The sequence below is a fragment of the Nocardia sp. NPDC059177 genome (assembly GCF_042755165.1).
Classification (GTDB): Bacteria; Actinomycetota; Actinomycetes; order Mycobacteriales; family Mycobacteriaceae; genus Nocardia.
Map to the genome: position 1 here is coordinate 74,614 of NZ_JBHZBX010000014.1, position 57,671 is coordinate 132,284.

At 69.7% G+C, this 57,671-nt stretch carries 46 protein-coding genes and 1 tRNA gene (1 of these 47 running past the window's edge); 26 read left to right on the forward strand and 21 right to left on the reverse strand.

Annotation, left to right across the window (positions count from 1 at the left end):
- Window positions 1-131 precede the first annotated feature (131 nt).
- A complete protein-coding gene (locus tag ACFXK0_RS18780) occupies window positions 132-1,778 on the reverse strand; it encodes a (2,3-dihydroxybenzoyl)adenylate synthase (protein WP_379411705.1) in 1,647 nt (548 codons plus the stop codon).
- 97 nt (window positions 1,779-1,875) lie between these two features.
- Between ACFXK0_RS18780 and ACFXK0_RS18785 the strand changes: the two genes are divergently transcribed.
- From ACFXK0_RS18785 to ACFXK0_RS18810, 6 genes are all read left to right on the forward strand, one after another.
- The gene (locus ACFXK0_RS18785) at window positions 1,876-2,733 is read left to right on the forward strand and encodes an SDR family oxidoreductase (RefSeq protein WP_379411707.1); all 858 of its coding nucleotides are present in this window, start codon (window positions 1,876-1,878) and stop codon (window positions 2,731-2,733) included.
- A gap of 71 nt (window positions 2,734-2,804) precedes the next feature.
- Window positions 2,805-3,875 (forward strand): isochorismate synthase MenF, encoded by a 1,071-nt coding sequence (locus tag ACFXK0_RS18790; protein WP_379411708.1) that lies wholly within the window; start codon window positions 2,805-2,807, stop codon window positions 3,873-3,875.
- Between the two features lie 29 nt (window positions 3,876-3,904).
- The gene (locus ACFXK0_RS18795; protein ID WP_379411710.1) at window positions 3,905-4,561 is read left to right on the forward strand and encodes an isochorismatase family protein; all 657 of its coding nucleotides are present in this window, start codon (window positions 3,905-3,907) and stop codon (window positions 4,559-4,561) included.
- 171 nt (window positions 4,562-4,732) lie between these two features.
- Window positions 4,733-13,636, forward strand: a complete 8,904-nt coding sequence (locus ACFXK0_RS18800) for an amino acid adenylation domain-containing protein (protein WP_379411712.1) — start codon at window positions 4,733-4,735, stop codon at window positions 13,634-13,636.
- A gap of 36 nt (window positions 13,637-13,672) precedes the next feature.
- Entirely contained in the window at window positions 13,673-14,674 is a 1,002-nt protein-coding gene (locus tag ACFXK0_RS18805; RefSeq protein WP_379411714.1) for an ABC transporter substrate-binding protein, read from the forward strand.
- 160 nt (window positions 14,675-14,834) lie between these two features.
- Window positions 14,835-15,365, forward strand: a complete 531-nt coding sequence (locus ACFXK0_RS18810) for a hypothetical protein (RefSeq protein ID WP_379411715.1) — start codon at window positions 14,835-14,837, stop codon at window positions 15,363-15,365.
- A 60-nt stretch (window positions 15,366-15,425) separates the two neighbouring features.
- Here ACFXK0_RS18810 and ACFXK0_RS18815 read toward each other — a convergent pair whose 3' ends face one another.
- The 3 genes from ACFXK0_RS18815 to ACFXK0_RS18825 are packed head-to-tail and all read right to left on the reverse strand — an operon-like array spanning window position 15,426 to window position 18,282.
- On the reverse strand, window positions 15,426-16,844 hold the full coding sequence (locus ACFXK0_RS18815; protein ID WP_379411837.1) for an NAD(P)(+) transhydrogenase (Re/Si-specific) subunit beta: 1,419 nt from the start codon (window positions 16,842-16,844) through the stop codon (window positions 15,426-15,428).
- 17 nt (window positions 16,845-16,861) lie between these two features.
- Window positions 16,862-17,164 carry an NAD(P) transhydrogenase subunit alpha gene (locus tag ACFXK0_RS18820; protein ID WP_056818017.1) on the reverse strand — a complete coding sequence of 101 codons (303 nt, stop codon included), beginning with the start codon at window positions 17,162-17,164 and terminating at the stop codon, window positions 16,862-16,864.
- On the reverse strand, window positions 17,164-18,282 hold the full coding sequence (locus tag ACFXK0_RS18825) for a Re/Si-specific NAD(P)(+) transhydrogenase subunit alpha (protein ID WP_379411717.1): 1,119 nt from the start codon (window positions 18,280-18,282) through the stop codon (window positions 17,164-17,166). Before ACFXK0_RS18825 ends, ACFXK0_RS18820 begins: the two co-directional genes overlap by 1 nt.
- A 283-nt stretch (window positions 18,283-18,565) precedes the next feature.
- On the opposite strand from ACFXK0_RS18825, the gene ACFXK0_RS18830 reads away from it, so the two are divergent.
- The 3 genes from ACFXK0_RS18830 to ACFXK0_RS18840 are packed head-to-tail and all read left to right on the forward strand — an operon-like array spanning window position 18,566 to window position 20,513.
- Entirely contained in the window at window positions 18,566-19,033 is a 468-nt protein-coding gene (locus ACFXK0_RS18830) for an HIT family protein (RefSeq protein WP_379411718.1), read from the forward strand.
- On the forward strand, window positions 19,030-19,872 hold the full coding sequence (locus ACFXK0_RS18835) for a maleylpyruvate isomerase family mycothiol-dependent enzyme (RefSeq protein ID WP_379411720.1): 843 nt from the start codon (window positions 19,030-19,032) through the stop codon (window positions 19,870-19,872). The genes ACFXK0_RS18830 and ACFXK0_RS18835 overlap by 4 nt, the downstream gene beginning before the upstream one ends.
- Window positions 19,872-20,513, forward strand: a complete 642-nt coding sequence (locus tag ACFXK0_RS18840) for a Type 1 glutamine amidotransferase-like domain-containing protein (RefSeq protein ID WP_379411722.1) — start codon at window positions 19,872-19,874, stop codon at window positions 20,511-20,513. Before ACFXK0_RS18835 ends, ACFXK0_RS18840 begins: the two co-directional genes overlap by 1 nt.
- Window positions 20,514-20,518: 5 nt before the next feature.
- Here ACFXK0_RS18840 and ACFXK0_RS18845 read toward each other — a convergent pair whose 3' ends face one another.
- Complete coding sequence (locus tag ACFXK0_RS18845) at window positions 20,519-20,986, reverse strand: GtrA family protein (RefSeq protein WP_379411723.1); 468 nt, start codon at window positions 20,984-20,986, stop codon at window positions 20,519-20,521.
- Window positions 20,987-21,063: 77 nt separating this feature from the next.
- Window positions 21,064-21,378, reverse strand: a complete 315-nt coding sequence (locus ACFXK0_RS18850; RefSeq protein ID WP_379411725.1) for a hypothetical protein — start codon at window positions 21,376-21,378, stop codon at window positions 21,064-21,066.
- A gap of 298 nt (window positions 21,379-21,676) precedes the next feature.
- Here ACFXK0_RS18850 and ACFXK0_RS18855 point away from each other — a divergent pair, with 298 nt between their 5' ends.
- Entirely contained in the window at window positions 21,677-23,041 is a 1,365-nt protein-coding gene (locus ACFXK0_RS18855) for an FAD-binding oxidoreductase (protein WP_379411726.1), read from the forward strand.
- A gap of 35 nt (window positions 23,042-23,076) precedes the next feature.
- The gene (locus ACFXK0_RS18860) at window positions 23,077-23,361 is read left to right on the forward strand and encodes a GNAT family N-acetyltransferase (protein ID WP_379411728.1); all 285 of its coding nucleotides are present in this window, start codon (window positions 23,077-23,079) and stop codon (window positions 23,359-23,361) included.
- Window positions 23,362-23,472: 111 nt separating this feature from the next.
- On the opposite strand, the gene ACFXK0_RS18865 is transcribed toward ACFXK0_RS18860, so the two are convergent.
- The 5 genes from ACFXK0_RS18865 to ACFXK0_RS18885 form a co-directional block, all read right to left on the reverse strand.
- Entirely contained in the window at window positions 23,473-23,910 is a 438-nt protein-coding gene (locus ACFXK0_RS18865; protein ID WP_379411729.1) for a YybH family protein, read from the reverse strand.
- A gap of 92 nt (window positions 23,911-24,002) precedes the next feature.
- Window positions 24,003-25,160: an acyl-CoA dehydrogenase gene (locus tag ACFXK0_RS18870; RefSeq protein ID WP_379411731.1), complete on the reverse strand. Its 1,158-nt coding sequence runs from the start codon at window positions 25,158-25,160 to the stop codon at window positions 24,003-24,005.
- A 165-nt stretch (window positions 25,161-25,325) separates the two neighbouring features.
- A complete protein-coding gene (locus ACFXK0_RS18875; RefSeq protein WP_379411732.1) occupies window positions 25,326-25,985 on the reverse strand; it encodes a TetR family transcriptional regulator in 660 nt (219 codons plus the stop codon).
- A 67-nt stretch (window positions 25,986-26,052) separates the two neighbouring features.
- The gene (gene purE / locus ACFXK0_RS18880; protein WP_379411733.1) at window positions 26,053-26,559 is read right to left on the reverse strand and encodes a 5-(carboxyamino)imidazole ribonucleotide mutase; all 507 of its coding nucleotides are present in this window, start codon (window positions 26,557-26,559) and stop codon (window positions 26,053-26,055) included.
- A gap of 35 nt (window positions 26,560-26,594) precedes the next feature.
- Window positions 26,595-27,818, reverse strand: a complete 1,224-nt coding sequence (locus ACFXK0_RS18885; protein ID WP_379411734.1) for a 5-(carboxyamino)imidazole ribonucleotide synthase — start codon at window positions 27,816-27,818, stop codon at window positions 26,595-26,597.
- Between the two features lie 39 nt (window positions 27,819-27,857).
- On the opposite strand from ACFXK0_RS18885, the gene ACFXK0_RS18890 reads away from it, so the two are divergent.
- Entirely contained in the window at window positions 27,858-28,403 is a 546-nt protein-coding gene (locus ACFXK0_RS18890) for a GtrA family protein (protein WP_379411735.1), read from the forward strand.
- Between the two features lie 9 nt (window positions 28,404-28,412).
- Here the strand turns inward: ACFXK0_RS18890 and ACFXK0_RS18895 are convergent, their stop codons facing one another.
- Genes ACFXK0_RS18895 through ACFXK0_RS18905 form a run of 3 tightly spaced genes read right to left on the reverse strand, consistent with a single transcriptional unit; the run spans window position 28,413 to window position 31,004 of the window.
- Window positions 28,413-29,720 (reverse strand): sensor histidine kinase, encoded by a 1,308-nt coding sequence (locus ACFXK0_RS18895; protein ID WP_379411737.1) that lies wholly within the window; start codon window positions 29,718-29,720, stop codon window positions 28,413-28,415.
- A gap of 7 nt (window positions 29,721-29,727) precedes the next feature.
- A complete protein-coding gene (locus ACFXK0_RS18900) occupies window positions 29,728-30,429 on the reverse strand; it encodes a response regulator transcription factor (protein WP_379411738.1) in 702 nt (233 codons plus the stop codon).
- A 41-nt stretch (window positions 30,430-30,470) separates the two neighbouring features.
- Window positions 30,471-31,004 (reverse strand): PH domain-containing protein, encoded by a 534-nt coding sequence (locus ACFXK0_RS18905; protein WP_379411740.1) that lies wholly within the window; start codon window positions 31,002-31,004, stop codon window positions 30,471-30,473.
- 150 nt (window positions 31,005-31,154) lie between these two features.
- On the opposite strand from ACFXK0_RS18905, the gene ACFXK0_RS18910 reads away from it, so the two are divergent.
- The gene (locus ACFXK0_RS18910) at window positions 31,155-32,123 is read left to right on the forward strand and encodes an acyl-ACP desaturase (protein WP_379411742.1); all 969 of its coding nucleotides are present in this window, start codon (window positions 31,155-31,157) and stop codon (window positions 32,121-32,123) included.
- A gap of 49 nt (window positions 32,124-32,172) precedes the next feature.
- On the opposite strand, the gene ACFXK0_RS18915 is transcribed toward ACFXK0_RS18910, so the two are convergent.
- Window positions 32,173-32,970: a biotin--[acetyl-CoA-carboxylase] ligase gene (locus ACFXK0_RS18915; RefSeq protein ID WP_379411744.1), complete on the reverse strand. Its 798-nt coding sequence runs from the start codon at window positions 32,968-32,970 to the stop codon at window positions 32,173-32,175.
- A 123-nt stretch (window positions 32,971-33,093) separates the two neighbouring features.
- Here ACFXK0_RS18915 and ACFXK0_RS18920 point away from each other — a divergent pair, with 123 nt between their 5' ends.
- The 3 genes from ACFXK0_RS18920 to ACFXK0_RS18930 all read left to right on the forward strand — a co-directional run bounded on the left by ACFXK0_RS18920 (window position 33,094) and on the right by ACFXK0_RS18930 (window position 35,836).
- On the forward strand, window positions 33,094-34,734 hold the full coding sequence (locus tag ACFXK0_RS18920; protein ID WP_379411745.1) for an acyl-CoA carboxylase subunit beta: 1,641 nt from the start codon (window positions 33,094-33,096) through the stop codon (window positions 34,732-34,734).
- 131 nt (window positions 34,735-34,865) lie between these two features.
- Entirely contained in the window at window positions 34,866-35,195 is a 330-nt protein-coding gene (locus tag ACFXK0_RS18925; protein WP_379411747.1) for an acyl-CoA carboxylase epsilon subunit, read from the forward strand.
- 5 nt (window positions 35,196-35,200) lie between these two features.
- Window positions 35,201-35,836: a Maf family protein gene (locus ACFXK0_RS18930; RefSeq protein ID WP_379411749.1), complete on the forward strand. Its 636-nt coding sequence runs from the start codon at window positions 35,201-35,203 to the stop codon at window positions 35,834-35,836.
- Here ACFXK0_RS18930 and ACFXK0_RS18935 read toward each other — a convergent pair.
- Complete coding sequence (locus ACFXK0_RS18935; RefSeq protein WP_379411750.1) at window positions 35,762-36,532, reverse strand: helix-turn-helix transcriptional regulator; 771 nt, start codon at window positions 36,530-36,532, stop codon at window positions 35,762-35,764. The genes ACFXK0_RS18930 and ACFXK0_RS18935 overlap by 75 nt on opposite strands.
- A gap of 149 nt (window positions 36,533-36,681) precedes the next feature.
- On the opposite strand from ACFXK0_RS18935, the gene ACFXK0_RS18940 reads away from it, so the two are divergent.
- The 4 genes from ACFXK0_RS18940 (at window position 36,682) to ACFXK0_RS18955 (ending at window position 41,183) form a co-directional block, all read left to right on the forward strand.
- On the forward strand, window positions 36,682-37,572 hold the full coding sequence (locus ACFXK0_RS18940; RefSeq protein WP_379411752.1) for a sulfurtransferase: 891 nt from the start codon (window positions 36,682-36,684) through the stop codon (window positions 37,570-37,572).
- A gap of 189 nt (window positions 37,573-37,761) precedes the next feature.
- Window positions 37,762-39,561, forward strand: coding sequence for an acetyl/propionyl/methylcrotonyl-CoA carboxylase subunit alpha (locus tag ACFXK0_RS18945; protein WP_379411753.1), 1,800 nt, complete (start codon window positions 37,762-37,764; stop codon window positions 39,559-39,561).
- 207 nt (window positions 39,562-39,768) lie between these two features.
- Window positions 39,769-40,713: a patatin family protein gene (locus tag ACFXK0_RS18950; RefSeq protein WP_379411755.1), complete on the forward strand. Its 945-nt coding sequence runs from the start codon at window positions 39,769-39,771 to the stop codon at window positions 40,711-40,713.
- Between the two features lie 125 nt (window positions 40,714-40,838).
- Window positions 40,839-41,183 carry a hypothetical protein gene (locus ACFXK0_RS18955; protein WP_379411756.1) on the forward strand — a complete coding sequence of 115 codons (345 nt, stop codon included), beginning with the start codon at window positions 40,839-40,841 and terminating at the stop codon, window positions 41,181-41,183.
- A 191-nt stretch (window positions 41,184-41,374) separates the two neighbouring features.
- On the opposite strand, the gene lat is transcribed toward ACFXK0_RS18955, so the two are convergent.
- Window positions 41,375-42,715, reverse strand: a complete 1,341-nt coding sequence (gene lat, locus ACFXK0_RS18960) for an L-lysine 6-transaminase (RefSeq protein WP_379411758.1) — start codon at window positions 42,713-42,715, stop codon at window positions 41,375-41,377.
- Between the two features lie 65 nt (window positions 42,716-42,780).
- Window positions 42,781-43,233, reverse strand: coding sequence for an Lrp/AsnC family transcriptional regulator (locus ACFXK0_RS18965; RefSeq protein WP_379411759.1), 453 nt, complete (start codon window positions 43,231-43,233; stop codon window positions 42,781-42,783).
- Window positions 43,234-43,345: 112 nt separating this feature from the next.
- On the opposite strand from ACFXK0_RS18965, the gene ACFXK0_RS18970 reads away from it, so the two are divergent.
- The gene (locus ACFXK0_RS18970) at window positions 43,346-44,869 is read left to right on the forward strand and encodes an aldehyde dehydrogenase family protein (protein WP_379411761.1); all 1,524 of its coding nucleotides are present in this window, start codon (window positions 43,346-43,348) and stop codon (window positions 44,867-44,869) included.
- Between the two features lie 53 nt (window positions 44,870-44,922).
- A tRNA-Met gene (locus tag ACFXK0_RS18975) sits at window positions 44,923-44,996 on the forward strand.
- Between the two features lie 44 nt (window positions 44,997-45,040).
- On the opposite strand, the gene ACFXK0_RS18980 is transcribed toward ACFXK0_RS18975, so the two are convergent.
- Window positions 45,041-45,604, reverse strand: coding sequence for a histidine phosphatase family protein (locus ACFXK0_RS18980; RefSeq protein WP_379411763.1), 564 nt, complete (start codon window positions 45,602-45,604; stop codon window positions 45,041-45,043).
- Window positions 45,605-45,708: 104 nt separating this feature from the next.
- On the opposite strand from ACFXK0_RS18980, the gene ACFXK0_RS18985 reads away from it, so the two are divergent.
- Window positions 45,709-51,615, forward strand: a complete 5,907-nt coding sequence (locus ACFXK0_RS18985) for a DEAD/DEAH box helicase (protein ID WP_379411764.1) — start codon at window positions 45,709-45,711, stop codon at window positions 51,613-51,615.
- Window positions 51,616-51,619: 4 nt separating this feature from the next.
- A complete protein-coding gene (locus ACFXK0_RS18990) occupies window positions 51,620-52,402 on the forward strand; it encodes a DNA-formamidopyrimidine glycosylase family protein (protein WP_379411766.1) in 783 nt (260 codons plus the stop codon).
- A gap of 131 nt (window positions 52,403-52,533) precedes the next feature.
- On the opposite strand, the gene glpD is transcribed toward ACFXK0_RS18990, so the two are convergent.
- Complete coding sequence (gene glpD / locus ACFXK0_RS18995; RefSeq protein WP_379411767.1) at window positions 52,534-54,324, reverse strand: glycerol-3-phosphate dehydrogenase; 1,791 nt, start codon at window positions 54,322-54,324, stop codon at window positions 52,534-52,536.
- 213 nt (window positions 54,325-54,537) lie between these two features.
- Here glpD and glpK point away from each other — a divergent pair, with 213 nt between their 5' ends.
- Window positions 54,538-56,034, forward strand: a complete 1,497-nt coding sequence (glpK, locus tag ACFXK0_RS19000) for a glycerol kinase GlpK (RefSeq protein WP_379411769.1) — start codon at window positions 54,538-54,540, stop codon at window positions 56,032-56,034.
- 103 nt (window positions 56,035-56,137) lie between these two features.
- The gene (locus ACFXK0_RS19005) at window positions 56,138-56,878 is read left to right on the forward strand and encodes an SDR family oxidoreductase (protein WP_379411770.1); all 741 of its coding nucleotides are present in this window, start codon (window positions 56,138-56,140) and stop codon (window positions 56,876-56,878) included.
- 244 nt (window positions 56,879-57,122) lie between these two features.
- Here the strand turns inward: ACFXK0_RS19005 and ACFXK0_RS19010 are convergent, their stop codons facing one another.
- Window positions 57,123-57,671, reverse strand: the final stretch of a protein-coding gene (locus ACFXK0_RS19010) for an NADH:flavin oxidoreductase (protein WP_379411838.1). It continues 624 nt past the right edge of the window; only the last 549 of its 1,173 coding nucleotides appear in the window; the start codon falls outside the window, past its right edge; the stop codon is at window positions 57,123-57,125.

Sequence of the window (57,671 nt, forward strand, 5' to 3'; positions counted from 1 at the left end):
TCCCGGGGCGCGCGGCGGCTCAGCCGAAATTTGATTCCCCCCCGCCCGGGGTCCACCCCTGCGGGGGTCTCTGCATCGTCCTGGGGCCCCGGGGGGGGGGGGGGGGGGCCCGCCCCCCCCCCCCGGCCGGTTCAGTTCCCGTGCGCGCCGTCGGCGAGCAGCTGCCGCAGTTCCTTGCGGCTGGTCTTGCCGACGCCGGTCTCGGGGAACTGTTCGACCACGACCACCGCGTCCGGCATCTTCCAGGCCGCGACGCCGCGACCACGCACGAACGAACGCACCGCCATCAGGGTGGGCCGCTTCTCCGGATCGGCGGGCTGGACGAACGCACAGATGCGCTGGCCCAGAACGGGATCGGGGGTGCCGACGATGACGGCGTCGCGGACATCGGGGTGCTCGAGCAGATGTGCCTCGAGTTCCTCGGCCGACACCTTCTCCCCGCCGCGATTGACCCAGTCACCGGCCCGGCCGGCGACCACCAGGTTGCCGTCGGGCCGTACCGAGACGATATCGCCGGTGCGGTACCAGCCCTCGGCGGTGAAGCTGCGGGCATCGGCCTCGGGATTGTCGTAGTAGCCGCGAATCGTGTACGGGCCCTGGGTGATCAGATTGCCCTGCGCGCCCGGCGCCACCTCGGCGCCGTTGTCGTCGACGACCGCGATCTGGTCGAACTCCGACATCGGCCTGCCCTGCGTGCCGACGACCACATCGATCGGATCGTCGAGGCGGGTGTAGCAGACCAGGCCCTCGGCCATCCCGAACACCTGCTGCAGGGTGACCCCGAGCGCGGGCCCGATCCGGCGGGCCAGCTCGTCCTGGCAGCGCGCGCCACCCACCTGGAGCACCCGCAGGCTGGACAGATCGGGTGTCTCGCCCGCTTCGGCGCGCTCGGTCCACAGCCGGGCCAGCGGCGGCACCAGACCGGTGATGGTGACGCCGAAGCGCTCGATCAGCGGGAAGGCCGTCGCCGGTGTGGGATCGGGCGTCATCGCCACCGCGCCACCGGCCCACAGCGCGCCGAGGATGCCCGGTGAGCTCATCGGGAAGTTGTGGGCCACCGGCAGGGTGGCGAGATAGACCGTGTCGCTGCCGAGTTCGCAGATCTCGGCGCTGCGGCGCACGCTGTAGAGGTAGTCGTCGTGGGTGCGGGCGATGAGCTTCGGGATGCCGGTGCTGCCGCCGGACAGCTGCAGGAACGCGACGTCACCAGCGTTCGGGCCGGGCAGCTCGCTCGGCTCGTCACGGTAACCGGCGATGTCCTCGGCGCCGTCCGGCGCGGTCTGTCCCTCGTCGAGGACGAGCAGGATGTGCCGCAGGCCGGGCACCTCGGCGCGCACCGATTCCGCCAGCGCGGCATAGTCGAAGCGCTGGTGGGTCGCGCTGGTGATCATCGCGGTCGCCGTGGCGGCCCGGGCGATCGGGACCAGCTCGGCGGCGCGGTGCGCGGGCAGGCAGAACACCGGCAGCGCGCCGAGTTCGAACAGCGCGAAGATCACCTCGACGAACTCGGCCCGGTTGGGCAGCTGCACCAGGACCCGGTCACCACGGGTGATCCCGCGGCGGGCCAGACCGGTGGCGAGCGAACGCGCGCGGTGGTGGAGTTCGGCGTAGGTCCAGCGGTTGCCGGTGTCGAGCACCGCGATCCGATCCGGCGTGGCGGCGGCGCGCGCGGCGAGGACCTCCCCGAATGTCTCACCGCTCCAGAGGTTCTCGCTCCGGTAGCGCAATGCCAGGTCAGCGGGCCACGGGGTGGACCCGGGGAGTACGGGTTCGGACAAGGTCGAGCACCTCTTTCCAGCGGGCATGGCGGTGTCGCCGTCGGAGGTTCTGAGGGAAGCTAACCAACCGACCGCATGTTCAGGTTAGGCTAACCTCATGGTTAATAGTGATTCCTGCGGACGGATCGTCGTCGTCACCGGCGCGGCCGGGGGCATCGGAGCCGCGATCGCCGCGCGATTCGCTGCCGAGGACCGCGTGGTCTCACTCTGGGACCTGGACCCGGCGGTGCACGAGACCGCCGCCGCAATCGCCGCCACACTCGATGATGACACGTCCCGTCTCGGCGCCGGAAGGGCCGGTGCCGCAACGGTTTCCAGGCTGGGCGCCGCCGTGCACGGAGTCACCGTCGACATCACCGACCCCGCTGCCGTGCGCGCCGCCTTCGACCGCCTCACCGCCGAACACGGCACCGTCGAGGTGCTCGTCCACGCCGCCGGCGTCATGACCGGCGGCGCCCCCCTCGACCTCGACGCGGCGGCCTGGACCCGCTGTCTCACCGTGAACGCCACCGGAACCATGCTGGTGACCCAGCGCGCCGCCACCGAGATGGCCGCCGCCGGACGCGGATCGATCGTCGTGGTCTCCTCCAACGCCGCGGCCACCCCCCGCGTCGGCATGGCCGCCTACGGCGCCGCCAAGGCCGCCGCCGTCGCGTTCACCAAATCCCTCGCCCTGCAGGTGGCTCCGCTGGGCGTGCGGGTGAACCTGGTGTCCCCCGGTTCCACCGACACAGCCATGCTGCGCGACATGTTCGGCGGCACCCCGCTCGACGATGCCGCCGAGACCGCGCTGCTCGACGGTGATCCCGCCGCCTACCGGCTCGGCATCCCCTTGCGCCGCATCGCCGATCCCGCCGACATCGCCGCGGCCGTCCACTTCCTGGCGTCCGACGGCGCCCGCCACATCACCATGCACGACCTGCGGGTCGACGGTGGCGCAACGCTAGATATGTGACCGAAAGGGTGATCACCATCAGTACCGACAGTTCAGACCCCGCTTTCGTACTGTCCCGACCGCAGCGGACCGTGTCCGCGTCCGCGGGCGGGACGATCTTCCGTTCGGCGCACGACGCGGTGACCGCACTGCGCAGTGGGCGGATCAGCCACATCGTCGGCGCACTGCCGTTCACCCCCGGCGCGCCGACCGCGCTGTGGGCGCCGGACTCGGTGACCGTCACCGACACCCCGCACCTGCCCCGGCCGGTCGCGCGGCCCCGGTTCGAGATCGATGAGGCGGTGCCCGCCCCGGAGGAACACCAGCGCCGCGTCGCCACGGCCGTCGGACTGCTCGGCAACCCCGCGCATCCGGTTCGTAAAGTCGTACTGGCCAGGGCGCTGCGGGCCGTCTCGCCGACGCCGGTGCGCGCGCTCGACATCCTGGACCTGATGGTCGAATCCGATCCCCTCTCCAACGGCTTCCTGGTCGACCTCTCCGCCGCCGGTGGCCGATATCCCGGCCGTCATCTGGTCGGCTCCAGCCCGGAGATCCTGGTGCGCCGCACCGGCAACGAGGTGCTGAGCCATCCGCTGGCCGGCTCGGCGCGGCGCATCCTCGACGACGCCGTGGCCGACCGTGCCGCCGCCGACGCCCTGCTCACCTCGGCCAAGGACCAGGCCGAACACCGCTACGTCGTCGATCAGGTCGCCGCCGTGCTGAGCGACCGGTGCGCCGAAGTCGACACGCCCGCACCGGAACTCACCATGACACCGGCCATGTGGCACCTCGGCACCCCGATCTCGGCGACCGTCCCGCTGGCCGGGCCGTCGGCCCTGGAACTCGCGGTGGCGCTGCATCCCACCCCCGCGATCTGCGGCACCCCGACCGCCGCGGCGGCGCGGCTGATCGCCGAACTCGAAGGTGAACGCGGGTTCTACGCGGGCGCGGTCGGCTGGTGCGACGCCGACGGCAACGGCGAGTGGATGGTGAGCATCCGCTGCGCCGAACTGTCCGCCGACGGCACCGCGCTGCTCGCGCATGCGGGCGGCGGGATCGTCGCCGCCTCCGATCCGGCGGCCGAACTGGCCGAGACCACCGGCAAATTCCAGCGCATCCTCGGTCCGCTCGGTATCGCGGATCTGCCCGTCACCGTCGGCTGAGCCGGCTTTCCACCGAACGAGAGACCGACATGGCTATCCCCCCGATCGCGCCCTATCCGATGCCCGGCGCCGACGAGTTCACCCCGGCCCAGGTCGACTGGACCGCCGAACCCGGGCGCTGCGCACTGCTGATCCACGACATGCAGCAGTACTTCCTCGACGCCTACGACCTGAATCGCGATCCCGCCCGCACCCTGATCGCCAACATCGCCCGGCTGCGCGACCGCTGCCACGAGCTCGACATCCCGGTGATCTACACGATGCAGCCCGGCAACCAGCATCCGTCCCGGCGCGGCATTCTCGCCGATTTCTGGGGCAGCGGGATGGCCGAGGGTGCCGACACCCAGGTCATCAACGCCCTCGCGCCCGAGCCGCAGGACATCCAGGTCACCAAGTGGCGCTACTCGGCGTTCCAGCGCACCGACCTGCGCGAGCTGCTCGGCTACTACCAGCGCGATCAGCTCCTGGTGACCGGCGTCTACACCCATATGGGCTGCATGCTCAGTGCCGCCGAGGCGTTCATGGGTGATGTGCGCCCGTTCCTGGTCCACGACGCGACCGCGGATTTCAGCCGCGAGGAGCACGTGATGGCGCTGAACTACGTCGCCCGGCGCTGCGGCGCGGTCACCGGGACCGCGGATCTGCTGCGTCAGCTGGACCCGGCTCGGGTCGAAGCCGACGCCTGACCGACCGAGGCCCGCGCCACCGCCGACTCCGGCCGGTGACGCGGGCCACAATCTGCTATTCCAAGAGAACTTAGGCTAACCTACCCCCGCCCCGTTCTGCCGGTCTCGCCACGAGGCCGGCGGCACGCGGGAGGGGGTGCGAACGTTGATGAAGGAGTTGCTGTGGGACCGGTGGAACGGGACGACGTAAGCGCCGAGCATCCCGGATTACCGCTCACCGGAGCACAACTGGGCATCTGGAACGCCCAGCGCCTCGACCCCGAATCGCTCAGCTACATGGTCGGCGAAGTACTCGAGATCGCCGGACCCGATCCCATCGATGTCGCACTGCTGGACACCGCGATCCGCCGCACCATCGTCGAAACCGACACCATGCGCTTGCGATTCGCCGAGACTCCCGACGGCCCGCGTCAGCGGATCACCGAGCTCGAACCCGAGCTGCGCCCGCTGGTCGACCTGCGCGGCGAGACCGACCCGGTCGCCGCCGCGCACCGCCTGGTCGCCGCCGAACGCGAACGCTCGGCCACCTACTGCCGGGCCATGGTCGACCGCCAGCTCTACACCTACACCCTGCTGCGCCTCACCGACACCGAAGTGTGGTGCATCCAGCTCTACCACCACCTGATCATCGACGGCTACAGCGCGGCCATGGTCTCGCGCCGCGTCGCCGCCCACTACACCGCACTGCGTCGCGGCGGTGACGTGCCCCGCCTGCGGTGGGGCTCGATCGAGACACTCGTGGCCGAGGACCTGGAATACCGTGCGAGCCAGGCACATCAGCACGACCGCGACTACTGGCGCGACCGGCTCACCCCGCTGCCGCCGCTGGACGGTCGCGGCACCGCACCCGAGGGCGTGGTCGAGCAGACGTACATGGCCCGCGCCGTCCTCGACGCCGAACTGGTGGATCGGATCAAGACCGCGGCCACCGCGGCGGGCATCACCTGGGCCGATGTGCTCGTCGCCGGGTATGTGGGATTTGTGCACCGGCTGCTCGGCGAGACCGATGTGGTCATCGCGCTGCCGGTGATGGCGAGGGTCGGCAAGACCGCGCTCACCACCCCATCCATGGCGGTCAACGTGCTGCCGTTGCGGGTGTCGGTCTCCAGCCAGGACCGCCTCGGCGACCTCGGCAAGCGCGTCGCCGACGCGCTGCGGGAGATGCGCGCCCACCAGCGATTCCGCGGCGAGGACCTGGCCCGCGAATTCGGCGGCGCACAGACCGGCGCGCTGCTGCACGGCATCGGCATCAACCTCAAGGCCTTCGACTTCGCCCTCGATTTCGACGGCGCCAGCGGCACGCTGCGCAATGTCGCGGGTGGCCCGCCGGAGGATCTCGGCCTGACCGTGACCCCGCTGTCGGAGGACCGCATCCAGCTCGGCTTCGAGGTCGACGCCCGCTCGCTCGACGCCGCCACCGCGCGCAGGCGGATGGACGCGCTGGTCACCTTGATCACCGAATTGGTCGACGCGGCGGACCAGCCGATCGGCGCGATCACGGTGTACCGCGACGAGATCGGCGCGAGTATCGCCGCCGAGCGCGCCGGTGCAGCGCTGCCCGGTCAGCCGGTGGACGCGGTCGAGGTCTTCGACAGCATGGTCGCGGCCCGACCCGACGACATCGCGCTCGTCGACGGCGCCCACCGGCTCACCGCCGCCGACCTGGCCGCCCGCGCCCACCGGCTGGCCCGATACCTGCGCGGCCGCGGCGTCGGCCCCGAGGACATCGTCGGCATCGCCCTCCCGCGCACCGTCGACCTGGTCGTCGCCCTGCTCGCAGTGCGCCACGCCGGCGCCGCCTACCTCATCCTCGACATCGGCCACCCCGCCCAGCGCCTCGCCGACATCATCGACGACGCCGCCCCGGTGCTGATCCTCACCGACGACACGGTCGCGACAACGGTCTTCGCCGATCGTCCCGACTCGCCGCACTCGAACGCCGGCGACGCGACGGACTCGACATCGCCCGATACCGCCACCACGCTGCACTCGAACGCCGGCGACACAGCGTCGCCCGGTCGCCCCGAATCACCGCACTCGAACGCTGACAACGCGCCGGTCGATCGCTCGCACCCGGCGAACCCGACCACTGCGGCCGCCCATCGCAGCGCAACCCTGGTTCGCCTCTCCGACAGCGTGATTCGCGAAGCGGTGGCGGGACTTGCCGACGGCCCGCTCACCACCGCCGAACTCGCCGCGCCGCGTCTGCCCGCGCATCTGGCCTATGTCGTCTACACCTCGGGATCCACCGGCAAGCCCAAGGGTGTGCAGATTTCCTGTGGTGCGATGGCCCAGCTGCTGCACCACCATCGGTCGACGGTTTACGCCGACACCGCCGAACGCGCGGGCGGCGGGCAGTTGCACGTCGCGCACACCTATTCCTTCGCCTTCGACGCGGCGCTGGACCAACTGCTGTGGCTGTGGTGTGGGCACCGGGTCCACCTGTACGACACCGAGATCCAGAAGGACGCGGCCGCGCAGATCGCCGCGTTCGCCGCCGATCGCATCGATGTCGTCGACACCACCCCGTCGATGGCGACCGCGCTGATCGACAACGGGCTGCTCGGCGCGGCGCACCGTCCCGGGCTGTTGCTGCTCGGCGGTGAGGCGACCCCGCCCGCGCTGTGGTCGGCCATCGTCGCCTCGGGGGTGGCCGCGCGCAATATGTACGGTCCGACGGAGGCCACCGTCGACGCTCTCAGTGCCCCGGTGACCGGCGCGTTGCCGCATGTCGGCGGTCCGCTCGACGGCACCCGCGCCTACCTGCTCGACGGCGCCCTGCAACTCGTCCCCGACGGCGAGATCGGCGAATTGTATTTGGCCGGGCCACAATTGGCGCGCGGCTATCTTGGCCGCGTCGCGGTGACGGCGGAGCGGTTCGTCGCCGACCCGTTCGCCGAGGGTGAGCGCATGTATCGCACCGGCGACCGGGCCCGCTGGCTGCCCGGCCACGGCTACGACTACCTGGGGCGCGCCGACCAGCAGATCAAGGTGCGCGGCTATCGCGTGGAACTGGGCGAGGTCGAAGCCTCGCTCGGCGTGCTGCCCGGTGTGGCCGCCGCGGCCGCCACCATCCGCAAGTCCGGCGACAGCACGCGATTGGTGGGCTATCTGGTCCCCGAGGCGGGCCAGGTACTCGACGCCGATCAGCTGCGCCACCGGCTCACCACCCTGGTACCCGACCACCTGGTGCCCTCGGCGCTGGTGGTGCTCGACGCCCTGCCGACCACCGTGAACGGCAAACTCGACCGCGCGGCACTACCCGCGCCCCAGCTGGTCTCGACCGGACGGCCGCCGCGCACCGAGCAGGAACGGGCACTGTGCGGCGTGGTCGCCGACGTGCTCGGCATCGCGCAGGTCAGCGCCACCGACGACTTCTTCGGACTCGGCGGCGACAGCATCACCGCGATCGGCGTGAGCAGCCGCCTGCGCGCACTCGGCTGGGAAGTCCAGCCGAAAACGCTACTGGCCCAACGGGATCTCGCCGCCATCGCCGCAGCTGCCCTGGTCACCGACCAGCAGGCCGAGGCCCCCGTCGCGGACGAGGCGACCGGCGAGGTCCCACTCACCCCCATGGTGGCCGCCCTCCTCGCGGCGAACCCGAGCCGCACCGCCGTGGCCGGCTACGCCCAGTGGACCGCCCTGACCCTGCACGAGGACCTCACCCTCGACAACCTGACCACCGGCCTGCAAACCCTGCTCGACCGCCACGACGCCCTGCGCCTGATCCTCGACGGCTCGGACCGGCTGGAAATCGCCGGTGTCGGTACGGTGCGCGCCGCCGATCTGGTTCGCGAGCTGGTCTACGAGCCGGATTCGAGCCGTGACCTCGATTCCGGCGCGGGCACCGTCGCGCCTGATCGTCCCGGCGCACAGTCCGCCGAAGCTCATACCAGCAGTGCCACAACGGATTCGACCGGCGCTCCAGACGCCGGGCAGGCCGACGCAACCGGTGTCGTATCAGCATCGCTTCGAGAGGGTCTGTCACCGGTTTCGCGACGCGGCGGATCGATCGAGTCGGTCGCGGCCGAGCTGGCGGCGGAATTGGACCCGGCGGCCGGTGTCGAAATTCGCGCCGCGCTGGTGCGCACGGCGCCGGGCACTGCCGATCGGCTGGTACTGGTCGCCAATCACCTGGTGGTGGACGGGGTTTCGTGGCGCATCCTGGTACCCGAGCTGTACGAGGCGTGCACCGCCGCGCGCGACGACCGTCCGGCGCGGATGTCGGCGAAGGGCAGTTCGTGGCGGCGCTACGCCACCCTGCTCTCCGAGGCAGGCACCGCGGGCGAACACCGTCGCGACCTGGCGCACTGGGAGCGCGCGCTCGGTGACGACACCGTCGCCACATTGGGCGAACGAGCACTCGACCACGCGGTGGATCTTGTCGAGAGTGCCGTACAGACCAGGACTTTCGCCGCTCCGGAGATTTCCGAAGCGCTGCTGACCACCCTCCCGGCGGCCTATCGGGCCAAGACCGACGACGTGCTGCTCGCCGCCCTCGTGCTCGCGCTCAATGCCTGGCGGCACGAACGCGGCGAAGCGCTCGAGTCCGGCAGGCCCGTCACCGTCGAGGGACACGGCCGCGAAGCACTGCGCGCCGACACCGATTTCGCCGGCACCATCGGCTGGTTCACCAGTGAGTTCCCGGTGTGGGCGCCCGCGACCGGCGTCGACAACCCGGACGGGATCGCCGAGGCACTGGCGGGCGGCGCGGCAGCCGGCCGGCTGTTGCGCGCGGTCAAGGAAGCCAAGCGGGCTGTTCCCGGTAATGGCGTGGGATACGGCGTGCTGCGCAGGCTCGATCCGGAGACCGCGCCGCGATTCACCGGACGACGCGCACCCGAGGTGCTGCTCAACTACCTCGGCCGCTTCGGCGGTGGCGGCGCGGCGGGCTGGAGCCTGCCCGAACACGACGCGTTCGCCGTGACCGAACCCGCAGGCAAGGCACTCACCGAGGTTCTCGCGCTCAATGTCTTCGTGCACGAACCCGGCGAGGCCGGCGCCGCCCGCTTGGCCGTGGAATGGACAGCGGCCGGGCTGATCCTGGACGCGGACCAGGTCGCGGCGATCCAGCGGCACTTCGCACTCGCCCTGGAGGCGTTCGCCGCGCACGCGATGCTGTTCCCCGGCGGGCTCACCCCGTCGGACGCCCCCGGACTCACCGTCGACCAGCAGACCATCGACGCGCTGGAGACCACGCACGGCCCGCTGGCCGAGCTGCTGCCGCTCTCGCCCTTGCAGGAAGGGCTGCTGTTCCACGCGATTCGCGACGGCGCCGAGGACGTGTACGCCCTGAGCGCCCGCGTCGACCTGCACGGGCCGCTGGACGGTGCGCGGTTGTCGGCGGCCTTCGACTCCGTGGTCGGCCGTCATCCCACGATGGCCGCCGCCTTCCACTACGAAGGTCTGGATCAGCCGGTGCAGGCCGTCCCCCGCGCGGTCGGTATGCCGTGGCGCGAGGTCGACCTGTCCCGGCTGCCACTGCACACCGCGCAGGCCGCGGCCGACCGGCTGGAAACCGAAGCGACCCGGCACCGGTTCGCGGTGGACCGCTCACCGATGTTGCGCGCCACCCTGATCCGTATGCCCGGTGCCGCGCACCGGCTGGTGCTCAACACCCATCACCTGGTGATCGACGGCTGGTCGACCCCGATCGTGCTGCGTGAGGTACTGGCCGCCTATCACGGCGACGACCTGCCCTCCCCCGCCTCCTACAGCGACTACCTGGCCTGGATCGGCACCCGTGACCGCGCGACCGTGCGCGCCGCCTGGTCGCAGCGACTGGCCGGCCTCGCCGAGCCGACGCTGGTAGGCGCCGACACCGGCCTCGAACGCGAATTCCAGCAGTGGCAGGTTCCGCTGTCCGCCGCGCTGTCGACCGCGCTGACCGAGCTCGGCCGCCGTCGCGGCCTGACATTGAACACCCTGGTCCAGGGCACCTGGGCGCTGGTGCTCGCCGCACTCACCGAACGCAGCGATGTCGTCTTCGGCGCGACCGTCTCCGGCAGGCCGGCCGAACTGCCCGGCGTGGCGGGCATGGTCGGCCTGTTCGCCAACACCGTGCCCGTGCGCTGCGCCTTCGACCCCGATCGCGCACTGCTCGAGCAGCTGGCCGAACTGCAGGAAAACCAGTTCGCCATGCAGGAATTCGACTACGCCGGACTGGCGGAGATCGAACGGATCGCCGGCATCGGCACCCTCTTCGACACCCTGGTCGCCTTCGAGAACTTTCCGAACGCCGGTGCCGGACAACCGGAATCGCACGACCTGCGCCGCGGCGATTTCCACAACCACGGCAACACCCACTACCCGCTGACCCTGATCGCCCCACCGGGCGACCACCTCACCCTGGTCATCTGGTACGACCGCGCCGCCGTCCCCGACACCACCCTCCCCCAGATCGCCGACCGCATCAACACGATCCTGAACGCACTCACCACCCCCGAACCCCCTGCGCCCGCGCAGTTCCTGGCGCCGCTCACCCCGCCCGCGACCACCGTCACCGCACCGACTGATGCGAACACGACTGCCGTCATCGCACCAGCTACCGCGACCGCACCGGATGCCGCGACCGCCAGAGCTCGGCCCAGCACCGATCAGCCGGACCCGCAGGGCGACACCCTCGCCGTCTGGGGCACCCCCGTCGACCCGTCGTCCCCCGCCATCACGGCCGAGGGCGTCACCATCGACTTCGGGGAGTTCGAGTCCCGGGCGAATCGACTGGCCCGCTGGCTCGTCTCGCACGGTGTCGGCCCCGAAACCGTGGTGGCCGTGGCCATGCCGCGCTCCATCGACTCGGTCGTCACCGCGCACGCCGTCTGCCGTGCCGGTGGCGTGTACCTGCCGATCGATCCGGAACAGCCCGCACAGCGCATCGAGAAGATCCTCGACACCGCCGCGCCCACACTGGTTCTGCACTCGCTCGGCGAGGCCGACACCAGCGGGTTCGCCGATACATCGCTCACCGATGCCGACCGGATCGCGCCGCTGCGCCCCGCCAATACCGCCTGCCTGCTGTTCACTTCGGGCTCGACCGGGGTACCCAAGGGCGTGAGCCTGTCGCACGCCGCGATCATCTCCACCTTCGAATGGCTACACCGCGAGCGCCGTTTCGGTCCGGGCGACACCATGCTGTATCGCACCCCGCCGATCTTCGACGCCTCGCTCATGGAGATGTTCCTGCCGCTGCACGTCGGCGCCCGGATCGTGCTGACCAAGCCCGGCGGACATCGTGATCCGTACTACCAGGCACAGCTCATGAGTACCGAGCGGGTGACCGCCATGTGGATGACGACATCCATGCTCACCGTGCTCGCCGAAGAGGCCGACCTGTCCGGCTGCACCGACCTGCGCTGTGTCCTCACCGGCGGCGAGGTGCTGCCGCCCGCGACGGCGCAGCGCATGCGCGCGCTCACCGGTACGGCTGTGTACAACTTCTACGGCCCCACCGAAGCCGCGATCGGCTTCACCTTCCACGAGACCGTCGACGCCGACACCGCGTCGGTCCCGGTCGGCGCACCCGCCGATGCCGTCCACATTCTCGACGACCAGCTGCGGCCGGTCCCCGAGGGCACCATCGGCGAGCTCTACATGACCGGTGTCCGCCTGGCTCGCGGCTACCTGGCCCGTCCGGATCTGAGTGCCGCCGCCTTCGTCGCCGACCCGTTCGGGACGGGCGAAAGGATGTACCGCACCGGCGATCTGGTGAAACTGAACCCCCAGGGCGAGCTCGAGTACGTCGGCCGCACCGACAGCCAGGTCAAGCTGCGCGGCCAGCGCATCGAACTCGGCGATATCGAAACGGCCCTGCTCGCCTGCGCCGGCGTGGCCCAGGCGGTGGTGCTGTTGCGCGAGGACACACCGGGCGATCAGCGCCTGGTCGCCTACCTCATCGCCAGGTCCGGTGCCGTGCTCGATACCGGCGCGGTGCGCGAGCAGCTGCGAACGGCCTTGCCCGCGTATATGATTCCCGCCGCGTTCCTGGTGCTGGAGCACATTCCGCGCACCGCGACGGAGAAGATCGCCCGCCAGGAACTGCCCGCCCCGGAATCCGTCCGGCCCGCGGCGGCCCCCGTCCGGACACCCGCCGCCCCGGCCGATCCCGGCCTGCTCGACACGATCCGCCAGGCCATGGCCGCCGTGCTCTCGATCGACGAGATCGGCGCCGACGACGACTTCTTCGACCAGGGCGGACACTCACTGCTCGCGGTCCGGCTGGTCGGCCGGTTGACCCGCGCCGAGCTGCCCGCCGTGCTCGACGACGTCTTCTCCGCACCGACCCCGCGCGCACTCGCCGCGCGGATCGGCGCGGTCGACCCCAGCGCGCAACCACCGGTCGACGGCCTCGCCAGCTTGGGCAGCCGCCTGAACCCGGTGCTGGAACTGCGCGCCGAAGGATCGGTGCCACCGCTGTTCTGCATCCACCAGATCGGCGGCACCGCATGGAAATACGCGCCGCTGGCCCGGCTGCTGCGCGCCGACCGCCCGGTCATCGGCCTGCAGATGCCCCAGCTCACCGAGCCGGCCAAGCAGACGCCAACGCTCGACGATCTGGCCCGCTTCTACCTCGATGCCGTCCGCCGCATCCAGCCGCAGGGCCCCTACCATCTGCTCGGCTATTCACTCGGCGGCAATATCGCCCACGCGATGGCCGCCATCCTGGAGACCGAGGGTGAGCAGGTGGCCTATGTGGGTCTGCTCGACTCGCACCCGCTGTCGAACCTGACCGAGCGGGCCGCCGCGACCCTGGCCGACCCTTCCGGCATGGAGGCGCTCGTGCCCGAAATCGGCGAGTACCCGGCCGAATTGGCGGCGGTGGTGGTCCATGCCGCGACCGAGCTGCTGCGCATGGTCACCAAGTCCGAGTCCCCCCGCTACAGCGGCCCGATGGCGCTGTACTGCGCCGACAACGGCCTCGAACCCGAGCGCGTGCACGCCCAGCTCACCGGCTGGCAGGCCGCGGGCGCGCAGCTGGTGATCCGGCGACTGCCCTACACCCACAACGAGATCGCGATGCCGACCGGCTGGATCGAGGTCGCCGCGCTCATCGATGCGGATCCCGCGATCCGCGCCTGAACTTTCCACCTGGATAGAAAGAAGGAAACAACTCCCATGTCAGCGCACCGAATGACGGCACGCATGCGTGCCGCCGTCGCACTCCTGATCGTCGCGGTGACCGCGACGGCAGTGGGCTGCAGCAGCTCCACTTCCGACGAGCCCACCGATTCCGGCACCCGCCAGGTGGAAACCGCCAAGGGTCAGGTCACCGTGCCCTCGGACCCGCAGCGCATCGTGGTCCTCAACGGCGCTCTCGCCGGGTACCTGTTCGACCTGGACGCCAAGGTGAAGGCCGCGGATCCGCGCATTCTGGGCGTCACCCTCGAGCCCGGTGAGTTCCCCGCCGCCTGGGCCGCGGACGCCGAGGAGCAGGGCACCGTCGCGGTGCCCTCCGGCGACGACCTGAACCTGGAGTTCATCGCCTCCCAGCAGCCCGACCTGATCATCGGCGGCGGACCCGGCTGGCCCGGCCAGCAGACCATCAAGAACTACGACAAGCTCGCCGCGGTCGCCCCCACCGCACTGGTGGCGTCGAACCTCGCCAACTGGCAGGACCAGCTGAAGGCGGTGGCCGACTTCGTCAACCGCGCCGACAAGGTCGAGCCCATGATCACCGCCTACAACGACCGGGTCGCCGAGGTGAAGGCCAGTGTGAAGCTGCCCGAGGGCGCGGTGGCCGTGATGCAGTCCCAGTCGGACAACAAGCCCATCCTGCTGGCCCCCAACACCCCGCTGGCCTCGCTGCTGGCCGGTGTCGGCTTCACCATCGACGACAAGATCGAAGCCAAGGCGGGCAACCCCACCAAGGCCGAGGCAGGCGACTGGGTGACCTTCAGCCCCGAGCTGCTCAGCACCGTCGTCGACGCCCCGATCCTGTTCGTGATCAAGCTCGACGGTGGCCGTGACATCGCCCAGCTGAAGCAGGATCCGGCCCTGGCCATGCTCCCCGCCTTCCAGAAGGGCCAGCTCTACGAGCTGCCCGCGGCGTCCAAGCGCCCGGACTACCGCCAGGCCATGGCGACCCTCGACCTGCTCGCCGAGCGTTTCAAGAAGTAACCGCCGCCTGCGGCCTGCCGAGGATCCGGGCCACGCGGACAGATCACCCCGTCGACCGGACTTCCGGTCAACGGGGTGATCGTGTTTCGCCTGCGGTAGCGTGGTCGCGAACAAGCGCTGAGCCACACGCGTTTTCGCCAGCACAGAAACGGATCGGGTGATGGGATCTGTCGACAGCAACTGTCTGCTCACCGGTATCAGCTTGCGCGGTATCGACGTCACGGCGGTCGTGCTGCGCCGACAGGACGACACCTATCGTCCGATCACCTTCGGTATCAAGGGATCCCACGACGGCAACGGTGGCATCGACGAGGTTGTCCACGATCGCACCACCGAGCTGATCGCCCGGTATTTCGCCGCGCGCAGTCGCGATGGTTCGTACGCGGTCGGCACGGTCACCGGTCCGGCCGGCTCCTCCCCACCCACTGACCCGTCCCAGCGCTACCCCGATTCCTACGGCCAGCACGACTGGCACGACGCGAAGGAATTCCTCGAGCGCGCGAGGCACGACTACCGCGAAGCTCCCGAGATCCAGACCGGCCTCGCCGCCTACGAACACCTGGTCCACGACCAGCTCGACGAGGCCGACGACGAACAGCTCCCGACCACGGACCACGACCTCGCCGAGTTGCTGACCGAGATCCCGGTCCGAACCTGGACCGCCGACCCGAACATCCCGGTGACCGACTGAGCAGAAGATGCCCCGCCGTTCACTGAACGGCGGGGCATCTTCTGCCGGTATTCGGCTGTCTTACAGCGCCTTGAGTTCCTCGGTGACCGCACCGACGGACTTCTTGGCATCGCCGAACAGCATGGAGGTGTGGTCGGCGTAGAACAGCGGGTTGTCGATGCCGGCGAAGCCGGAGTTCATCGAGCGCTTGAGCACGATGACACTCTTGGCCTGGTCGACATTGAGCACCGGCATACCGTAGATCGGGCTCGACTTGTCTTCGCGCGCCGCGGGATTGGTGACGTCGTTGGCGCCGATCACCAGCACCACGTCGGTGCGGTTGAACTCGCCGTTGATGTCGTCCATTTCCTTCATGGCGTCATAGGAGACCTCGGCCTCGGCCAGCAGCACGTTCATGTGACCGGGCATGCGGCCGGCGACCGGGTGGATCGCGTACTTGACCTCGACACCCTTGCCCTCGAGCAGCGAGGCCATCTCCTTGACCGCGTGCTGGGCCTGGGCGACGGCCATACCGTAGCCGGGAACCACGATGACCTGGTTGGCGTAGGCCATCTGGATCGCGGCATCGGCGGCCGAGGTGGCCTTGGCCGACTTGGCCTCGCCACCGCCGCTCGCGGCCGCACCGCCGCCGCCACCGAAACCACCGGCGACGATGGCCGGGATGGAGCGGTTCATGGCCTTGGCCATCAGGTTGGTGAGGATGGTGCCGGACGCGCCGACGATCATGCCCGCGACGATCATCGCGGTGTTGTTCAGCGCCAGGCCCGCGGCCGCGGCCGACAGCCCGGTCAGCGCGTTGAGCAGCGAGATGACGACCGGCATGTCCGCGCCGCCGATCGGCAGCACGACCATCAGGCCGAGAATGCCGGCCAGGACCAGCAGGCCGATCATCCACAGCTGCGAGACGCCACCGTTGTCGGCGCCGAGGCCGATCACCACGGCGCACACGATCGCGCCGACGAGCAGCAGCAGGTTCAGCGGCTGCTGCAGCTTGCCGATACCGATCGGCTTACCGGACAGGATCTCCTGCAACTTGGCGAAGGCGATGATCGAGCCCCAGAACGACACCGAACCGATCACCGCGGCGAACAGCGAGCCGATGATGATGTGGATGTTCGGCTCGTCGTGCAGCTGGGAGAAGCCGGTGCTGTCGATGAACTCGGCCCACGCGATGAGCGCGACCGTGCCACCACCGACACCGTTGAACGCGGCGACCAGCTGCGGCATCTCGGTCATCTTGGTGCGCACGGCGGGCGGAACACCCAGTGCCACACCGACGACCAGACCGGCGCCGATCAGGATCCAGTTGATCATGTCCGCGTGCCGCACCGAGATCAGCGTGGCGATCACGGCGATACCCATGCCGACCGCGGCGATCTGGTTGCCGCGCACAGCGGTCTTCGGGCCGGTCAGGCCCATCAGGCCGTAGATGAACATGGAGAAGGCCACGATGTAGAGGCCGTTGACCAGGTAGGTCATATTGTCGACTGCGTGCATCACTCGGCCGCCTTCTTCTTACCCTTGAACATGCCGAGCATGCGGTCGGTGACCACGAAGCCACCGATGACGTTCAGGGTTCCGAACACCACGGCGACGAACAGGATCACCTGCACCAGCAGCGACGGGTCCTTGACATTGCCCAGCGTCACCAGCGCGCCGAGCACGACGATGCCGTGGATGGCGTTGGTGCCCGACATCAGCGGAGTGTGCAGGGTGTTGGGGACCTTGGAGATGACGGCGAATCCGACGAAGCCGGACAGCACGAGAATCGCGATGTTCGCGAGAAGTTCGGTGTACATCAGGCTTCCACCTCACGAGTGACACAGGAGTCCGCGAGCACCTGATCGTCGAAATCGGGCGCGAGCTTGCCGTCGACCAGCATCAGTTCCAGCAGCGCCGCGATGTTCTTGGAGTACAGCTCGCTGGCGTGCTCGGGCATGGTGGCGGGCAGGTTCAGCGGCGAGGCGATGGTCACCTCGTGCTTGACCACGATCTCGCCGGGCTCGGTGAGTTCGCAGTTGCCGCCGGTCTCCCCGGCCAGATCGACGATCACGCTGCCGGGCTTCATGCCCTCGACGGCGGCGGCGGTGACCAGGCGCGGCGCGGGACGACCCGGCACCAGCGCGGTGGTGATCACCACGTCGAAACCCTTGATGGCGTCTTCGAGTGCCTGCTGCTGCTGGGCCTTCTCGTCGTCGGTGAGCTCGCGGGCGTACCCACCCTCACCGGCGGCGTCGATCCCCAGATCGAGCCACTGGGCACCGACCGAGCGCACCTGGTCGGCGACCTCGGGACGCACGTCGTAACCGGTGGTGCGACCGCCGAGACGCTTGGCCGTGGCCAGTGCCTGCAGACCGGCGACACCGACACCGAGCACCAGCACGGTGGCCGGCTTCACGGTGCCCGCGGCGGTGGTCAGCATCGGGAAGAAGCGGGTGGACTCGGAAGCGGCGAGCAGCACGGCCTTGTAGCCGGCCACGTTGGCCTGCGAGGACAGCGCGTCCATCACCTGGGCGCGCGAGATGCGCGGGATCGCCTCCACGGCGAAGGCCTGCACGCCCGCGGCCTGCAGCGCGCCGATCTGGTTGTCGGCGTTGCGCGGTGCGAGGAACCCGATCAGCGTCTGCCCGGAGGACAGCTTGCCCACCTCGGCATCGCTGGGCGGGGCGACCTTGACCACGACCTCGGCCGACCAGGGGTCACCGATGGTCGCGCCCGCCTCTACATAGGCCGCGTCGGGGATGAGCGCGCCGAGGCCGGCACCGGCTTCCACGACCACCTCGACACCCTGCTTGGACAGGGTCGGGATGATCTTGGGAACCAATGCGACTCGTCGCTCGCCCGCGCCGGACTCGCGAACGACTCCGACACGCGCTCCGCGCGGCGAGTCCTCGCCCACGTTGTGCGTTGTCTCCACTAGTCAGACTTCCTTTTCGTGCTGGCTTCGAGCCTGGGAACAACGGAACAGCCGAATGTTACCTACGAGTAGGGTCAGCTGAAATCCTCGCAACTGTACTCGGCTCGCGGTGAGCCTAGCGGAGATGTCCGTCACAGCGAATAACTGGACAAAAGACCAGAATTAGACACAGTAGGTCCGGCCAGCTCCCCGCCCACGACCCGGTCACCGGACGTGACGCGCGTCATGCTCGCGCACCGTCTGGGCTGTTGCGCGACCCACGTCACACCGTAGGGTCGAGGACGTGAACGACTGCGTCTTCTGCCGGATCGTCGCGGGGACCGCACCGGCGACCAAGGTCTACGAGGACGACGCGGTCTGCGCGTTCCTCGACATCCGCCCCATCACCCGCGGCCACACCCTGATCGTGCCCAAGCGCCACGCCACCGAGCTCGACGATCTCGACCCCGACACCGGCGCCGATCTCTTCCGCACCGGCCATCGCCTCGCCCGCGCCCTGCGCCGCGGCGGACTGGCCAGCGACGGCGCCAACCTCGTCCTCAACGACGGCACCGCCGCCTTCCAGACCGTCGGCCACGTCCACCTGCACGTGGTGCCGCGCCGCCACGGCGACAAACTCCGTTTCGCCAAGGGCTTCCTGCTGCGCCGACCGCACGAACCGCAGTCGACCGCCGCCGCCATCCGGGCCGGGCTCACCGCCCTCGACTCGGCGAACCCCCCAGCCCGTGACGTCGAAGGAGTACAGGAATGACCGAGCGCACGCCCGATCGCGAACACCTCACCGATCTGCTCGCCCAGCAGTGGGAGGCCATCGCCGCCCTGGTCGCCGACCTCGACGAGAAGGCCTGGCGCCGACCGTCGCCGCTGCCCGGCTGGACGATCTTCGACGTGGTCGCGCACATGGTCGGCACCGAGTCGTGGCTGCTCGGGCAGACCCCGCCGCCGCACGATCCGCTGCGCCCCAAGACCGATGTGCGCACGCTGCCGCATGTGCGCAACGAGGTGGCCGTGCTCAACGAGATCTGGGTCGACCGGCTGCGCCCGCTCTCGGGCAAGCGTCTGCTCGCGCTCTTCGACGAGGTGACCGAGCAGCGGCGCGCCGCGCTGGTCGCCCTCGACGACGCCGCGTGGGCCGAACCGACGGTGTCGCCGGTCGGGCAGGTCGCCTACGGCCGGTTCATGCGGGTGCGGCTGTTCGACTGCTGGATGCACGAACTCGACCTCGCCGACGGCATCGGGCGCATCGTGCCCGAGGGCGGTGACCGGGCCGAGGAGGCGTTCGCCGAGCTCACCCTCGGCCTGGGCCGGGCACTGGTGAAGGGTGCCAAGGCGCCGGAGGGCGCACGGATCACCCTGGACCTCACCGGCCCGGTGACCAGGCAGGTACACCTCGCCGTGGTCGGCGGGCGCGGCGCGGTACTCGACGCGGCGGAGGGCGAACCCACCGCGGTGATCCGGCTGGATTCCGGCTTGTTCGCTCGGTTACGCGGCGGGCGGACGACCGTGGACAAACACGACGGTCAGGTGGTCGTCGAGGGCGATACCGCGCTCGGCGAACGGCTGGTGCGCAATCTCGCGTTCACGATCTGATGCGATTGTTCCTGGCCTCCTACCGATTCGGCGGTTTCGCCGACCGCCTGGCCGGGCTGGTCGGGACACCGGGCCGGGTCGCGGTGATCCCGAACGCCTGCGACGCCTGGCCCGCCGCGTGGTCGTCGGCGGTCACCAGTGACCTGAAACCCCTACAGGCGCTGGGCTATTCGCCGGAAGTGCTGGACCTGCGCGACTACGCGGGTCAGCCCGCGCGGCTGGAACGCGTACTGCGCGGCTACCCGCTCGTCTGGGTGCGCGGCGGCAACACCTTCGTGCTGCGGGCCCAATTCGCCCGCAGCGGAGCCGATTCCGTGCTGCCCGCGCTGCTCGGCGAGGACGCGCTGGTCTACGCGGGCTACAGCGCGGGCGCCTGCCTGCTCGGACCCGACCTGCACGGGCTGGAGACCATGGACGACCCCGGCGAGGTACTGCCCGCCACCGGAAACGCCCCGCAGTGGGACGGACTCGGCCTGGTGGACCGTCCCCTGGTGGTGCACCTGGACTCCCCCACCGACCCCGACGGCGAATCGGCGAAACTGCTGGCGCGCTACCGGGCCGACGGGACCGAACACTGGGCGCTCACCGACACCGATGTCGTCCTGGTCGACGGCGATCACACCGAGGTACTGCGCGGCTGAGGCGTTCAGCGGGCCGCTACCGGACTGCGGCGGAACACGATCCAGCGCAGCGCGCAGTACATGTACACGCCCTCACAGGCGCCGGCGACCAGCCGCGCCAGATGATACTCCAGCCCGAGCGCGGTGAGCCCCGAGCCGACGCCGAGGATGAACGCCAGGTAGTTCACCAGCACCACCACCGCGTAGATCGCGGCCTGCCTGCCCACCGGGGCGTGCGAATGGAAATTGAAGAAGCGGTTGAGCACGAAACTCAAGCCGAACGCCACCACATAGGCCACCGTGATCGACAGCCACACCGGCAGCCCGGCTACGCTGTGCAACACCGTGAGCAGCACCAGATCCACCCCGAAGGTGAAGGTGTTGATCAGCGCGAAGCCGAGGAACGTGGCGGGCAGATACCGGTCCAAGCCCCACGGCAGCAACGCGACCACGGCCTCGCACCAGCGGGTGAACCGGTCCGGTGCCGAATCCATGAACTGCTCCACCCGGCCACCCTGCCAGCGGCAGGTGACGTCGAGGTGAGCAGCCGGCAAACGCCGCGACCGCCTCGCTAGCCGCCCGCGACCGCCGTCGCCGGGGGTGCGTCGAGCGCCGACCACGCGGCCAGGCAGCGGCGACAGGTGAATTCGTCGGCCTCGGCCAGGAGTGCGTCCCGGAGCAGGTGCGGCTCGCGCGCCCAGACCGCCGAGATATCCGTCAGCGCGGCGATGCTGAACAACCCGGTCGCCTCCAGCGCGGACAGCCATTCGGCGTGGTCGCCGGCGCGGATCCGGCGCATCGCGTCGATCTCGACTCCCGCGTCGGCGAACTCCGCGGCCAACAGGGCGCCGACGAGCTCACTTCGGTCCTGCGGTCCCTGCATCATCCGGTCCTCCCTGCGAAAAGTGGTGCGGCACAACAACACCGCATGACCAATGCGCGAAAGGCGCACCGTGGAGCAGAACGCGAAACCCGAAAAACACCCGCCCGACCATTGTGACCGCTCGGACGGCGTATACACCACCCAGGCGCGCCGAATCACAACAATGCACAGAATCCCCTGGCAAGGCACACACCAACATTCCAACTACCTGGTCACATGATCACCACGCGGTGGTGGCGGCCTCTCGACGTTCGCTCGTGATCAGCTGACCGATGGCGGTCGAGGCGGTTAGCGTTGAGGGGTGGACGCGAACCTCGATGCGCTGGTCGATTCCCTCTCCCCCGGTGCGGTCGTGATCGACCCGGATGTGCTGGCGGGCTACCGGCAGGACTGGGCCCGCGATCCCGGCGCGGGAACGCCCCGGGCGGTGGTGCGCGCACGCGGGACCGCCGACGTGGCCGCCACGCTGCGCTGGGCGCACGCACACCGGGTGCCGGTGGTGCCGCGCGGGGCGGGCTCCGGGCTCTCCGGTGGGGCGACCGCGGTGGACGGCGGGATCGTGCTCAGCACCGAGCTGATGCGCGAGATCAGCGTCGACCCGGTGACGCGGACCGCCGTGGCGCAGCCGGGACTGCTCAATGCCGAGGTGAAGCGGGCCGTGGCGGCCGAGGGGCTATGGTACCCGCCGGATCCGTCCTCGTTCGAGATGTGCTCGATCGGCGGCAACGCGGCTACCAACGCCGGCGGGCTGTGCTGTGTGAAATACGGCGTCACCACCGACTACGTGCTCGGTATGGAGGTGGTGCTGGCCGACGGGACGGTGGTCCGGCTCGGCGGGCCGCGGCTGAAGGACTCGGCGGGCCTGTCATTGACGAAACTGTTCGTCGGCAGCGAGGGCACCCTCGGCGTGATCACCGAACTCACCCTGCGCCTGCTGCCCGCCCAGCCGCCGCAGTCGACGGTCGTCGCGAGTTTCGGCTCGCTCACCGCCGCCACCGACGCCATCCTGGCCATCACCTCGACGCTGCGCCCCGCCATGCTCGAATTCATGGACACCGTCGCCATCAACGCCGTCGAGGACGAGATGCGGATGGGCCTGGACCGCACCGCGGCCGCGCTGCTCGTCGCGCGCTCGGACGCGCCGGGCGAATTCGCCGGGCACGAGGCGCAGGTGATGGTGACACTGTGCGAGAAGGCCGGGGCGAGCGAGGTGTTCAGCACCGCCGATCCCGAGGAGGGCGAAGCCTTCACCGCCGCACGGCGATTCGCGATCCCGGCGGTCGAGCGCATCGGCCCGCTGCTGCTCGAGGACGTGGGCGTCCCACTGCCGCGCCTCGGTGACCTGATCACCGGCGTCACCGTCATCGCCGAACGCAACGACGTGCTGGTCTCGGTGATCGCGCACGCCGGTGACGGCAACACCCACCCGCTGATCGTGCACGACCCCACCGACCCCGACAACACCGCCCGCGCGCACCGCGCCTTCGGCGAGATCATGGACCTCGCCATCGCCCTCGGCGGCACCATCACCGGCGAACACGGCGTCGGCCGGCTCAAGAAGGACTGGCTGCCCGACCAGCTCGGTCCCGAGGTGATGGACCTGACCCGCCGCATCAAGAACGCCCTGGACCCCACCGGCATCCTCAACCCCGGCGCCGTGCTGTAGGAACAACCGGCCCCGGCCGCGGGTTAGCATCCGGTATGACCACCAGGCTCGAACACAATGTCGCCGACACCCGCTATGAGATCTACCACGACGACGTCCTCGCGGGCTACGCCGACTACGCCGAGCGCGAGGACAGCAAGGTCCGCGATTTCCACCACACCATGACCTTCCCCGAGTTCCGCGGCCGCGGCGTCGCCGCCGACGTGGTCGCCTTCGGCCTCGACGACTCCCGCGCCAACGGCTACCAGGTCGTGCCCACCTGCTGGTACGTCGAAAAGTACATCGCCGAACATCGCGAATACGCCGACCTGGTCGCCTGAGCGAGGCCCTGACACCGCTGCCCCGCGGCGGCTGTCACCGACTTGCCGCGGGCCTGCCGTGGATTCGCCGGATCGGGACCGCCCGGGTGCGGGTGGCGCCGGAGAGTTCGGCTACCCGGCACTGCCCGCGACGTTGGTGTTGTGTACCGAGCTGACCCACCAGCGGTCATCGCGGCGGGTGAAAACCCATGTCCCACGGTTGGTTACCGAGAATTTCAGGGTGCGCAACGTCTGCTCGACGGTGACGATCGCGTGCCCACCGGCGAGCAGACGCGCGGTGAGGATCGTGTAGCGCGCTTCGGCGGCGGGAGCGTCGCGCAGCGCGGCCAGGTGGTAGGCGTGCAGCGCGTCCCAGCCCAGATAGACCGAGCCCGCCGGGTTGACGAAGACCACGTCGTCGGTGAAGACACGGTCGAAGGCATCCGCGTCCTTCGCCGCGAGCGCGGCCTCGAGACCCTCGAACACCGCGGCGATCGCGACCAGGGCCTCGTCATGATCCGGCGCGTCGACCGCGACCCTCGGGCGTGTGCCAGGTACGTCGACAGTCATCGTTCCACCATACGTTTACCACCGAGCGCGCGAACGCCCCGTGACGCCGATCATCACGGGGCGTTCGGTTTTCGCACGTTTCGCGCGCGAGTTCAGCGCAGGATCTGACGGGCCATCACCAGACGCTGGATCTGGTTGGTGCCCTCGTAGATCTGGGTGATCTTGGCGTCGCGCATCATGCGCTCGACCGGGAAGTCGGTGGTGTAGCCGGCGCCGCCGAAGAGCTGGACGGCGTTGGTGGTGACCTCCATGGCCACATCGGAGGCGAAGCACTTGGCGGCGGCGGAGATGAAGCCGAGGTTCTTCTCGCCACGCTCGGCGCGCGCGGCCGAGGTGTAGACCATCAGGCGGGCGGCCTCGATCTTCATCGCCATGTCGGCCAGCATGAACTCGGTGTTCTGGAAGCTGGCGATGGCCTTGCCGAACTGCTTGCGGTCCTTGGTGTAGGCGATCGCGGCGTCGAGGGCGCCCTGGGCCAGGCCGACGGCCTGCGCGCCGATGGTCGGGCGGGTGTGGTCGAGGGTCTGCAGCGCGGTCTTGAAACCGGTGCCGGGCTCGCCGACGATGCGGTCGCCGGGGACGCGGCAGTTCTCGAAGTACAGCTCGGCGGTCGGCGAACCCTTGATGCCCAGCTTGTGCTCGAGCGGGCCGACCACGAAGCCCTCGTCGTCCTTGTGGACCATGAACGAGGAGATGCCGTTGGCGCCCTTCTCGGCGTCGGTCACGGCCATCACGGTGTACCACTCGGACTTGCCGCCGTTGGTGATCCAGCACTTGGAGCCGTTGATGATCCAGTCGTCACCGTCGGCCTTGGCGCGGGTGCGCATGGCGGCGGCGTCGGAACCGGCCTCGCGCTCGGACAGCGCGTAGGAGGCCATCTTGCCGTTGACCAGGTCGCCGAGGACCTTCTGCTTGAGCTCTTCGGAGCCGTTGAGGATCAGGCCCATGGTGCCGAGCTTGTTCACGGCCGGGATCAGCGAGGACGAGCCGCAGACGCGGGCGACTTCCTCGATGACGATACAGGTGGCGACCGAGTCGGCGCCCTGGCCGCCGTAGGCCTCGGGCACGTGCACGGCGTTGAAGCCGGCGGCGTTGAGGGCGGTCAGCGCCTCCTCGGGGAAGCGGGCGTTGCCGTCGACGTCCTTGGCGTAGGGAGCGATCTCCTTCTCGGCGAGACCACGGATGGCGCCGCGGAGCTCATCGTGGAAGTCCTCGAGCTGGAACAGGTTGAAGTCCGGGTTTCCCGCCATCGGGCACACTCCTGGTCGTGGTGGTGATCGCTGTGGTCAACAGCGCGTCTTCGTCGGCACCGAGTGCCAGTCCACTGAGGATTATACGCGCGGCACTCTGGCACTACATGGGGATATACCGGTGGCACTCAGTGCCGTCGACGAGCTGTTACGGCGCGGGCGCGCTCACAGATTACCGAGCTGGGAGGTGAGCAGGTCCGCGACCTGACGCGGCGGCATGTCGCGGGGAAACACCGCGAGCACCAGCTCGTCGGAGCCGGCGGCCGCCCGCCTGCCACGCGGAATCAGGGCCAGCTCGGTGCGCAGATCGCCCACCGCGGCGGCCGGCTCGCCCCGCACCATCCGGCGCAGCAGATAGTTGTGCGTGGCCGTCACCGCGGCGGTGAACTGCACCCGCACCAGATCCGGCACCTCCGGCAGCCGCCCCCGCAGGAACTCGGTGAACAACCGCTCGTACCGGAACACCGTCACGATCTCGCGCTCCCGCAACGCGGGCACCTGCCGCACCACCTGGTACCGCCGCGCGGCGATGTCACGCCACTGGGTGAACCGCTCGAACACCCCGATCACGGCCTCGCACACCGCATCCCACGGATCCCCCACCGCCTGCTCGAGAAACTCCGCCGCGGTCGCCAGCTGGAATTCGTGATCAGCGAAGATCACATCCTCCTTCGACCGGAACTGCCGGAAGAACGTCCGCCGCGAGATCCCCGCCGCCACCGCGATCTCGTCCACCGTCGTCGCCTCATACCCCCGCTCGGCGAACAACCGCAACGCCTGATCCACCACCGTGAGCCGAAACTGCGCCGCATCATCGTGTGCCACGGCGACAACCGTAGTCACCGCCCGATGACCTATTCGTGCCGGATCAGGCTCCGAACCGGCCTGCGGGCTACCCGAGCAGCTTGGTGCGCAGGGCTTCGTCCTTGGCGAGGACCATCTGTTCGAGGCCGGCTTGGAACTGTTCCATGCGGGTGCGCAGGGTGGGGTCGTGGGCGGCGAGGATGCGGACTGCGAGCAGGCCGGCGTTGCGGGCGCCGCCGATGGAGACGGTGGCCACGGGGACGCCGGCGGGCATCTGGACGATGGAGAGCAGGGAGTCCATGCCGTCGAGGTACTTCAGGGGGACGGGGACGCCGATGACGGGCAGCGGGGTGGCCGAGGCGACCATGCCGGGGAGGTGGGCGGCGCCGCCCGCGCCGGCGATGATCACCTGCAAGCCGCGATCCGCCGCCTCGCGGGCGTAGTCGAGCATGCGCTGGGGGGTGCGGTGCGCGGAGACGACACCGACCTCGAAGCGGATACCGAATTCGGCGAGCGCCTCGGCGGCGGCCTCCATCGTCGGCCAGTCGGAGTCGCTGCCCATGATCAGACCGACCTGGGGACCGTTGTTGCTCACTGGTTGAAGGTTCCTCTCGAAAGGGGTGGGTGGAGTCAGGCGCTGTGCGGGTCCCAGCCGTCGGTCCATTCGGCGTGCGACATCCAATGGGCCGCCCGCTCGGCCTTCTCACGCACCTCGGTCACGTCGTCGCCGAGGATGTTGACGTGGCCGATCTTGCGGTCGGGGCGCTCGCCCTTGCCGTAGAGGTGGACCTTGGCTTCGGGCAGGCGGGCGAACAGATGGTGCAGGCGCTCGTCCATCGACTTCTCGGGCGCCTGGGCGGCACCGAGGATGTTGGCCATCACCGTCACCGGCGCGAGCGGGGTGGTGTCGCCGAGCGGGTAGTCCAGGACCGCGCGCAGATGCTGTTCGAACTGGCCGGTGCGGGCGCCGTCCATGCCCCAGTGGCCGGAGTTGTGCGGGCGCATGGCCAGCTCGTTGACCAGCAGCTCGCCGTCGTGGGTCTCGAACAACTCCACCGCCATCACCCCGACCACGCCGAGCCCGGCAGCCAGCTCGAGCGCCATGGTCTCCGCGCGCGCGGCCAGGTCCTCGGACAGGTCGGGGGCGGGGGCGATCACCACGGCGCACTGGCCGTTGCGCTGCACGGTCTCCACCACCGGCCAGGTCGCGGCCTGCCCGAACGGTGAACGCGCGACCATCGCCGACAGCTCCCGCTTCAAATCGACTTTCGCCTCGGCCAGCAACTGCACGCCGTGCGCGAGCTGGTCGGTGACCAACTGCTCGGCCTCGGCGGCGTCGGCGGGCATCCACACCCCGCGCCCGTCGTAACCACCGCGCACGGCCTTGAGCACGAACGGCCAGCCGTGCTCGTCGCCGAAGGCGATCGCGTCGGCGGGCGCGGTGACCTCGACGAACGCGGGCACCGGCAGCCCGAGCGCGGACAGTTTCGTGCGCATGGCCAGCTTGTCCTGGGCGAAGATCAGCGCCTGCGGCGGCGGCGCCACATTCACCCCGTCGGCGACCAGCGCGTCCAGGTGCGCGGTCGGCACGTGTTCGTGGTCGAAGGTCAGCGCGTGCGACCCCACCGCGGCCTTGCGTAGCGCGGCGAGATCGTCGTGGCTGCCGAAGACCACATCGGGGGTGACCTGCGCGGCCGGGTCATCCGGCGAGGTCGCCAGGACGCGCAGACGCTGGCCGAGGGCGACCGCGGCCTGGTGCGTCATGCGCGCGAGCTGGCCACCACCGACCATCGTGACGGTGGGCATGGCAGACGGATCGAACGAACGTGCACTCACGTCGTGCAATGTTGTCATGTCGAAAGTGAATCTTTGCGACCGGTACACTCGGAACTCGTGTCAATCGTCGACGACGTGGTCAGCGTCCTTCCCCCGCGCCTGCGCGATATCGCGTACCGGTACCACGAGCTGATCAAGTTCGCCATCGTCGGCGCGACGACGTTCGTGATCGACAGCGGCCTGTTCTACCTCTTGAAATGGACCGTTCTCAGCGAGAAACCGGTCACCGCCAAGATCATTTCCGGCGTGGTCGCGGTGATCGCGTCCTACATTCTCAACCGGGAGTGGTCGTTCAAGAATCGCGGCGGACGCGAGAAACATCACGAGGCGTTGCTGTTCTTCGGCGTCAGCGGCGTCGGTGTGATCCTGAGCAATATCCCGCTGTGGATCTCGAGTTACATGCTGCATCTGCGCCAGCCCGATGTGAGCTTCCTGACCGAGAACATCGCCGACTTCGTCAGCGCGTTCGTCATCGGCAACTTCCTGCAGATGGCATTCCGGTTCTGGGCGATGCGCCGCTGGGTCTTCCCCGACGAGATGAGCGAGATCGCCGCCGAACTGGAAGAGCTGGTCGAAGGCGAACCCGAACACCTCGGCAGGTGAGTTCGCGGCTCAGCGCGGCTCGGTCAGCGTCGCCGTCGTCGCCCGGTTGACCTTCGAGCCGAGGAACACCGCGAACAGCGCGGGACGGCGCCGCTGCAGCTCCAGGCGCCCACCGTCGGCCTCCACCAGGGCCCGGGCCAGGGCCAGGCCGACGCCGGTCGATCCACCCGCGGAGAAGCCGCGGTCGAAGATGTGCGGCGCGAGCTCGTCGCGCACGCCCTCACCCTCGTCGGCCACCTCCACACAGATCAGCGGATCGCGTGAGCTCATCGTGGGGACCGTGCGCACCGACACCGTGCAGGTGCCGTCGCCGTGCATCAGGGCATTGTCGACCAGCACCGCGACCGCCTCACGCAACCGCGAACCGGTGATCGGGGCCCGCAGCGACTCGTCGCCGATCAGGCGCAGCTCGCGCCCCTCCTCGGTGAACGGATGCGCCCATTCCGCGACGACCCCGCGCAGCTCGGCCATCACCGGAACCGGGTCGCGGTCGGCGGCGTCCTCGTCGCGGGAGGCGCGGACCAGGTCGTCGATGGCCTCGGTGAGCCGGTCGACCTGCGCCATCGCCTCCTCGGCCTCGTGCACCACCTCGGGATCGGCGTGGGTGGACAACTCGTCCAGGCGCAGGCGCACCGCGGTCAGGCGGCTGCGCAGCTGGTGGGAGACATCGGCGACCAGCGCGTGCTCACGTTGCAGGCGCCCGGCGATCTCGACCGTGGCCGAGTCGAGCACATCCGAGACCCGGTCCAGTTCGGCGATGCCGTGGCGGCGCGGGTCGGGCCGGAAATCACCCATGGCCAGGCGGGCCGCGCGGGCGGCGACATCGCGCAGCGGGTCGGCGACCCGGCGCGCGGTCACCACCGCGACCGAGAAGGCGGCGCCGAGCGAGGCGAGCACCGCCAGCGCGACCGCGGCGACCGCCTGCTCCTGGCGTGCGTGCATGGGCCCGGCGGGCACCTCGAGCCGCAGCGAACCCGAGGTGCCCATGGACAGCGATTCGACCAGCGGATCGTCGACATGCTCGACACCGATATCGGTGCGCGCGGCATTGTCGTGCGGGGCCGGATAGACGATCGTGAGCTTGCCGCCCTCGGGGACCAGCGCGCGCATCGGGCGCACGTCCAGCCCGCCCTGGACGGTGCCCGCGCCGCCCTCCTGGGAGATCACCTCGGCGGCGACGCGTTCCAGGCGGCTCTGCAGATCGTTGCGGGTGATGTCCTCGACCCACAGCCAGGCGGTGTAGATCAGCGGGACGCCGAGCACCACCGTGGTGATGGTGAGCACGGTCAGGATCGAGCGCAGGATGCGGCGGCGCACCGACCCGTCAGCCTCGGCTCGCGCCGGCGGGCGCGTCGGTGTTGAGCCGGAACCCGACACCGCGCACGGTGACGATGCGGCGTTCGGCCATCGGCCCCTCGTCGCCGATCTTGCGGCGCAACCAGGACATGTGCATGTCCAGGGTCTTGGAGCCGCGCAGGTCGGCATCACCCCAGACCTCACGCAGGATGGTCTCGCGCGGCACCACCTGACCGGCCCGGTCGATGAGCACCTTGAGCAGCTCGTACTCCTTGTTGGCCAGGTTCACCTCGGCCCCGTTGACCAGCACGCGGCGCGCGGCGGGCTCGAGCCGGATCCCGCCGACCTCCACCGCGTCGTCGCCGATTCCGCTGCGCCGCAACAGGGCTCGTACCCGGGCCAGCAGCTCGGCCAGCCGGAACGGCTTGCCGACATAGTCGTCGGCGCCCGCGTCGAGGCCGACCACGAAGTCGACCTCGTCGGTGCGGGCGGTGAGCATCAGCACGGCCAGATCGGCGCCACTGGCCCGCACCTGCCTGCACACCTCGAGCCCGTCCATGCCGGGCAGGCCGAGGTCGAGGATGAGCAGGTCGTGGTCACCTTCGAGGGCACGGCGCAGCACGGCGGGACCGAACCGTTCGACGGTGACGGTGTAGCCCTCCCGCCCCAGCGCCCGGGACAGGGGTGCGGCGATCGCCTCGTCGTCTTCGGCCAGCAGTACTGCGGTCATGTGCCCAGATTAGGTGGTCGGGACCGGTGCGGGCGGACAGCTCACCGATACCCGCTGCCCCAATGCTGGTCGTTGTGGCCGCGGTCGGCCTCGAAGACCTGGTGGTAGAGCAGCGAGTGCACCTGCTGCACCTGGGGGATGTCGTCGTATTCGAGCGGCTCCTCCGAGGAGGACCCGATGATCAGTGTGCCGGTGCCCAGTACCCGGTCGAAGACGCCGTGGCGGAACTGCACGCTGGAGATACGGCTGAGCGGGATATCGATGCCGGTGTGGGTGAGCACGCCCTGGCGCACCAGCACGCGCCTGCCGGTGACAATGAAATGCGTCGACTTCCACGCGATCACCCGCGCCACCACCCGCCAGCCGAGGACCGCCAGCCAGGCCAGCCCGATCAGCAGCAGCAGCACCATGCGCACGCTGCCTTCGGTATTGCGCCAGGCGAGCCCGCCGAGGAAGCCGGCGAGCGCGGTCGCGACGATGAGTGTGACAATCGGCCAGACCAGCATCTTCCAGTGCGGGTGGCGGTGCAGGATCAGCTGCTCGTCGGGCGCGAGGACATCCTCCGGGTAACCCATGAACGCACAGTACCGCGCTGTGACCGCGCACAGCACCGCGCCGCGACGACGCATTTCTCGTGGCGACAGCTGAACAGATACTGTGGTTTCCACGCTAGATGCCAGGTTTTCCCCCATTCTGCTTGCTCGACACCAACAGTGGAGGCACGCGTGACCAAAGATCTGACGCAGCTCGAAATCCTCACCGCCCTCGAACCAGTGGCCGAACAGAACCTCAACCGCCATCTGTCCATCGCCAAGGACTGGAATCCGCACGATTACGTGCCGTGGGACGAGGGCCGCAATTTCGCCGCGATGGGCGGAACCGATTGGGAGCCAGGGCAATCCAAGCTCACTGACGTCGCCAAGGCGGCGATGATCACCAATCTGCTCACCGAGGACAACCTCCCGTCCTACCACCGTGAGATCGCCGAGAACTTCTCCCAGGACGGCGCGTGGGGCACCTGGGTCGGTCGCTGGACCGCCGAGGAGAACCGGCACGGCATCGTGATTCGCGACTATCTGGTCGTCACCCGCGGGGTCGATCCGGTGGCGCTGGAGGAAGCCAGGATGATCCACATGACCCAGGGCGCGCACGCGCCGGCGAACTGGGGCGGATTCCTGGTCAATGTCGCGTATGTGACGTTCCAGGAGCTGGCCACCCGGGTGAGCCATCGCAATACCGGTCGCGTCTGCGACGACCCGGTGGCCGACCGCATGCTCGCGCGCGTGGCCACCGACGAGAACCTGCACATGATCTTCTACCGCAACCTGTGCGCCGCCGCGCTCGACCTGGTTCCCGACCAGGCCATGCCCGCGATCACCAAGGTGCTCACCCACTTCCAGATGCCCGGCGCCGGCATGCCGAACTGGCGGCGCAACGGCGTGCTGATGGCCAAGCACGGCATCTACGATCTGCGCCAGCACCTCGACGAGGTGGTGCAGCCGGTGCTCAAGCAGTGGAACATCTTCGGCCGCACCGACTTCGGGCCCCGTGGCGAAGCCGCACGTGACGATCTGGCACAGGTCATCGCCAAGCTGGAGAAGGACGTGCTCAAGTTCGAGGAACAGCGCGACCGGCTGCTGGCCCGCGAACGCGTGGTCGCCGAGCGCGCTGCCGCGGGCGTCGCCGCCCGCTGACCCCGCCACCGGCGAACGGGCCCGGCGACCGCCGGGCCCGTTCTACGTCTCAGTACTGACCGCGCAGATGGCTGACATCGCCAGCCGAGACCGCCTCGTCGCCGATGAGCAGCCTGCCGGTGTCGTCGATGCCGGTGGCGCGGCCGCTGACGACCCGGCCGCCGGGCAGTTCCGCGCGCACCTCCAGGCCGATGGTGGCGCAGCGTGCGCGATAGGCGCCGGCCAGGTCCGCGGTGTCCCAGCCCGCACGCTCCCAGGCGGTGACGCGGCGGGCGAACTCGGTGAGGATCGCCGCCACCAGTGCGGTGCGGTCGGCGTCGGGCGCACCGGCCAGCGTCAGCGAGGTCGCGTGCGGCACCGGCAGTTCGGCCTCGGCCAGATCCACATTGAGCCCGATGCCGACCACCACCGCGGGCGCGGCACCGGTCGCGGCCACCTCGGCCAGGATGCCGGCCAGCTTGCGGCCGCCGAGCAGAACATCGTTGGGCCACTTCAGGTCCGCCGCGACACCGGGCGACTCGCGCAGCGCGTCGACGACCGCGACACCGGTCAGCAGCGGCAACCAGCCCAGCGTGGTGGGCGCGATCCCGGGCAGGCGAACCAGGATCGACAGCGAGATCTGCGCGCGCGGCGGGCTCACCCAGTTGCGGGCGTGCCTGCCGCGCCCGTGCACCTGCTCCTCGGCCAGCAGCGCCCGCGCGCCGGTACTCACCTCGCCGGCCAGCGCGACCAGATCGGCATTGGTCGATCCGGTCGACTCCACCACGTCGATCCGGTCGTAGAACGACGGTGCCGCCGCGGCGAGCGAGCTGCGCAGACGCGGGGTGTCGATCGGTGCCCTGTTCATTCCCGGCACGCTACCCGGCGGCCATCGTGAACGATCACGACCACAACCACCTGCGGTTTCTCTACTGACCGGTAGCCAAGACTGCCGTAGTGCGGGCGCGTGGCACTGGTTACACTCCGACCCATGACGAGTGTCCAGCAGCAGCCCGCCTCGGAATCGGCGGGCGCCCCCGATATCCACACCACCGCCGGGAAGCTGGCTGATCTGCGGAATCGGCTGGAAGAAGCGCAACACCCGATGGGTGAGGCCGCGGTCGACAAGGTGCACGCCAAGGGCAAGATGACCGCCCGCGAGCGCATCCTGGCCCTGCTCGACGAAGGCTCCTTCGTCGAGCTCGACGCCCTCGCCAAGCATCGCAGCGTGAATTTCGGCCTGGAGAACAACCGCCCGCTCGGTGACGGCGTGGTGACCGGTTACGGCACCATCGACGGCCGCGACGTGTGCATCTTCTCCCAGGACGTCACCGTGTTCGGTGGCTCCCTCGGCGAGGTCTACGGCGAGAAGATCGTCAAGGTCATGGACCTGGCGCTCAAGACCGGTCGTCCGCTGGTCGGCATCAACGAGGGCGCGGGCGCGCGCATCCAGGAGGGCGTCGTCTCCCTCGGCCTCTACGGCGAGATCTTCCACCGCAACGTGCAGGCCTCCGGCGTGATCCCGCAGATCTCGCTGATCATGGGCCCCGCCGCCGGTGGCCACGTGTACTCCCCCGCGCTCACCGACTTCGTGGTGATGGTCGACCAGACCTCGCAGATGTTCGTCACCGGTCCTGACGTGATCAAGACCGTCACCGGTGAAGAGGTCACCATGGAGGACCTGGGTGGCGCGCACACCCACATGACCAAGTCCGGCGTGGCCCACTACGTGGCCTCCGGCGAGCAGGACGCCCTCGACTACGTCAAGGACCTGCTGGGCTACCTGCCGAGCAACAACCGCGCCGAGGCCCCCCGGCACGCGCCGAGCGACCCGATCACCGGCGCGCTCGAGGACTCCCTCACCGACGAGGACCTCGAACTCGACACGATCATCCCGGACTCGCCGAACCAGCCCTACGACATGCACGAGGTCATCACCCGGCTGCTCGACGACGACGAGTTCCTCGAGGTCCAGGCCGAGCGCGCGATGAACATCATCTGCGGCTTCGGCCGGGTCGACGGCCGCAGCGTCGGCATCGTCGCCAACCAGCCGACCCAGTTCGCCGGCTGCCTCGACATCGACGCCTCGGAGAAGGCCGCGCGCTTCGTGCGCACCTGCGACGCGTTCAACGTCCCGATCATCACCCTGGTCGACGTGCCCGGCTTCCTGCCCGGCACCGGCCAGGAATACAACGGCATCATCCGCCGCGGCGCGAAGCTCCTCTACGCCTACGGCGAGGCCACTGTGGGCAAGATCACGGTCATCACTCGCAAGGCCTACGGCGGCGCCTACGACGTCATGGGTTCCAAGCACATGGGTGCCGATGTGAACCTGGCGTGGCCGACCGCGCAGATCGCCGTGATGGGTGCCTCGGGCGCCGTCGGCTTCGTCTACCGCAAGCAGCTGTCCGAGGCCGCCAAGAACGGCGCCGATGTGGACGCTCTGCGCCTCGAGCTGCAGAACGAGTACGAGGACACCCTCGTGAACCCGTACGTCGCCGCCGAGCGCGGGTACGTCGACGCGGTCATCCCGCCCTCGCACACCCGGGGCCAGATCGTGTCGGCGCTGCGACTGCTCGAGCGCAAGATGGTGAGCCTGCCGCCGAAGAAACACGGCAACATTCCGCTCTGAAAACGCGATATCCCGGATAGGCCGCGCACACTGGTTGCCAGGACGCAACTATTGATCGGCGCGCGCCTACCGGGAATGATCGCGGTTACCGCGCTGTGACGTCGAAGTAAGTGCAGGAAGGATCTGGCACTGTGACAACTGTGGCAGAAGAAGACGTGTTGACCGCCGCCGAGCTCGAGCTCGCCGTCGAACCACTCGTCGAAGAGGTCGAACTGTCTGTGAGCGCGGTTGCCGAGGTACCCGCGGAGGCCATCGGCGCGCCGATGTTCCGCGTCCTCAAGGGCTCCCCCACCGATCAGGACATCGCCGCGCTCGTCGCGGTACTCAGCGCTGCCGCCGCCTCGGCGCCGGCGGGCGGTCCCCAGGGACCGCTCGACAGCTGGGGCAACGCGACGCTGATGCACCGGGGCACGTCCCCGTTCTCGCCGTACGCGTACCCGCTGCTGTCGCACCTGCGCTGACCCGGGTGACCAGACTGGTTCTGGCGTCGGCGTCCCCGGCCCGGCTCGGGGTCCTGCGCACGGCGGGTATCGATCCCGTCGTGCGGGTCTCCGGCGTGGACGAGGACGCCGTCGCGGCGGCGCTGCCCGCCGACACCTCGGCGGCCGATGTCGTCGTCGCCTTGGCGCGGGCCAAGGCGCTCGACGTCGCCGCGACGATTCCCGAACTCGCCGACGACTGTGTCGTGGTCGGCTGTGATTCCATGCTGCACGTCGACGGGCAGCTCCAGGGCAAACCGCACACCCCCGAGGTGGCGCGGGCCCGCTGGGCCGCGATGGCTGGCCGTAGCGCCGACCTGCTGACCGGTCACTGTGTGCTGCGGATGCGCGCGGGCGAGGTCGTCGCCGAGTCGGCCGAGTGCAGCGGCACCACCGTGCATTTCGCGAAGCCGGGCCCCGACGAGCTCGACGCCTATATCGCCACCGGTGAACCGTTGCAGGTCGCGGGGGCGTTCACCCTCGACGGGCTGGGCGGCTGGTTCGTCGACCGGATCGACGGCGACCCGTCCAGCGTCATCGGGATCGGGCTACCGCTGTTGCGCAGACTGCTCGAAGACGTCGGTGTCGGTGTCACGCAGCTGTGGCGGGACGCGCGGGCCTGACGGCGCGATCATCCGCTCCTCGCCCGGCGCCGTGATCGGCGCGGGCGCGGAGGTCTCCTCGTCGTAGGTCAGTTCCAGCCGAGCGGTGCACAGTTCCGGTTCGACGAACGGGTGCAGCTGGACCCCGACCCGGCCCCGCGCGCCGTTGCGTTCGAGTACTTCCCGCATGAGTCCCAGGTGCACACCGCACACCACCTCGGCGTGCGAGCGGGCCAGTTCGCGCAGCGGGCAGGCGGTGAGATTGATCCCCACGTGCTCGGTGGTCTCCCCGACCGGGTCTTTCTCCGGCGCGAAGCCCAGTTCCGACATCAGCGACATGGTGATGTCGCGCGCGTCGGCCAGGGTCTCCACCGGCTGGCCGCCGACATCCATCCGGGCACCCCAGGCCCGGCCTGCCTCGACGGCGGCGGCGGAGCGGCTGATCGGATCGGGTCCGAGATGATCGGCGAGTACCTGCGCGAGTTCCTGGTATCCCACCGATCGCTGCACCGCGCGGTAGCCGATGCGCGGGCGGCCGCGGCCGCGGGGCGGCTGCTGGAACTGGCGCACCAGCGATTCGCGGGTGAGGACATCGAGATGGAAGCGGACAGTGGTGACGTGCTGTCCGGTGATCCTGGCCAGTTCCTGGGCATCGAGGGGTTCGGTGGCGCCACGTAGGATCGCGAGCAGTCGCCGCCGCGGCCAAGAATCGGACATAGCTCACCCCTCCTCTCCAGAGACTTTATCGGACGCAACTGCGCTTTATTCGTCCATTGTGTCGATTCGTGATGTGCCATCACACAATTACCATCGGCCGCGGCCCAGCGTCGGCCCGCACCCATCCAACTCGCGTGAAGGACCACACTGTGCCAGTCGCCCCGGATCCGCACCCCGCCTTCGGTTCCTATGCAGCCCCGCATCGATTGGTAACCACAGAATGGCTGTCCGCAAACATCGGCGTGCCGGGTTTGAAGATCATCGAGTCCAACGATGACATCCTGCTCTATGACATCGGGCACGTTCCCGGCGCGGTCAAGATCGACTGGCGTGGCGATCTCAGCGACCCCGTGACCCGCGATTACATCGACGGCCCCCGGTTCACCGCGCTCATGCGGGCCAAGGGTATCGACCGCGACGACACCGTGGTGATCTACGGCGACCGCGGCAACGCCCAGGCCGCGCACACCGCCTGGATCTTCACCCTCTTCGGCCACCAGGACGTGCGCCTGCTCGACGGCGGCCGCGACGCCTGGATCTCCGAGGAACGCGACACCACCTTCGACCTGCCCTCTCCGGTCGCCGGCGAGTATCCCGAGGTGACCCGCGACGACAGCACCGCGCGCGCGTTCCGCGAGGAGGTGCTCGCCCGGCTCGGCGCGCCACTGGTCGATGTGCGGTCGGCGCAGGAGTACTCCGGGGAGCTGGAGAGCAAGCCGCTCGACCAGGAGTACGCGGCGCTGCGTGGCGGGCACGTGCCCACCGCGGTCAACATCCCCTGGACACTGGCCTCCGGCGCGGACAGCCGATTCCGCTCGCGCGCCGAGCTCGACGAGGTCTACGGGGAGCTGGCGGCGCAGGATCTGGTCGTCTACAGCCGCGTCGGCGAGCGATCCAGCCACACCTGGTTCGTGCTGACTTTCCTGCTCGGCCGCAGGTCGGTCCGCAATTATGACGGTTCGTGGATCGAATGGGGGAACTCGGTTCGCCTGCCCGTCACCCAGGGCACCGAACCGGGCACCGCGAACCAGTTCATTTGAAACATGTTCACATCACAGGGGCCCGCGTAGTGTGACCTGCGACCTACTCGACAGTAGGGCTAGCCGAGTTCGAGCTGGGTTGGCACACTGCCTACACTCGCCCGAGACGAAAGTTGTCGATACCGGGCACGGGGCCTATACGGCGACCCGTCCCCCGACGCGACCAAAGAATGCACACAGGAGGCTTCAGTGCCCAGCCATGCCAGCGCACGGATCACGAAGGTACTCGTAGCTAACCGCGGCGAGATCGCGGTCCGCGTGATCCGGGCGGCCAAAGACGCGGGAATCACCAGCGTCGCGGTCTACGCCGAGCCCGATGCCGACGCTCCCTTCGTGAAGCTCGCCGACGAGGCGTTCGCCCTCGGCGGTCAGACCTCGGCCGAGTCGTACCTCGTGTTCGACAAGATCCTCGACGCCGCGGCCAAGTCCGGCGCCGACGCGATCCACCCGGGCTACGGCTTCCTCTCCGAGAACGCCGACTTCGCCCAGGCCGTCCTCGACGCCGGACTCATCTGGATCGGCCCCTCGCCGCAGTCCATCCGCGACCTGGGCGACAAGGTCACCGCGCGCCACATCGCCGAGCGGGCCAACGCCCCGATGGCCGCCGGTACCAAGGACCCGGTCAAGAACGCCGACGAGGTCGTCGCGTTCGCCAAGGAGTACGGCGTCCCCGTCGCCATCAAGGCGGCGTTCGGTGGCGGTGGCCGCGGCATGAAGGTCGCGCACACCATCGAGGAGATCCCCGAGCTGTTCGAGTCGGCGACCCGTGAGGCCGTCGCCGCCTTCGGCCGCGGCGAATGCTTCGTCGAGCAGTACCTCGACAAGGCCCGCCACGTCGAGGCCCAGGTCATCGCCGACCAGCACGGCAATGTGGTCGTCGCCGGTACTCGCGACTGCTCGCTGCAGCGCCGCTTCCAGAAGCTCGTCGAGGAGGCGCCCGCGCCGTTCCTGTCCGACGAGGTCCGCGCCGAGATCCACGCCTCGGCCAAGCGCATCTGCCGCGAGGCCGGCTACTACGGCGCGGGCACCGTGGAGTACCTGGTGCAGGGCGAGACCGTGTCCTTCCTCGAGGTGAACACCCGCCTGCAGGTCGAGCACCCGGTCACCGAGGAGACCGCGGGCATCGACCTGGTGCGTCAGCAGTTCGCCATCGCCAACGGCGAGGAACTGTCGATCACCGAAGACCCCACCCCGCGTGGCCACTCCTTCGAGTTCCGGATCAACGGTGAGGACGCCGGTCGCGGCTTCCTGCCCGCCCCCGGCCCGGTCAACGTCTACGCCGAGCCCACCGGCCCCGGCGTGCGCGTCGACTCCGGTGTGGTGCAGGGCAGCGTCATCGGCGGTCAGTTCGACTCGATGCTGGCCAAGCTGATCGTCACCGGCGAGAACCGCATGCAGGCGCTGCAGCGGGCCCGCCGCGCGCTGGCGGAGTTCCACGTCGACGGCCTGGCGACGGTCATCCCGTTCCACCGCGCGATCGTCGAGGACCCGGCCTTCGTCGGCAACGGTGAGACCTTCGACGTCTACACCAAGTGGATCGAAACCGAGTGGAAGAACACCGTCGAGCCGTACACCGCCGGCGCTCCGGTCGACGACGAGGACGAGGATCTGCCCCGGCAGAAGGTCGTCGTCGAGGTCGGTGGCCGTCGCGTCGAGGTGTCGCTGCCCGGCCAGTTCACCCTCGGTGGCGGTGCCGCCGGGTCGGCCGGTAACGGTGTCATCCGCAAGAAGCCGAAGGCGCGCAAGCGTGGCGGCTCGGGCGCAGGCGCGGCCTCCGGTGACGCGGTCACCGCGCCCATGCAGGGCACCGTCGTGAAGGTCGCGGTCGAAGAGGGCCAGTCCGTCGAGGCGGGCGACCTGATAGTGGTGCTCGAGGCCATGAAGATGGAGAACCCGGTCAACGCGCACAAGGCCGGTGTGGTCACCGGGCTGTCCGTCGAGGCGGGCGCCGCGATCACCCAGGGCACCGTCCTGGCGGAGATCAAGTAAGGCTGATCCGCCTCCCCGGGATTTTGCCGGTCGTCAGGTGTCTCCCGGGTATGTCCTCGGGCCGTCTGACCCGGCGTTGTCGCGGGCTGGACGTACCCGGCGAGTTACACATGTACTGACCAGATCAGTTGGTGCGTTGGTGAACGGGCATTGAAGACCCGCTGTCTGAGGCAGCGGGTCTTCTGCGTTTCGGCTTATCGTGGTCTGGTGTCCAGTAGTGCGCAGTCCGTTCCGGTAACCGTCAGCGAGGTCATCCGTGGCCGGTGGGCCTCCGGGCAGCGGTCCGACGGGCATCGGCTGGTGCTGGTGATCGAGGGTGGCGGCAGTCGCGGGGTGTACTCCAGCGGCATGGTGCAGGCCCTCGACGAATTGGGGCTCGGTGGCATCTTCGACGCCGTCTACGGCACCTCGGCGGGCGCGATCAACGGCGCCTGGCTGCTGTGCGGGCGCGCGGCGACCGGCATGCGGTCCTGGACGGACCCGGCGATCATGCGGCGCGCGATCGACCCGCGGCGGGCGCTGCGCGGGCGCCCGATCTTCGATCTGCACTACCTGATCCATCAGGTGTACGACGGGATCGAGCCGATGGACTTCCCGGCCATCCTGGCCAACCCGACCTCGCTGCATCCGATCGCCACCGACATCAAGACCGGGCAGTCGGTGGACCTGCGCCCCCACATCGTCGACAAAACCACGCTCATGACCGCGCTACGGGCCTCTGCGGGCCTGCCCCTGCTGGCCGGACCACCGGTCGCGCTCGGCGGCGGCAGCTTCTTCGACGGCGGCCTCACCGAGACCGTCCCGATCCGCTCCGCCGTGCGCGCCGGCGCCACCCACGCCCTGGTACTGCGCACCCGCCGCACCGACGAGCTGCGTCCGCCCGCGCCCCTGCTGCACCGGGTGGTCGGCGGCGGGTACATGCGCGCCATCGCCCCCGGCGCCTACCGCGCGTGGTCACGGCGGCCGGGTCAGCAGGCGATCGAGGACCGTTTCCTGGCCGACCTGGGCGACCGCGTCCTGCAGATCCACCCACCCGCCGCCGCGCCGCCGGTCGACAGCGCCGCCCGCGACACCGACCTGCTCGCCCGCGCCCTCGACCTCGGCCGCACCGCCGTCCACGCACTCCTCGGCAGCACCGTCCAACCGGCCTGACCCCAGCTGGTCAGTTGATCACCAGGCCACCAGGGAGACATCGCCCGAGAAGGAAAATCCCTCAGGGCCTGGTGATCAACTGACCAGGTCGATCGGCGGTTGGCCTGCCCTCTAGGCTGCTCGGTGTGGAACCGATCGAGATCAACGCGGGCGCCTGGTATCTGCGGGCGCTGCGGGCCGACGAGCGCATCGACGACCGGCCTGCGCTGGCCGACGGCGGCATCACCGATCCGGACTATGTCGCCACCCGGACGGCGCAGTGGGCCGACGAATCCCACTTCTCCTGGGCCGTGTGCGTGCCGACTACCGCGGAGCTGGTCGCCGAGATCGGCGTGACCCCCGGGCCGGGCGACACCGCGACCGTCACCGGGTGGGCCAGGCCCGGCGAGGACGAGGCGCTGGCCGCCGGGCTCGCCTCGGTCCACCGCTTCGTCGCCGGCGCCCTCGGGCTCACGGCCGTCTCCGCCTGACCGAGCCCTCGGACTCACCACCGTCTCCGCCCGACTGAGCCCTCGGACTCACCGCCACCTCCGCCTGACCGAGCCCCCGGACTCACCACCGTCTCCGCCCGACTGAGCCCTCGGACTCACCGCCGCCTCCGCCTGATCGAGCCCGCTCGCTCGTGGTGGCGTATCGGGTCGGCGCGTCGTGCTGCCCGGGACTAGATCCTTTCCCTGGTCAGCACCGCGTCCAGCGCGTCCACCGCGCGCGCTAGTTCCTCCTCGGTGACCGTCAGCGGCGGACGGAATCGGATACCGCGTTCGCCGCCGCCGAGCAGCAGCACATGCTGACGTTCCCGCAGGGCCGTCACCACCCGGTCGCGCAGATCCGTGGTGGCCAGCGTGATCGCGCACATCAGGCCGCGGCCACGTACCTCGCTCACCTTGTCCGGATGCGCGGCGGCCAGCTGGCCCAGCTGATCGAGCAGGAACGCGCCGAGCGGCCCGACCCGCTGGATCACCCGATACTGTTCCAGCACTTCGAGAATGCGGCGGGTGCGCACCATATCGGTGAGGTTGCCGCCCCAGGTGGAGTTGAGCCGTGAGCTCACCCGGAAGACATTGTCGGTGATCTCGTCGACCCGTCCGCCCGCCATGATGCCGCAGACCTGGGTCTTCTTGCCGAAGGCGACCACGTCGGGCTCCACCCCGAGTTGCTGGTAGGCCCAGGTCGTTCCGGTCATCCCGACACCGGTCTGCACCTCGTCGAGCACGAACAGCGCGTCGTTGGCGTGGCACAGCCGCTGCATGGCGCCCAGGAACTGCGGGCGCAGATGCCGGTCGCCGCCCTCGCCCTGGATCGGCTCGGCGATGAAGCAGGCGATGTCGTGGCGATGCTCGGCGAAGGCCTGTTCGGCCTGCGAGAGCGAGCGCGCTTCCAATGCGGCGATATCGGGTCCGGCGAAGGTGTGCGGGGTGTCGATGCGCGGCCAGTCGAACTTCGGGAAGCGCGCGGTCTTGATCGGGTCGGTGTTGGTCAGCGACAGCGTGTACCCGCTGCGGCCGTGGAAAGCGCCGGTCAGGTGCAGCACCTTGGTGCCGAGTTCCGGTGCGCGACCGTGTAGTTCGTTGTGCCGGGATTTCCAGTCGAAGGCCACCTTCAGCGCGTTCTCCACCGCCAGCGCACCGCCGTCGATGAAGAACAGGTGCGGGAGCCGGGGATCACCGATGACGCGGGCGAAGGTCTGGACGAAGCGGGCCATCTCGACGGTGTAGATGTCGGAGTTGCTCGGCTTGTTCAGCGCGGCGGTGGCCAGCTCGGCCCGGAAGCGCTCGTCGGCGGCCAGCACGGGATGGTTCATCCCCAGCGCGTTGGAGGCGAAGAAGCCGAACATGTCGAGGTAGGCGGTGCCGTCACGTTCGTCGATGAGCGTGCGGCCGTGCGACTTGTGCAGGTCGAGCACAAGATCGAAGCCGTCCGCGAGGATGTGCGAGGACAGGATTTCGTTGACCCGGTTGGCGGGGGTGACCGCCGCGCCGGGGCGCTCCAGTTCGATGGTCACACCACCGAGGGTACGGAAATATTTACGAAAGCTCTACGCAATGGCGGAACAATTACGAAGAATCGTTACCTGTCGTAGAATGTCTGCAGGATGATGGTGCTGCGCGTCCGCACATTGGCGGTGGCCCTGATCTCGGCGAGCAACTGCTCGAGATGTCGCGGCGAGGCGACGCGCACCAGCAGGACGTAACTCTCCTCGCCCGCCACCGAGTGGCATGCCTCGATACCGGGGATGTGCTGCAACAATGCGGGCGCGTCATCGGGCTGGGAGGGGTCGAGAGGAGTGATCGCGACGAACGCCGACAACAGGTGCCCGAGCGCCTCCGGGTCGACATGGGCCGCGTACCCGCGGATCACCCCGCGCGCTTCGAGTCTGCGCACCCGCGACTGCACCGCCGACACCGAGAGGCTGGCCTTCTCCGCCAGATTCGACAACGTGGCGCGACCATCGGTCATCAGTTCCCTGATCAATAGTCGATCGATGTCGTCGAGCTGGGGTCTAGCCGGTGTATCCGCCATCAGCGAAGGCTAACGCAGGACGGGGCTTGCGCGCGGAAAACTTCTTTCTGTTCCCCACCGAATTTCGCCGAACTTTTCCGTGAGCCCTACCAACGAGTAGAAGGTGAGCAAGATGACCGACACCGTGACCGAGCACTTCACCGAGCAGCTGTCACTGCGGGCCAGGGCGCTGCTGCACGGGCTCGGCGCGAGCCTGCCCGAGCCCGGTGACCTGCACGCCCGCACCCCCGTCTCCGGTGGTGTGCTGCTGTCACTGACCGCCGACACCCCCACCACCGTCGACGCCGCGATCGGCCGGGCCGCAGGCGCTTTCGGCGCCTGGCGCACGGTGCCCGCGCCGGTGCGGGCCGCGTTGGTGCGCAAGCTGGCCGAGCTGCTGGTGACCCATCAGCACGAACTGGCCGAACTGGTGACCCTGGAGGCGGGCAAGATCGGCGCCGAGGCACTGGGCGAGGTGCAGGAGATGATCGACGTCTGCGAGTTCGCGGTCGGCCTGTCGCGCCAGCTCTACGGCGCGACAATGCCTTCCGAGCGGCCCGGTCATCGCCTCATGGAGACCTGGCATCCGCTCGGTGTGGTCGGGGTGATCTCGGCGTTCAACTTCCCGGTCGCGGTCTGGGCCTGGAACACCGCGATCGCGCTGGTGTGCGGCGACACGGTGGTGTGGAAGCCGTCGGACACCACACCACTGACCGCGCTGGCCTGCCACACCCTGCTGCGCCGCGCGGCGGTCGAGGTGGGCGCGGATCCCGAAGTGCACCAGCTGGTCCAGGGTGGCGCGGCGGTCGGCGAGGCACTGGTCGACGACCCGCGCGTAGCCCTGCTCAGCGCGACCGGGTCGGTGCCGATGGGGGCGGTGGTCGGCCCGCGGGTGGCCGCCCGGTTCGGCCGGTGCCTGCTGGAACTGGGTGGCAACAATGCCGCCATTGTCGCGCCGAGCGCCGATCTGGAGCTGGCGGTGCGCGGGATCGTGTTCGCGGCGGCGGGGACCGCTGGTCAGCGGTGCACGTCGCTGCGCCGGTTGATCGTGCACCGGTCGATCGCCGATCAGCTCGTCGAGCGGCTCGTCGCGGCGTACAGCCAGCTGCCCGTGGGCAATCCGCTCGACGACGGCGTGCTGGTCGGGCCGCTGATCAACGAGCGCGCCTACACCGCCATGCAGGAAGCGCTCACCCGCGCCGAGGCCGACGGCGGCGAAAACCTCTGCGGTGGTGAACGAGTCGAACTCATCGGACCCGACGCCTATTACGTGCGCCCCGCGCTGGTGCGGATGCCCGGCCAGACCGGACTCGTGCGGGAGGAGACGTTCGCGCCGATCCTCTATGTGCTCACCTACGACGACATCGATACCGCGATCGCCCTGAACAACGATGTGACCCAGGGCCTTTCGTCGTCGATCTTCACCCTGGACCAACGCGAGGCCGAGCTGTTCCTGGCCGGATCCGATTGCGGCATCGCCAATGTCAACATCGGCACCTCCGGCGCGGAGATCGGTGGCGCGTTCGGCGGCGAGAAGCACACCGGTGGCGGGCGCGAGTCCGGCTCCGACTCCTGGAAGGCCTACATGCGCCGGGCGACCAACACCGTCAACTACTCCACCGAGCTGCCCCTCGCCCAGGGCATTCATTTCGGCTGATCAGCCAGCCGATTTCGTCAATCCGGGTGCCCCGTGTACAGTGGTGTTTACGACGCGGGATGGAGCAGCTCGGTAGCTCGCTGGGCTCATAACCCAGAGGTCGCAGGTTCAAATCCTGTTCCCGCTACTAGACGAAGGCCCCGGAGTTTCGGCTCCGGGGCCTTCGTTGCGTCAGTCCTCGCCCAGCCGCAGCGTCCAGTTGCCGCGATAGTGCAGCCGCACGATGCCCGCGGTCGCGACATCCATGCGCCAGAACGACTTCGGCGGCGCGTCGAGCACCACCAGCACGGCCGCGCGGATCACCGCCGGATGCGTCACCGCGACCGTGTCCCGGCCTGCGGAGGCGACCTCGGCCAGCCAGAACCGCGCCCGCTCCACCAGATCGGTCACCGATTCCCCGCCGTGCCCGCGGAATTGCGGATCGGTCAGCCAGGCGAACAGCTGATCCTGGACCAGCGACCCCATCTCGCTGCCCCGCCACGAACCGGCGTCGAGATCGCGTAATCGCTCGTCGGACTCGCCGGTGAGCCGCAACACCTCGGCGGTCTCGCGCGCCCGGCGTTCCGGCGCGATCAGCACCTGCGCGTCGGTCAGCGGGACCCGGCCGCGCACCGCCGCCCGGCGCAGGGCGGCCCGCCCCGACTCGTCCAGAGGTTCGTCGACAGGGAATCGCGCCTTACGTACCGCCTCGGTAAGGCCATGGCCGACCAGGTCGACTCTCAGCACCGTTTGCACGAGAGTTCAGGGTAGCTGCGGCCCGGAACGCGGTGTGACCCTGCACACCGTTCCGGGCGGCGGCCTCGCCGGGTTTGTCGGTGGGCCGGTGCACACTGAATGCCATGGACCGGTTCTCACCCGCTACCGCGCAGTGGTTCGACGGGGCTTTCCCCGCGCCGACCGCCGCGCAGCTCGGTGCGTGGGAGTCGATCGCGGCCGGGCAGAACACGCTGGTCATCGCGCCGACCGGGTCGGGAAAGACGCTCTCGGCGTTCCTCTGGGCGATCGATCAGCTGGCCAACCGCGAACCGCCGGAACCGGGGTCGCCTCGCGGGACGTCGGTGCTGTACGTGTCGCCGTTGAAGGCGCTGGCCGTCGATGTGGAGCGGAATCTGCGGTCACCGCTGGTCGGTGTCACCCAGACGGCCAAGCGGCTCGGGCTCGAACCGCCGGAGATCTCGGTGGGTGTGCGTTCCGGTGACACCACCCCCGCGCAGCGGCGGGCCATGCAGCGCACGCCGCCGGACATCCTCATCACCACCCCCGAGTCGCTGTTCCTGCTGCTCACCTCGGCCGCGCGGGAGACCTTGGCGCAGGTGCACACGGTGATCGTCGACGAGGTGCACGCCATCGCGGGTTCCAAACGCGGGGCCCATCTGGCGCTGTCGCTGGCCCGGCTCGACCAGCTGACCGAGCGGCCCGCGCAGCGCATCGGGCTCTCGGCCACGGTGCGGCCCGCCGAGGAGGTCGGACGGTTCCTGGTGGGGCCCGCGCCGATCACCATCGTGCGCCCGCCCGCGCCGAAGACCTTCGATCTGTCGGTGCGGGTGCCGGTGGCGGACATGACCGCGCCCGAGGACTCCGATCAGCCCGGCTCCATCTGGCCACACGTCGACGAGGCGATCGTCGACCTGGTACTCGGGCACCGGTCCTCGATCGTGTTCGCGAACTCGCGGCGGCTGGCCGAACGGTTGACCGCGCGGCTCAACGAGGCCTACGCGGCCCGCCTCGGCGAACCCGTCGACACCGAGCACGCGCCACCCGCCCAGCTCGGGCCGTCCACCGAGGTGATCCACGGTGCCGAGCACCTGCTGGCGCGTGCTCACCACGGGTCGGTCAGCAAGGAGCAGCGGGCCATCATCGAGGACGATCTCAAGAGCGGGCGGCTGCGGTGCGTGGTGGCCACCAGCAGTCTCGAGCTCGGTATCGATATGGGCGCGGTGGATCTGGTGGTGCAGGTCGAGGCGCCGCCGTCGGTGGCCAGCGGGTTGCAGCGGGTCGGGCGGGCCGGGCATCAGGTGGGTGAGGTGTCGCGCGGGGTGCTGTTTCCCAAGCACCGCACCGATGTCATCCACTGCACCGTCGCCGCCCAGCGCATGCTCGCCGGTGAGATCGAACTGCTGCAGATCCCGGCACACCCGCTCGACATCCTGGCCCAGCAGACTGTCGCCGCCTGCGCGCTGGAACCGATCGACGTGGACGCCTGGTTCGACGTCGTCCGTGCCACCGGCAGCTACGCCGCCCTGCCCCGCTCGGCCTACGAGTCCGTCCTCGACCTGCTGGCCGGGCGCTACCCGTCCGACGAGTTCGCCGAACTGCGCCCACGCGTGGTCTGGGATCGCGACGCGGGCACCCTCACCGGCCGCCCCGGCGCCCAGCGCCTCGCGGTCACCTCCGGCGGCGCCATCCCCGACCGCGGCATGTTCGCGGTGTTCATGGTGGGCGAAAAGGCCTCCCGGGTAGGCGAACTCGACGAGGAGATGGTCTACGAGTCCCGCGTCGGCGATGTGTTCGCCCTCGGCGCGACGAGCTGGCGGATCGAGGAGATCACCTTCGACCGCGTCCTGGTCTCCCCCGCCTTCGGCCTACCCGGCCGCCTCCCCTTCTGGCACGGCGACGGACTGGGCCGCCCAGCCGAATTGGGCGCCGCGCTGGGCGCATTCGTGCGATCGGCGGGCCAGGTGCCGGCCGACGATCTCACCCGCATCGTCGAGGGAATGGGTGCCGGTCGCTCGACAGCGGTTTCCACCACCGCCTCAGCGACCACAGATCCGCCGCCTGCGCTGCGAGTCTCCGGTGCGTTGCCCGAGACATCCGGATCGAACCACGGGCATTCCACCGACGAGTCGCCTGTGGGTGCGACGGAGGCCAGGCGGGCGCCGAAGGAAACCGAGCGGACGACGAACGACGGCCGGCAAGCACCGAACGACAGCCGGCAAGCACGAAGCACCGACCGGCAAGCACCGGGCATGGACGAGCGGGCACCAGGCGAGAACGGGCAGACGCCGGGCGAGGACGGACAGGCACCGAAGGAGCACAGGCACGCACCGGGCGAGAACGGCCGGGCACCGAACGACGCCAGGCGGGCACCGAACGAGAACGAGCAGGCACCGGGCGAGGCCGGGCAGACGCCGAGCGATCACAGGGGGGCGCGGGGCGACGCCGGGCAGGCTCCGGACGAGGACGAACAGGCACCGAGTGAGCACGGCCGGGCACCAAACGACGCCAGGCGGGCACCGAACGAGAACGAGCAGGCACCGAGCGAGGCCGGACGGGCGCGGGGCCAAGCCGGGCGGGCACCGAACGAGAACGAACAGGCACCGAGCGAGGCCGGACGGGCGCGGGGCCAAGCCGGGCGGGCACCGAACGAGAACGAACAGGCACCGAGCGAGGACGAGCAGGCGACGGGCGACGGGCAGATGCGTGGTGGTGCGAAGCGTCGGCGCGGGCGGGGTGGAGCCAAATCGGCTGTGGCTGAATTGAGTGCGGCGGCGGTTCGGCTTGATCAGATGGTGCGTGCGGCTGGGCTGGATCAGAATGCGACGGCGAATCTGGTCGGGTTGCTGGAGGAGCAGCGCACGGCGACCGGGCAGCTGCCGACTGATCGCACGTTGATCGTCGAACGGTTCCGTGACGAGCTCGGGGACTGGCGGCTGGTGCTGCACTCGCCGTTCGGTACGCCGGTCCATGCGCCATGGGCGCTGGCGGTCGGGGCGCGGTTGCAGGAACGGTTCGGGGTGGATGCGGCGCCGACGGCGTCCGACGACGGGATCGTGGTGCGATTGCCCGACACCACCGACGAACCGCCGGGTGCGGAACTGTTCGTTTTCGAGCCCGACGAGATCGACGACATCGTCACCGAACAGGTCGGCGGCTCGGCCCTGTTCGCTTCCCGGTTCCGCGAGTGCGCGGCCAGGGCATTGCTGCTGCCGCGCCGCGACCCGGGCAAGCGCGCGCCGCTGTGGCAGCAACGGCAGCGGTCGGCTCAATTGCTGGATGTGGCACGCAAATTCCCGCAGTTCCCGATCCTGCTGGAGACCGTGCGCGAATGCTTGCGCGATGTCTACGACCTGCCCTCGCTGCGCGATCTGCTGACCAAGGTGGCCCGCCGTGAGGTCCGGTTGATCGAGGTGGAGACCGCGAGCCCCTCCCCCTTCGCCAACGCGCTGCTGTTCTCCTACATCGGCCAGTTCCTCTACGACGGCGACAGCCCGCTCGCCGAACGCCGCGCCGCCGCCCTGGCCTTGGACTCCAGCCTGCTCGCCGAGCTCCTCGGCCGCGTGGAACTGCGCGAACTCCTCGACCCCGAGGTCCTCACCCGCACCGAACGCGAACTCCAGCGCCTCACCCCCGAACGCCGAGCCCGCGACCCCGAAAGCCTCGCCGACCTCCTCCGCCTCCTCGGCCCCCTCACCCCCACCGAAGCCGCCGCCCGCTGCGTCCCGCGCCCCGGAACCCCCACGGCCGAAGCGGATTCCGCGCACGCCGACACCAGCGAAACCACCGACCCGGATGCCGTCCCGACCGCCCGCAAGCAAACCCACTCGACCACTGCCGCCACAAGCGGCACTACCGACGCGGGTGCCGGCGCCGTAGCAGCCGGCCGAGCTGCCCGGATCGAACCTGCCTCGGATCATCGCGGCGCGTCGACCCTCGATGACAACCCCGGTGGAACGCGCGGCATCAGCGAAGCCGCCGAGAGCGACTCGGACGACGACCAACGTGCCCGCGCGGTGCTCGCTGATTCGGATGCGCCGGAGTGGTTCGCGGAGTTGCGGGATTCCCGTCGGGCGCTGGAGGTTTCGTTCGCGGGGCGGACGTGGTGGGTGGCGATCGAGGATGCGGCGCGGCTGCGGGACGCGCTCGGGGTGCCGCTGCCGATCGGGGTGCCGCAGGCTTTCATCGAGCCGGTCGCTGATCCGCTCGGTGATCTCGTCGGCCGGTATGCCCGCACGCACGCGCCGTTCACCACCGCCGACGTGGCAGCCAGGTTCGGGCTCGGGCCCGCGGTGGCGGCCACGGCACTGCATCGGCTGCTGGCCGAGAAGCGGGTGGTGGAAGGCGAATTCACTCCGCATACGGTGGGCACGGAATGGTGCGACGCGCAGATTCTGCGCCGCCTGCGCCGTCGTTCCCTGGCCGCGGCCCGGCACGAGGTGGAGCCGGTCGCCACCGCCGCGTTCGCACGGTTCCTGCCCGCCTGGCAGCACGTCGGCTCGGGCGAGCTGCGCGGCGTCGACGGTGTGGCCACCGTGGTGGAACAGCTCGCGGGCGTCCCGATCCCGGCCTCGGCCTGGGAATCACTCATCCTGCCGCTGCGGGTACGCGACTACACCCCCGCCATGCTCGACGAGCTCATGGCCACCGGTGAGGTCGTCTGGTCCGGCCACGGCGCCATCACCGCCCGCGACGGCTGGATCGCCCTGCACCTGGCCGACCAGGCCCCCTTCACCCTCCCCCCACCCGACGACATCGACCCCACCGACACCCAACTCGCCCTCCTAGCCGCCATGGGCGCCACCCTCGATCCCCGCCCCACCCCACCGGCAATCGACCTCGACGAGCCCACCCACCCACACCCCACCCCCACAACCGGCCGCCGGCCACCAGCGACACCCACCCGACCCACCGCTACCCCCGCCCAACATGCCCCCGCACCTCACACCCAACTACCCGCGGGAGCCAAGACGCCGGACCCCGAGTCGAACAGCGAAACCCGACCGGACGCCGACGATTCCCGCGGACCGGAAACCGACATCGCCGACACCCGATCGGGCGCCGATGATTCTCGCGGGCTCCGGGACTCGCCGCGACTCCCCCCGACTCTGAGCGGCGGTGGGGCCTACTTCTTCCGGCAGCTCGCCGATACCACCGGCCTCCTCGATGACAAGACCGTGGGTGATGCGCTGTGGCAGCTCGTGTGGGCCGGGTATGTCTCCGGTGACACCTTCGCCCCGGTGCGCGCGCTGCTGTCCGGCACCGCGCGCAGCACCACCGCGCATCGCACGCCACGCCGGGCGCCGCGTGGGCGCGCGTATCTGCCGCGCGCGGCCATGCCGACCCGTTCCGGGCCGCCGACGCTGGCGGGGCGCTGGTCGATCCTGCCGGAACGGGTGCGGGACAACACTGTTCGCGCGCACGCCACCGCCGACCAGCTGATCGAACGCTACGGTGTGCTGACCCGGGGTTCGGTGCAGAACGAGGGGGTGCCGGGCGGTTTCGCGCTCATGTACCGCGTGTTGACCGAATTCGAGGATCGCGGCCGGTGCCGTCGCGGCTACTTCGTCGACACGCTCGGCGGTGCCCAGTTCTCCACCACCGATACCGTCGACCGCTTGCGTTCCTTCGACTCCGACCGCACCACCTCCCGCGCCGAGGTCTCGCTGGCCCTGGCTTCCTGCGATCCCGCGAACCCGTACGGCGCCGCACTCCCGTGGCCCAAGGGTGATGCCGACGGCGGGCACCGGCCGGGCCGTAAGGCGGGGGCGCTGGTGGTGCTGGTCGGCGGCGAACTGGTGCTGTACCTGGAACGTGGCGGCAAGACCCTGCTCACCTTCACCGAGGACCCCGGCCTGCGCCGCGCCGCGGCGATCACGCTGGCGGGGCTGGTCCATGAGCGCCGGGTCGAATCGCTGGTGATCGACAAGGTCAACGGGGATACCGTGCACGGCAACACTTTCGCCGACTTCCTCGTCGAGGCGGGGTTCGCGGTCACGCCGCGCGGGCTGCGGTTGCGCAGGCAGGTGTAGCCGAATGCCCGAGGGCGACACCGTCTTCCGCACCGCCGAACGCCTGCGGACGGCCCTGGCGGGCACCACCTTGACCCGCAGCGATTTCCGGGTCCCCCGGTTCGCGACCGTGGATCTGGTCGGCGCCGTGGTCGAGGAGGTCGCCAGCTTCGGCAAGCACCTGTTCATCCGCACCGACCGGGTGAGCATCCACAGCCACCTGAAGATGGAGGGCGAGTGGCGGGTGTTCCACTGCGGTCAGCGCTGGACCAAGCCCCGGGTCACCGCCCGCGCGGTGCTGTCCAACGACGAGGTCGAGGCAGTGGGTTTCGCGCTCGGCAAACTCGAGGTCCTGCCCCGCGCCGAGGAACACACGGTCATCGACCACCTGGGCCCCGACCTGCTCGGCCCCGGCTGGGACCCCGCCGAGGCCCTGCGCCGCCTCACCGAATACCCCCGTCGCGCCATCGGTCTCGCACTGCTCGACCAGTGCAACCTGGCCGGCATCGGCAACATCTACCGCAGCGAGATCTGCTTCCTGCGCCGCGTCCACCCCGCCACCCCGGTCGGTGACATCCCCGACCTCCCGGCCCTGGTCGACGAATCCCACCGCGTCCTGCGCAAAGCCGCCCACGAACCACCGTGGCGCCCCATGGTCTACAGCCGCACCCGCCGCCCGTGCCCCCGCTGCGGCACCGCGATCGTCTCCCGCCTCCTCGGCGAGGACGACCCCGCCGACCGCATCACCCAGCGCGAACGCGGCATCTACTTCTGCCCCCGCTGCCAGCCCGAACCCACACCCCGCTGAGTCCCATTTCGCGCTGGGCTCGAAGATTCCCCGCCGATGCCAGGGTCCTGAACCGGCGAAATCGTGCAATTCGCTGTCCGCCAGTCGTTTTTCTGTCTGGACGGTGACAGATTGCACGAAAATGCCGATCCTCACCGATCCTGCGGCACCGGTTCGAGCAGCTGCGGGCGCGGTTCGGGTGCGGCGGCACGCAGGGCGTCGGCGGAGGCGTCGTCGGGCTGGGTCTGGGATTCGATCTCGGCGCGGACCCGGGCTTGATAGGTCGATACCTCGCGGTCGACATCGTCGGCGTCCCAGCCGAGGACGGGGGCGACCAGGTTGGCTACCTGTTCGGCGCTGTTCGCGCCGCGATCGGAGTACTCGATCGCGATGCGGGTGCGGCGGGCGAGGATGTCGTCGAGGTGCAGCGCGCCCTCGGCGGCGGCCGCGTAGACCGCCTCGACCTGCAGGTAGGACGGTGCGTCGGTGATCGGTTGCAGGAGTTCGGGTTTGCCCGCAGCGTAGGCGAGCACCTCGTCGACCAGCGAGCCGTAGCGGTCGAGCAGGTGTGTCATCCGGTAGGGGTGCACGCCGTACTGCTCGGCCAGCTGGACGGTCTGGTTCACCAGCGCGAAGTAGCCGTCGGCGCCGAGCAGCGCCACCTTCTCGGTGATCGAGGGTGACACCCTGGCCGGAATGTCCTGGGCCGCTTCGTCCATCGCGTCGGCGGCCATCACCCGGTAGGTGGTGTACTTGCCGCCCGCGATGCTCACCAGGCCGGGTGCGACGCGCGCGACCGCGTGCTCGCGGGAGAGCTTGGAGGTCTCGTCGCTCTCACCGGCCAGCAGCGGCCGCAGCCCGGCGTAGACGCCGTCGATGTCGGCGGGGGTGAGCGGGGTGACCAGCACTTCGTTGACCCGGTCCAGCAGATAGTCGATATCGGCCTTGGTGGCGGCGGGGTGGGCCAGGTCCAGGTTCCAGTCGGTGTCGGTGGTGCCGATGATCCAGTGCGCGCCCCACGGAATGAGGAACAGCACCGAGGTGGCCGTGCGCAGGATGATCGCGGCATCGCTGACGATGCGGTCGCGCGGCACCACGATGTGCACACCCTTGGACGCGCGCACATGGAATCGGCCCCGCTGATGCGACAGGCCCTGCACCTCGTCGGTCCACACGCCCGTCGCGTTGATCACCACGTTCGCGCGCGCCTCGCCGGTCCGGCCGTCCTCGGTGTCGCGCATCTTCACCCCGACCACCCGGTCGGCTTCGCGCAGCAGCCCGACGACCTGTGTCGAGGTGCGGATGACCGCCCCGTAATGCGCCGCGGTGCGGGCCACGGTCATGGTGTGGCGGGCGTCGTCGACCACGGTGTCGTAGTAGGTGACCCCGCCGATCATCGACCCGCGGCGCAGCCCGGGCGCCAGCCGCATCGCCCCGAGCCGGGTCAGGTGATGCTGTCCCGGAACGGATTTCGAGCCGCCCATGGTGTCGTAGAGGGTCAAGCCCGCCGCGACGTACGGGCGTTCCCAGACGCGGTGGGTCAGCGGGTACAGGAAGCGCAGCGGCTTCACCAGGTGCGGCGCCAAAGTCGACAGGGCCAGTTCGCGTTCCTTGAGCGCCTCCCTGACCAGCCCGAACTCCAGCTGTTCGAGATAGCGCAGCCCGCCGTGGAACATCTTCGACGACCGGCTCGAGGTCCCCGAGGCCAGATCGCGGGCTTCGACCAGCGCCACCGACAGACCACGGGTCGCCGCGTCCAGCGCGATGCCGGCGCCGACCACGCCGCCGCCGATGACCAGCACATCGAACTGTTCTTTCCCCAGCCGCTCCCAGGCGGCCCGCCGGTGCTCTGGCCCCAGCTGCCCCGGTCCGAGCCGGTCACGTTTCGCGCCCGCGACCAGTTCACCCGGGTGGAGGAACGGAAATTCCGGTGTCTGCGCCATGCTCGACTCCTCGCCGCCGACCGAAGTCCGGCCGGTCCCAGCCGACAGTGTCACCGACACCCGGCACGGGACCCGGCGTCGCTGCGTACCGGCTAAACGTAGCGCTCGCCGACGGCCGGGGCGCGCCAGGCCGCGGCGTGGCAGCGAAAATCGGGCACGGCGAAGCTGCTCGGGGCGGACCGGGCGACCGGTGTCCTCGGCTAACCTGCATCAATGCGTCGCTATGTGGCCGCCATCGATCAGGGCACGACTTCGAGTAGGTGCATCGTCTTCGACCGGCAGGGCCGGATCGTCGGAACCGCGCAGCGGGAGCACCGGCAGATCTTCCCGAAACCGGGCTGGGTGGAGCACGATCCGGTGGAAGTGTGGCGCAATACCGAATGGGTGCTCGGCGCCGCGCTGGGCAACAGCGGCTGCTCGGCCGGTGACCTCGCCGCGATCGGCATCACCAATCAGCGCGAGACCACGGTGGTCTGGGACCGGGCCACCGGGGAACCGGTGTACAACGCCATCGTCTGGCAGGACACCCGCACCGACCAGCTGTGTACCGAACTCGCGGGCGAGTACGGCCCGCAGCGCTACGCCGACCGCACCGGGCTGCCGCTGTCGACCTATTTCGCCGGGCCGAAGCTGCGCTGGATTCTCGACAATGTCGACGGTGTGCGCGCCAGGGCCGAGGCGGGCGAGCTCTGTTTCGGCACCATGGACACCTGGGTGCTGTGGAACCTGACCGGCGAGCACAGCACCGACGTCACCAATGCCTCGCGCACCATGCTGATGGATCTGCGTACCCTGCAATGGGATTCGCGGATCTGCGCCGAATTCGGCATTCCGGAATCGCTGCTGCCGCGGATCCGCAGCTCCTCGGAGGTCTACGCCGAGATCACCGCGGGCCCGTTCGCCGGCGCCCCGGTCGCGGGGATTCTCGGTGACCAGCAGGCAGCGACCTTCGGTCAGGCGTGCCTGTCGCCCGGCGAGGCCAAGAACACCTACGGCACCGGCAATTTCATGCTGCTCAACACCGGCACCACCCCGGTGTTCAGCAAGCACGGCCTGCTCACCACCGCCTGCTACCAGCTCGGCGACGCACCGGCGGTGTACGCGCTGGAGGGTTCCATCGCCGTGACCGGTTCGCTGGTGCAGTGGCTGCGCGACAATCTGGGCATCATCGCCTCGGCCGCGGACGTGGAACCGCTGGCCCGCAGCGTCGACGACAATGGCGGCGCCTACTTCGTGCCCGCCTTCTCCGGCCTGTTCGCGCCCCGCTGGCGCCCCGATGCGCGCGGTGTCATCGCCGGGCTCACCCGCTTCGTCACCAAGGCGCATCTGGCCCGCGCGGCCCTCGAATCGACCGCCTTCCAGACCCGCGAGGTCGTCGACGCCATGCGCGCCGACGCCGCCGCCCAGCAGCTCGACCTGGAGCTCACCACCCTCAAGGTCGACGGCGGCATGACCGGCAACGACCTGCTCATGCAGTTCCAGGCCGACATTCTCGACGTGCCGGTGGTGCGCCCGGTGGTCCGCGAGACCACCGCCCTGGGCGCCGCTTACGCCGCCGGCCTGGCCGTCGGCTACTGGACCGGCCTGGACGACCTGCGCGCCAACTGGACCGCCGACCACACCTGGACACCCACCCTGTCCGAGGACGAGCGCGTCCGGCGCTACGCCGAGTGGAACAAGGCCGTCGAACGCACCTACGGCTGGGTCTGAGCGGCGGTTTCAATCGGCGATTGAACTACCGATTGAAACGTGTTTCACTCGCAGGGTCGAGATGGCGCCGCCCGGGTGGGCGGCTGGTTGCGAGGAGTGGCAAATGGGTGGACGGCTGGCGGGTCGCGTAGCACTGATCAGCGGGGCGGCATCGGGGATGGGGGCCTCGCACGCGCGCGCCTTCGTCGCCGAGGGCGCCGCGGTGATGCTCGCCGACATCGCCGACGCGGCGGGCGAGCAGCTGGCCGCCGAGCTCGGTGCGCGGGCGGGGTTCGTCCACCTCGACGTCACCAGCGGTGCCGACTGGGACGCGGCCGTCGCGGCCACGGTGGCACGCTTCGGCAAACTCGACGTACTGGTGAACAACGCAGGCATCCTCGACGCGGGCCCGCTCGGCACCTACACCGAAAAGCAGTGGCAGAACATGCTCGCCATCAACCTCACCGGCCCGTTCCTCGGCTTGACCGCGGCCCGCGACGCCCTGGTCGCCGCCCGTCCGGCCGCGGTGATCAATATTTCCTCGGCGGCCGGAATCCAGGGCGTGCCGGGCGCACACGGCTACACCGCGTCCAAGTTCGGGCTGCGCGGGTTGACCAAATCGGCGGCCCTGGAACTCGCTCCGCTCGGTGTGCGGGTGAACTCGGTGCACCCGGGCGGCGTGCTGACACCGATGCTGGGCGCCGATGCCGACGCCACCCTGGACCGTGGCGAGAATCCACTGGCCCGGCTCGGCCTGCCCGCCGAGATCACACCGATGGTGGTGTTCCTCGCCAGCGAGGAGTCGAGCTATTGCAACGGTGCGGAATTCGTCGTCGACGGCGGCATGACCGCGGGCCGCGGGTGAGCGGCGAACGCGATCACCTGGAACTGGGCCGCCGGTAGCGGGTCCGGGCTGGGAATTCAGCTCGGCGGACGAGCTGCACTGGGACTACGCCCGCGACGAATGGCTGGCGCCGTGGCAGATCACCGGCGACCGCGTCGAGGTCGAGTTCCGGCCGCGCCCGCACCGACGACGGGCGGTGGCTGGATCTCGACGGGCTCGTCGGCTGGGCCGAGGGGGCACGCAACCGCTGGTGCGGAAGGTCCGGTCAGGCCGGCTCGGGTCCGGCCAGTGCGCAGGCGGTGCGGGTGAAGATCGACGGCATGCACTTGTTGCAGTGCGTACACAGCGACGACGTGTGCTCGTTCTCCTGGATGCGCAGCAGCAGATCGGGCTGACGTAGCAGGGCGCGTGCCATTGCGACGAACTCGAAGCCCTCGTCCATCGCCAGCTGCATCGTCTCCGCGGAGGTGATGCCGCCGAGCAGGACCAGCGGCAGCTTCAGCTCGTAGCGGAACTGACGGGCGAGATCGAGCATGTAAGCCTCGCGGTACGGGTATTCGCGCAGGAAGAACCGCCCGCCCGCGCGCATGCCCCAGCGCATCGGTCCGTGGAAGACCTTGGCAAAGGCCGAGCGGGGCGCGTCGCCGTGGAACAGGTACATCGGGTTGAGCAGTGAGCTGCCGATGGTCAGTTCGAGTGCGTCGAGGGTGCCGTCGGCTTCGAGCCAGCGCCCGATCTGCAGGCTCTCCTCCAGGCGCAGCCCGCCGATGACGCCGTCGTCCATGTTCAGTTTGGCCAGCACCGCGATCCGGCC

Coding starts and splice junctions, on each gene's coding strand:
- ACFXK0_RS18785 (WP_379411707.1), top strand. CDS start 1,876: ATGGTTAATAGTGATTCCTGCGGACGGATCGTCGTCGTCACCGGCGCG.
- ACFXK0_RS18795 (WP_379411710.1), top strand. CDS start 3,905: ATGGCTATCCCCCCGATCGCGCCCTATCCGATGCCCGGCGCCGACGAG.
- ACFXK0_RS18805 (WP_379411714.1), top strand. CDS start 13,673: ATGTCAGCGCACCGAATGACGGCACGCATGCGTGCCGCCGTCGCACTC.
- ACFXK0_RS18810 (WP_379411715.1), top strand. CDS start 14,835: ATGGGATCTGTCGACAGCAACTGTCTGCTCACCGGTATCAGCTTGCGC.
- ACFXK0_RS18815 (WP_379411837.1), bottom strand. CDS start 16,844: ATGACCTACCTGGTCAACGGCCTCTACATCGTGGCCTTCTCCATGTTC.
- ACFXK0_RS18820 (WP_056818017.1), bottom strand. CDS start 17,164: ATGTACACCGAACTTCTCGCGAACATCGCGATTCTCGTGCTGTCCGGC.
- ACFXK0_RS18835 (WP_379411720.1), top strand. CDS start 19,030: ATGACCGAGCGCACGCCCGATCGCGAACACCTCACCGATCTGCTCGCC.
- ACFXK0_RS18840 (WP_379411722.1), top strand. CDS start 19,872: ATGCGATTGTTCCTGGCCTCCTACCGATTCGGCGGTTTCGCCGACCGC.
- ACFXK0_RS18845 (WP_379411723.1), bottom strand. CDS start 20,986: ATGGATTCGGCACCGGACCGGTTCACCCGCTGGTGCGAGGCCGTGGTC.
- ACFXK0_RS18850 (WP_379411725.1), bottom strand. CDS start 21,378: ATGATGCAGGGACCGCAGGACCGAAGTGAGCTCGTCGGCGCCCTGTTG.
- ACFXK0_RS18860 (WP_379411728.1), top strand. CDS start 23,077: ATGACCACCAGGCTCGAACACAATGTCGCCGACACCCGCTATGAGATC.
- ACFXK0_RS18865 (WP_379411729.1), bottom strand. CDS start 23,910: ATGACTGTCGACGTACCTGGCACACGCCCGAGGGTCGCGGTCGACGCG.
- ACFXK0_RS18870 (WP_379411731.1), bottom strand. CDS start 25,160: ATGGCGGGAAACCCGGACTTCAACCTGTTCCAGCTCGAGGACTTCCAC.
- ACFXK0_RS18885 (WP_379411734.1), bottom strand. CDS start 27,818: ATGACAACATTGCACGACGTGAGTGCACGTTCGTTCGATCCGTCTGCC.
- ACFXK0_RS18900 (WP_379411738.1), bottom strand. CDS start 30,429: ATGACCGCAGTACTGCTGGCCGAAGACGACGAGGCGATCGCCGCACCC.
- ACFXK0_RS18905 (WP_379411740.1), bottom strand. CDS start 31,004: ATGGGTTACCCGGAGGATGTCCTCGCGCCCGACGAGCAGCTGATCCTG.
- ACFXK0_RS18915 (WP_379411744.1), bottom strand. CDS start 32,970: ATGAACAGGGCACCGATCGACACCCCGCGTCTGCGCAGCTCGCTCGCC.
- ACFXK0_RS18920 (WP_379411745.1), top strand. CDS start 33,094: ATGACGAGTGTCCAGCAGCAGCCCGCCTCGGAATCGGCGGGCGCCCCC.
- ACFXK0_RS18935 (WP_379411750.1), bottom strand. CDS start 36,532: ATGTCCGATTCTTGGCCGCGGCGGCGACTGCTCGCGATCCTACGTGGC.
- ACFXK0_RS18965 (WP_379411759.1), bottom strand. CDS start 43,233: ATGGCGGATACACCGGCTAGACCCCAGCTCGACGACATCGATCGACTA.
- ACFXK0_RS18970 (WP_379411761.1), top strand. CDS start 43,346: ATGACCGACACCGTGACCGAGCACTTCACCGAGCAGCTGTCACTGCGG.
- ACFXK0_RS18985 (WP_379411764.1), top strand. CDS start 45,709: ATGGACCGGTTCTCACCCGCTACCGCGCAGTGGTTCGACGGGGCTTTC.
- ACFXK0_RS18990 (WP_379411766.1), top strand. CDS start 51,620: ATGCCCGAGGGCGACACCGTCTTCCGCACCGCCGAACGCCTGCGGACG.
- glpD (WP_379411767.1), bottom strand. CDS start 54,324: ATGGCGCAGACACCGGAATTTCCGTTCCTCCACCCGGGTGAACTGGTC.
- glpK (WP_379411769.1), top strand. CDS start 54,538: ATGCGTCGCTATGTGGCCGCCATCGATCAGGGCACGACTTCGAGTAGG.
- ACFXK0_RS19005 (WP_379411770.1), top strand. CDS start 56,138: ATGGGTGGACGGCTGGCGGGTCGCGTAGCACTGATCAGCGGGGCGGCA.